At 44.9% G+C, this 57,171-nt stretch carries 59 protein-coding genes and 1 pseudogene (2 of these 60 cut by a window edge); 45 read left to right on the top strand and 15 right to left on the bottom strand.

Features of this window, described 5'->3' with window-relative positions; all coding sequences use genetic code 11:
* Positions 1-874 carry the 3' portion of a galactokinase gene (locus AXI57_RS01400; protein ID WP_061669033.1) on the top strand. The gene continues 299 nt to the left of window position 1, outside the view, so the window shows 874 of its 1,173 coding nt (coding positions 300-1,173); its start codon lies beyond the left edge, outside the window; the stop codon is at positions 872-874.
* A gap of 2 nt (positions 875-876) precedes the next feature.
* Positions 877-2,421 carry a UDP-glucose--hexose-1-phosphate uridylyltransferase gene (galT, locus tag AXI57_RS01405; RefSeq protein WP_061669034.1) on the top strand — a complete coding sequence of 515 codons (1,545 nt, stop codon included), beginning with the start codon at positions 877-879 and terminating at the stop codon, positions 2,419-2,421.
* Between the two features lie 120 nt (positions 2,422-2,541).
* Here galT and AXI57_RS01410 read toward each other — a convergent pair whose 3' ends face one another.
* Entirely contained in the window at positions 2,542-2,787 is a 246-nt protein-coding gene (locus AXI57_RS01410; RefSeq protein ID WP_003326408.1) for a GlsB/YeaQ/YmgE family stress response membrane protein, read from the bottom strand.
* Between the two features lie 509 nt (positions 2,788-3,296).
* Between AXI57_RS01410 and qoxA the strand changes: the two genes are divergently transcribed.
* The 4 genes from qoxA to qoxD are packed head-to-tail and all read left to right on the top strand — an operon-like array spanning position 3,297 to position 7,238.
* The gene (gene qoxA / locus AXI57_RS01415) at positions 3,297-4,262 is read left to right on the top strand and encodes a cytochrome aa3 quinol oxidase subunit II (RefSeq protein WP_141292155.1); all 966 of its coding nucleotides are present in this window, start codon (positions 3,297-3,299) and stop codon (positions 4,260-4,262) included.
* Positions 4,263-4,289: 27 nt separating this feature from the next.
* On the top strand, positions 4,290-6,239 hold the full coding sequence (gene qoxB, locus AXI57_RS01420; RefSeq protein WP_010790300.1) for a cytochrome aa3 quinol oxidase subunit I: 1,950 nt from the start codon (positions 4,290-4,292) through the stop codon (positions 6,237-6,239).
* A 14-nt stretch (positions 6,240-6,253) separates the two neighbouring features.
* Positions 6,254-6,868, top strand: a complete 615-nt coding sequence (qoxC, locus tag AXI57_RS01425) for a cytochrome aa3 quinol oxidase subunit III (protein WP_003326411.1) — start codon at positions 6,254-6,256, stop codon at positions 6,866-6,868.
* A 1-nt stretch (position 6,869) separates the two neighbouring features.
* Positions 6,870-7,238, top strand: coding sequence for a cytochrome aa3 quinol oxidase subunit IV (gene qoxD / locus AXI57_RS01430; protein WP_010790299.1), 369 nt, complete (start codon positions 6,870-6,872; stop codon positions 7,236-7,238).
* A 49-nt stretch (positions 7,239-7,287) separates the two neighbouring features.
* Here the strand turns inward: qoxD and ywcE are convergent, their stop codons facing one another.
* A complete protein-coding gene (gene ywcE, locus AXI57_RS01435; protein ID WP_061669036.1) occupies positions 7,288-7,548 on the bottom strand; it encodes a spore morphogenesis/germination protein YwcE in 261 nt (86 codons plus the stop codon).
* Positions 7,549-7,801: 253 nt separating this feature from the next.
* On the opposite strand from ywcE, the gene AXI57_RS01440 reads away from it, so the two are divergent.
* From AXI57_RS01440 to AXI57_RS01455, 4 genes are all read left to right on the top strand, one after another.
* Positions 7,802-8,959, top strand: a complete 1,158-nt coding sequence (locus AXI57_RS01440) for a GNAT family N-acetyltransferase (protein ID WP_061669037.1) — start codon at positions 7,802-7,804, stop codon at positions 8,957-8,959.
* Positions 8,960-9,178: 219 nt separating this feature from the next.
* The gene (locus AXI57_RS01445) at positions 9,179-10,363 is read left to right on the top strand and encodes an FtsW/RodA/SpoVE family cell cycle protein (protein WP_010790296.1); all 1,185 of its coding nucleotides are present in this window, start codon (positions 9,179-9,181) and stop codon (positions 10,361-10,363) included.
* A 101-nt stretch (positions 10,364-10,464) separates the two neighbouring features.
* Positions 10,465-11,214, top strand: coding sequence for an oxygen-insensitive NADPH nitroreductase (gene nfsA, locus AXI57_RS01450; RefSeq protein WP_003326417.1), 750 nt, complete (start codon positions 10,465-10,467; stop codon positions 11,212-11,214).
* 344 nt (positions 11,215-11,558) lie between these two features.
* On the top strand, positions 11,559-12,560 hold the full coding sequence (locus AXI57_RS01455) for an LLM class flavin-dependent oxidoreductase (protein ID WP_061669038.1): 1,002 nt from the start codon (positions 11,559-11,561) through the stop codon (positions 12,558-12,560).
* A 3-nt stretch (positions 12,561-12,563) separates the two neighbouring features.
* Here the strand turns inward: AXI57_RS01455 and AXI57_RS01460 are convergent, their stop codons facing one another.
* Positions 12,564-12,812: a hypothetical protein gene (locus AXI57_RS01460; RefSeq protein WP_003326421.1), complete on the bottom strand. Its 249-nt coding sequence runs from the start codon at positions 12,810-12,812 to the stop codon at positions 12,564-12,566.
* Positions 12,813-12,915: 103 nt separating this feature from the next.
* Positions 12,916-15,336: a S8 family peptidase gene (locus AXI57_RS01465; protein WP_061669039.1), complete on the bottom strand. Its 2,421-nt coding sequence runs from the start codon at positions 15,334-15,336 to the stop codon at positions 12,916-12,918.
* Positions 15,337-15,856: 520 nt separating this feature from the next.
* Here AXI57_RS01465 and AXI57_RS01470 point away from each other — a divergent pair.
* Both AXI57_RS01470 and AXI57_RS01475 read left to right on the top strand, forming a co-directional pair.
* Positions 15,857-16,177, top strand: coding sequence for a hypothetical protein (locus AXI57_RS01470; protein ID WP_061669040.1), 321 nt, complete (start codon positions 15,857-15,859; stop codon positions 16,175-16,177).
* A gap of 28 nt (positions 16,178-16,205) precedes the next feature.
* On the top strand, positions 16,206-17,036 hold the full coding sequence (locus tag AXI57_RS01475; protein WP_061669041.1) for a PRD domain-containing protein: 831 nt from the start codon (positions 16,206-16,208) through the stop codon (positions 17,034-17,036).
* Between the two features lie 43 nt (positions 17,037-17,079).
* On the opposite strand, the pseudogene AXI57_RS20590 reads toward AXI57_RS01475, so the two are convergent.
* Positions 17,080-17,342 (bottom strand): annotated as a pseudogene (locus AXI57_RS20590) (formate/nitrite transporter family protein); the annotation flags it as partial.
* Positions 17,343-17,603: 261 nt separating this feature from the next.
* On the opposite strand from AXI57_RS20590, the gene AXI57_RS01485 reads away from it, so the two are divergent.
* The 4 genes from AXI57_RS01485 to AXI57_RS01500 all read left to right on the top strand — a co-directional run bounded on the left by AXI57_RS01485 (position 17,604) and on the right by AXI57_RS01500 (position 21,729).
* Positions 17,604-18,989, top strand: coding sequence for a sucrose-specific PTS transporter subunit IIBC (locus AXI57_RS01485; protein WP_003326428.1), 1,386 nt, complete (start codon positions 17,604-17,606; stop codon positions 18,987-18,989).
* Entirely contained in the window at positions 18,986-20,425 is a 1,440-nt protein-coding gene (locus tag AXI57_RS01490; RefSeq protein ID WP_061669043.1) for a sucrose-6-phosphate hydrolase, read from the top strand. Before AXI57_RS01485 ends, AXI57_RS01490 begins: the two co-directional genes overlap by 4 nt.
* A gap of 147 nt (positions 20,426-20,572) precedes the next feature.
* Positions 20,573-21,133, top strand: coding sequence for a sugar O-acetyltransferase (locus tag AXI57_RS01495; protein WP_061669044.1), 561 nt, complete (start codon positions 20,573-20,575; stop codon positions 21,131-21,133).
* A gap of 347 nt (positions 21,134-21,480) precedes the next feature.
* Positions 21,481-21,729 (top strand): hypothetical protein, encoded by a 249-nt coding sequence (locus AXI57_RS01500; protein ID WP_003326431.1) that lies wholly within the window; start codon positions 21,481-21,483, stop codon positions 21,727-21,729.
* Between the two features lie 30 nt (positions 21,730-21,759).
* Here AXI57_RS01500 and AXI57_RS01505 read toward each other — a convergent pair whose 3' ends face one another.
* Entirely contained in the window at positions 21,760-22,572 is an 813-nt protein-coding gene (locus AXI57_RS01505; protein ID WP_003326433.1) for a bifunctional hydroxymethylpyrimidine kinase/phosphomethylpyrimidine kinase, read from the bottom strand.
* Positions 22,573-22,715: 143 nt separating this feature from the next.
* On the opposite strand from AXI57_RS01505, the gene AXI57_RS01510 reads away from it, so the two are divergent.
* The 5 genes from AXI57_RS01510 to AXI57_RS01530 all read left to right on the top strand — a co-directional run bounded on the left by AXI57_RS01510 (position 22,716) and on the right by AXI57_RS01530 (position 25,848).
* A complete protein-coding gene (locus AXI57_RS01510; protein WP_061669045.1) occupies positions 22,716-23,054 on the top strand; it encodes a PadR family transcriptional regulator in 339 nt (112 codons plus the stop codon).
* Positions 23,047-23,682 carry a hypothetical protein gene (locus tag AXI57_RS01515; protein ID WP_061669046.1) on the top strand — a complete coding sequence of 212 codons (636 nt, stop codon included), beginning with the start codon at positions 23,047-23,049 and terminating at the stop codon, positions 23,680-23,682. Before AXI57_RS01510 ends, AXI57_RS01515 begins: the two co-directional genes overlap by 8 nt.
* A gap of 54 nt (positions 23,683-23,736) precedes the next feature.
* Positions 23,737-24,273 carry a hypothetical protein gene (locus AXI57_RS21660; RefSeq protein WP_061669047.1) on the top strand — a complete coding sequence of 179 codons (537 nt, stop codon included), beginning with the start codon at positions 23,737-23,739 and terminating at the stop codon, positions 24,271-24,273.
* A 72-nt stretch (positions 24,274-24,345) separates the two neighbouring features.
* The gene (locus tag AXI57_RS01525; RefSeq protein WP_003326438.1) at positions 24,346-25,152 is read left to right on the top strand and encodes a glycosyltransferase family 2 protein; all 807 of its coding nucleotides are present in this window, start codon (positions 24,346-24,348) and stop codon (positions 25,150-25,152) included.
* Between the two features lie 15 nt (positions 25,153-25,167).
* Positions 25,168-25,848, top strand: a complete 681-nt coding sequence (locus AXI57_RS01530) for a uracil-DNA glycosylase (RefSeq protein WP_003326440.1) — start codon at positions 25,168-25,170, stop codon at positions 25,846-25,848.
* 29 nt (positions 25,849-25,877) lie between these two features.
* Here the strand turns inward: AXI57_RS01530 and AXI57_RS01535 are convergent, their stop codons facing one another.
* Positions 25,878-27,248 carry an aldehyde dehydrogenase gene (locus tag AXI57_RS01535; RefSeq protein ID WP_061669048.1) on the bottom strand — a complete coding sequence of 457 codons (1,371 nt, stop codon included), beginning with the start codon at positions 27,246-27,248 and terminating at the stop codon, positions 25,878-25,880.
* 129 nt (positions 27,249-27,377) lie between these two features.
* Between AXI57_RS01535 and AXI57_RS01540 the strand changes: the two genes are divergently transcribed.
* The 3 genes from AXI57_RS01540 (at position 27,378) to AXI57_RS01550 (ending at position 29,506) form a co-directional block, all read left to right on the top strand.
* The gene (locus AXI57_RS01540; RefSeq protein WP_238380156.1) at positions 27,378-27,734 is read left to right on the top strand and encodes a YwdI family protein; all 357 of its coding nucleotides are present in this window, start codon (positions 27,378-27,380) and stop codon (positions 27,732-27,734) included.
* Positions 27,735-27,752: 18 nt separating this feature from the next.
* Positions 27,753-29,072: a purine/pyrimidine permease gene (locus AXI57_RS01545; protein WP_061669050.1), complete on the top strand. Its 1,320-nt coding sequence runs from the start codon at positions 27,753-27,755 to the stop codon at positions 29,070-29,072.
* A gap of 62 nt (positions 29,073-29,134) precedes the next feature.
* The gene (locus AXI57_RS01550) at positions 29,135-29,506 is read left to right on the top strand and encodes a DUF423 domain-containing protein (protein WP_003326444.1); all 372 of its coding nucleotides are present in this window, start codon (positions 29,135-29,137) and stop codon (positions 29,504-29,506) included.
* Between the two features lie 44 nt (positions 29,507-29,550).
* Here the strand turns inward: AXI57_RS01550 and gerQ are convergent, their stop codons facing one another.
* Positions 29,551-30,099 (bottom strand): spore coat protein GerQ, encoded by a 549-nt coding sequence (gene gerQ, locus AXI57_RS01555; protein WP_010790277.1) that lies wholly within the window; start codon positions 30,097-30,099, stop codon positions 29,551-29,553.
* Positions 30,100-30,476: 377 nt separating this feature from the next.
* Here gerQ and AXI57_RS01560 point away from each other — a divergent pair, with 377 nt between their 5' ends.
* From AXI57_RS01560 to bslB, 8 genes are all read left to right on the top strand, one after another.
* Positions 30,477-31,247 (top strand): glycosyltransferase family 2 protein, encoded by a 771-nt coding sequence (locus AXI57_RS01560; RefSeq protein WP_061669051.1) that lies wholly within the window; start codon positions 30,477-30,479, stop codon positions 31,245-31,247.
* Positions 31,248-31,251: 4 nt separating this feature from the next.
* A complete protein-coding gene (locus AXI57_RS01565; protein ID WP_061669052.1) occupies positions 31,252-32,679 on the top strand; it encodes a capsular polysaccharide export protein, LipB/KpsS family in 1,428 nt (475 codons plus the stop codon).
* Between the two features lie 55 nt (positions 32,680-32,734).
* Positions 32,735-33,601 (top strand): GNAT family N-acetyltransferase, encoded by an 867-nt coding sequence (locus AXI57_RS01570; RefSeq protein WP_061669053.1) that lies wholly within the window; start codon positions 32,735-32,737, stop codon positions 33,599-33,601.
* An 85-nt stretch (positions 33,602-33,686) separates the two neighbouring features.
* Positions 33,687-34,424 (top strand): sugar phosphate nucleotidyltransferase, encoded by a 738-nt coding sequence (locus AXI57_RS01575; RefSeq protein ID WP_061669054.1) that lies wholly within the window; start codon positions 33,687-33,689, stop codon positions 34,422-34,424.
* Positions 34,425-34,426: 2 nt separating this feature from the next.
* A complete protein-coding gene (gene rfbB / locus AXI57_RS01580; protein WP_061669055.1) occupies positions 34,427-35,377 on the top strand; it encodes a dTDP-glucose 4,6-dehydratase in 951 nt (316 codons plus the stop codon).
* A 19-nt stretch (positions 35,378-35,396) separates the two neighbouring features.
* On the top strand, positions 35,397-36,245 hold the full coding sequence (rfbD, locus tag AXI57_RS01585) for a dTDP-4-dehydrorhamnose reductase (RefSeq protein WP_061669056.1): 849 nt from the start codon (positions 35,397-35,399) through the stop codon (positions 36,243-36,245).
* The gene (locus tag AXI57_RS01590; protein WP_003326455.1) at positions 36,242-36,697 is read left to right on the top strand and encodes a dTDP-4-dehydrorhamnose 3,5-epimerase family protein; all 456 of its coding nucleotides are present in this window, start codon (positions 36,242-36,244) and stop codon (positions 36,695-36,697) included. The genes rfbD and AXI57_RS01590 overlap by 4 nt, the downstream gene beginning before the upstream one ends.
* 339 nt (positions 36,698-37,036) lie before the next feature.
* Positions 37,037-37,498, top strand: coding sequence for a biofilm surface layer hydrophobin BslB (gene bslB, locus AXI57_RS01595; protein WP_003326457.1), 462 nt, complete (start codon positions 37,037-37,039; stop codon positions 37,496-37,498).
* A 37-nt stretch (positions 37,499-37,535) separates the two neighbouring features.
* On the opposite strand, the gene AXI57_RS01600 is transcribed toward bslB, so the two are convergent.
* Positions 37,536-38,741, bottom strand: a complete 1,206-nt coding sequence (locus tag AXI57_RS01600) for a multidrug effflux MFS transporter (RefSeq protein ID WP_061669057.1) — start codon at positions 38,739-38,741, stop codon at positions 37,536-37,538.
* Positions 38,742-38,977: 236 nt separating this feature from the next.
* Here AXI57_RS01600 and AXI57_RS01605 point away from each other — a divergent pair, with 236 nt between their 5' ends.
* On the top strand, positions 38,978-40,207 hold the full coding sequence (locus AXI57_RS01605) for an MFS transporter (protein ID WP_371176175.1): 1,230 nt from the start codon (positions 38,978-38,980) through the stop codon (positions 40,205-40,207).
* Positions 40,208-40,237: 30 nt separating this feature from the next.
* On the opposite strand, the gene hemQ is transcribed toward AXI57_RS01605, so the two are convergent.
* Entirely contained in the window at positions 40,238-41,002 is a 765-nt protein-coding gene (gene hemQ, locus AXI57_RS01610) for a hydrogen peroxide-dependent heme synthase (protein ID WP_061669058.1), read from the bottom strand.
* A 266-nt stretch (positions 41,003-41,268) separates the two neighbouring features.
* On the opposite strand from hemQ, the gene pta reads away from it, so the two are divergent.
* Positions 41,269-42,240 carry a phosphate acetyltransferase gene (gene pta / locus AXI57_RS01615; RefSeq protein WP_003326463.1) on the top strand — a complete coding sequence of 324 codons (972 nt, stop codon included), beginning with the start codon at positions 41,269-41,271 and terminating at the stop codon, positions 42,238-42,240.
* 211 nt (positions 42,241-42,451) lie between these two features.
* On the opposite strand, the gene AXI57_RS01620 is transcribed toward pta, so the two are convergent.
* On the bottom strand, positions 42,452-43,441 hold the full coding sequence (locus tag AXI57_RS01620) for a YeiH family protein (protein WP_061669059.1): 990 nt from the start codon (positions 43,439-43,441) through the stop codon (positions 42,452-42,454).
* Positions 43,442-43,553: 112 nt separating this feature from the next.
* Between AXI57_RS01620 and AXI57_RS01625 the strand changes: the two genes are divergently transcribed.
* From AXI57_RS01625 to AXI57_RS01635, 3 genes are all read left to right on the top strand, one after another.
* A complete protein-coding gene (locus AXI57_RS01625) occupies positions 43,554-44,441 on the top strand; it encodes a LysR family transcriptional regulator (RefSeq protein WP_061669060.1) in 888 nt (295 codons plus the stop codon).
* Between the two features lie 58 nt (positions 44,442-44,499).
* Entirely contained in the window at positions 44,500-45,345 is an 846-nt protein-coding gene (gene lipL, locus AXI57_RS01630; protein WP_003326471.1) for an octanoyl-[GcvH]:protein N-octanoyltransferase, read from the top strand.
* A gap of 249 nt (positions 45,346-45,594) precedes the next feature.
* Positions 45,595-46,485: a DMT family transporter gene (locus AXI57_RS01635; protein WP_061669061.1), complete on the top strand. Its 891-nt coding sequence runs from the start codon at positions 45,595-45,597 to the stop codon at positions 46,483-46,485.
* 84 nt (positions 46,486-46,569) lie between these two features.
* On the opposite strand, the gene zapB is transcribed toward AXI57_RS01635, so the two are convergent.
* A complete protein-coding gene (gene zapB, locus AXI57_RS01640) occupies positions 46,570-47,343 on the bottom strand; it encodes a cell division protein ZapB (protein ID WP_061669062.1) in 774 nt (257 codons plus the stop codon).
* A 237-nt stretch (positions 47,344-47,580) separates the two neighbouring features.
* Between zapB and AXI57_RS01645 the strand changes: the two genes are divergently transcribed.
* The 3 genes from AXI57_RS01645 to AXI57_RS01655 all read left to right on the top strand — a co-directional run bounded on the left by AXI57_RS01645 (position 47,581) and on the right by AXI57_RS01655 (position 49,804).
* Positions 47,581-47,802 (top strand): YuzB family protein, encoded by a 222-nt coding sequence (locus tag AXI57_RS01645; RefSeq protein WP_003326475.1) that lies wholly within the window; start codon positions 47,581-47,583, stop codon positions 47,800-47,802.
* A 165-nt stretch (positions 47,803-47,967) separates the two neighbouring features.
* Positions 47,968-49,269: an HD domain-containing protein gene (locus AXI57_RS01650; RefSeq protein WP_010790260.1), complete on the top strand. Its 1,302-nt coding sequence runs from the start codon at positions 47,968-47,970 to the stop codon at positions 49,267-49,269.
* A 34-nt stretch (positions 49,270-49,303) separates the two neighbouring features.
* The gene (locus tag AXI57_RS01655) at positions 49,304-49,804 is read left to right on the top strand and encodes a YwgA family protein (protein WP_003326477.1); all 501 of its coding nucleotides are present in this window, start codon (positions 49,304-49,306) and stop codon (positions 49,802-49,804) included.
* Positions 49,805-49,905: 101 nt separating this feature from the next.
* Here the strand turns inward: AXI57_RS01655 and AXI57_RS01660 are convergent, their stop codons facing one another.
* Positions 49,906-51,285 (bottom strand): amino acid permease, encoded by a 1,380-nt coding sequence (locus AXI57_RS01660; protein ID WP_061669063.1) that lies wholly within the window; start codon positions 51,283-51,285, stop codon positions 49,906-49,908.
* Positions 51,286-51,871: 586 nt separating this feature from the next.
* Between AXI57_RS01660 and AXI57_RS01665 the strand changes: the two genes are divergently transcribed.
* Entirely contained in the window at positions 51,872-52,291 is a 420-nt protein-coding gene (locus AXI57_RS01665) for a MarR family transcriptional regulator (protein ID WP_061669064.1), read from the top strand.
* Positions 52,292-52,340: 49 nt separating this feature from the next.
* On the opposite strand, the gene AXI57_RS01670 is transcribed toward AXI57_RS01665, so the two are convergent.
* Positions 52,341-52,529 (bottom strand): 2-hydroxymuconate tautomerase, encoded by a 189-nt coding sequence (locus tag AXI57_RS01670; RefSeq protein WP_003326481.1) that lies wholly within the window; start codon positions 52,527-52,529, stop codon positions 52,341-52,343.
* Between the two features lie 108 nt (positions 52,530-52,637).
* Between AXI57_RS01670 and AXI57_RS01675 the strand changes: the two genes are divergently transcribed.
* From AXI57_RS01675 to AXI57_RS21665, 3 genes are all read left to right on the top strand, one after another.
* Positions 52,638-53,297: a site-2 protease family protein gene (locus tag AXI57_RS01675; protein WP_003326482.1), complete on the top strand. Its 660-nt coding sequence runs from the start codon at positions 52,638-52,640 to the stop codon at positions 53,295-53,297.
* 12 nt (positions 53,298-53,309) lie between these two features.
* On the top strand, positions 53,310-53,831 hold the full coding sequence (locus tag AXI57_RS01680; RefSeq protein ID WP_061669065.1) for a YwhD family protein: 522 nt from the start codon (positions 53,310-53,312) through the stop codon (positions 53,829-53,831).
* Between the two features lie 152 nt (positions 53,832-53,983).
* Entirely contained in the window at positions 53,984-54,130 is a 147-nt protein-coding gene (locus tag AXI57_RS21665) for a hypothetical protein (RefSeq protein ID WP_003326484.1), read from the top strand.
* Between the two features lie 71 nt (positions 54,131-54,201).
* Here the strand turns inward: AXI57_RS21665 and AXI57_RS01685 are convergent, their stop codons facing one another.
* Positions 54,202-56,277, bottom strand: a complete 2,076-nt coding sequence (locus AXI57_RS01685) for a transglycosylase domain-containing protein (RefSeq protein WP_061669066.1) — start codon at positions 56,275-56,277, stop codon at positions 54,202-54,204.
* A 204-nt stretch (positions 56,278-56,481) separates the two neighbouring features.
* Between AXI57_RS01685 and speE the strand changes: the two genes are divergently transcribed.
* A protein-coding gene (gene speE, locus AXI57_RS01690; RefSeq protein ID WP_003326486.1) for a spermidine synthase crosses the window boundary here: on the top strand, positions 56,482-57,171 show its 5' portion. The gene runs 141 nt beyond the window's last position; the window shows 690 of its 831 coding nt (coding positions 1-690); the start codon lies at positions 56,482-56,484; its stop codon lies beyond the right edge, outside the window.

Raw genomic sequence — 57,171 nt, forward strand, 5'->3', positions numbered from 1 at the left:
TGAATTTCAGCAAAGAGGATATGCAATTCCCAATGGCTTTGATATTGCTTTTTCGGGAAATATTCCAAACGGTGCCGGGCTTTCTTCTTCTGCTTCTATTGAACTGCTGATGGCTGTTGTGCTTCAAACCTATTTTCATCCTGAGTTGAATGCGCTTCATTTGGTGAAAATGGCTCAGCATGCAGAAAACACGTTTATCGGAGTAAACTGCGGGATTATGGATCAGTTTGCAATCGGGATGGGAAAGAAAGGCCACGCCATGCTCCTTAATTGTGACACGCTGTCCTATGAATATAGCAAGCTTGATGTTTCAGGACTTTCTTTAGTCATCGCCAATACGAACAAAAAAAGATCACTTGCGGGATCAAGCTATAATGCGAGACGGCAGGAATGCCAAGAAGCACTCCGAGACCTCAAGACAGAACTGGAGATTGCATCATTGGGGGAGCTCAGCCCCTCTGATTTTGATTCGTATGCCCATCTCATCCAAAATGAAACGAACAGGCGCAGGGCAAAGCACGCGGTCTATGAAAATGACCGTACGATCAAAACCGCTGAGATGTTCAAGAAAAACAAACTTGATGAAATTGGGTCATTAATGAAAGAATCCCATCTTTCTCTGAAAAACGATTATGAAGTCACAAGCCCCGAACTTGATGAATTGGCGTATGTGGCATGGTCCCATGAAGGAGTTATCGGCTCAAGAATGACGGGAGCAGGATTTGGCGGCTGTACGATCAGTATCGTGAAGGACCAGGCGGTTGAAGACTTTATTGAAAAAGCGGGAGCTGCCTACAAAGAAAGAACAGGAATTAAAGCTGATTTTTACGTCGCGGACATAGGGGAAGGCGCGAGAGAACTGAAGGGGGATTGATCATGACGATTTTTGAACAGATTGAGGAACTCATACAATATGGTCTGCGAAAGAAACTGATCTCGATCTTGGATGTTGATTATACGAGAAACCGTCTGTTTGAAGCGCTGGAAATACAGAACGCTGAACTTGTACATAATAAAAACAAAAAACAGGCGCCGCAGAGCCTTCCTGAACTGCTTTCTCCCATTTATGATTGGGCGGCGGAAAACGGGCGCATTGAAAACAATACTGACACTTACCGCGATCTCCTGAGCGCCAAGCTCATGGGCTGCTTTGTTCCCCCTCCTTCTGCAGTAATCCGCCAATTTGAAGAAACGAAGCTATTGAACGGGCCTGAACAGGCCACCAAAGAATTTTATCAATTTTCTGAGGACGTATACTATATTCGATCTGACAGAGTCGCCAACAATCTCCATTGGCTGGTTTCATCAACGTATGGCGAGCTGGAGCTGACAATCAATTTATCAAAACCCGAAAAGGACCCAAAAGCGATTGCAGCAGCAAAAGAACAGAAGCAATCCCAATATCCGCCATGTGTTCTTTGTAAAGAAAATGTCGGGTTTCAAGGCAGTTTAAACCAAGCCGCCCGTCAAAACCACAGAATCATTCCTGTCATACTCGGTGATGAACAGTGGTATTTGCAATTTTCGCCATATGTCTATTATCAAGAGCATTGCATTGTATTAAAGGATAAACATGAACCGATGCAGATCAGCAAGAAAACATTTGAAAGGCTGCTTTCGTTTATCAGCCAATTTCCGCACTATTTTATCGGTTCAAATGCCGATCTGCCGATAGTCGGCGGCAGTATTTTAAGCCACGACCACTTTCAGGGCGGGGCCCATGATTTTCCGATGGCGCAAGCTGAAATGGAGGAAGTGTACACCCTGCAAAATCATCCCGGCGTCACAATGGGCATCGTGAAATGGCCGATGTCTGTGCTGCGGCTTCAGAGCAGTGATCCGGCCATGATCGCTAAAGCGGCTGACAGCATTTTGGATGCTTGGCGAGGCTATTCTGATGAAACGGCGGACATTATAGCCTATACAGACGACACGCCGCACAACACAGTCACACCGATCGCAAGACGAAGAGGGGAGCTGTATGAGCTGGATATCGTGCTGAGAAATAACCGCACAAACGCAGAGCATCCGCTTGGTATTTTTCACCCCCACCAGGAAGTTCATCATATAAAAAAAGAAAATATCGGATTGATCGAAGTGATGGGCCTTGCCATATTACCGGGACGTTTAGAACAAGAAATGAAAGAAACGGCGGCAGCATTGTGTTCTGCCGATCCTGAAACGGCGATAAAAAACAATCCGTTAATCGTAAAACACCTTGACTGGTCATTGGAGCTCCTTGAAAAGCGAACGATAACCAATGAAAATGCGGAACAAATCATAAAAGAAGAGCTGGGCAATGTGTTTGCGAGCATTTTGGAACACGCCGGAGTATTTAAGCAGACTCCTGAAGGGAAAAAAGCATTTAAACGATTTATCAGCTGCATTGGAGTTGTACCTGAAAAAAGCCTCAATCCATAGGATCGAGGCTTTTTCATGCTGATTCGGCAGGCATTCCCGATGAGAAAGTCTGCTTCACTTGTTGTCTTTTCAAAGCAACACAAAAGCCAGATCATTTGTCATGATCTGGCTTTTCATTTATTACCCTCTGCGTCTGGCTAATAAGCTGACAAGGAAAACAACAATCGCTGCGCCGATCACCGCAGGAATGATGGCGAAGCCGGCAAGGCTGGGACCCCATGTGCCAAGCAGGCCGTGTCCGATCCAGGCACCGATAAGCCCAGCGATCATAGACCCGATAATTCCGCCGGGCATACTGCCTTTTACAAATAGGCTTCCGAGCCAACCGATAATAATAGCAACAATTAAAGAAACAATAATACTCATCATTAACACTTCCTATTTTTTTATTTACCTATATCCTTCCTCAAGTTTGTCTATACTAAACATTTGAATATGCTGGGCGAAATCTGTACTGCTGACAGCATATCCCGACTGTTTTCGACCTTTTCTTTCAGAATATCTTACGCTAAAATGGTAAACGTGCGAATTTATTCAAACAGTGGGAAAAATATTTCCAAGGCGAAAAGATTAACAAAATGAAATTTATGATTGACCAAAGTTTTTTATTGTGGTAAACCTTTATTTGACAGAATTAGTTTTTCATCATCTTTCTGTACCTATATGCTGAAATATCTAAAAACTTCTTATGTTAAGTGATAAGTGTGAAAATAGTAGGAGCAATTTATGTCGAATTTATGACATTTACTCGAAAAAAGGATGAACTTTAGAAAAAAATAAAGCTAATAAGAGAAGATTTTGATAGCATAACTAAGGTAGAGAAAAGATTTTGAGGAAGCATGCATTTCAGCTTTATTATATCAATAGGAAGGATGGTGATCTTCTTGTTCAGAGCATTTAAACCGATACTTTTATTTGCGATGTTGGCTGCAGTTTTTGTCCTTGGAGGATGCAGCGATATTTCCGTGTTAGATCCGAAAGGTCCTGTCGCTGATCAGCAAAGCGATTTAATCCTGTTATCAATCGGATTCATGTTATTTATTGTCGGGGTCGTATTCGTACTCTTTACCATTATCTTAGTAAAATACCGCGACCGTAAAGACAAAGACAACGGAAATTACAAGCCGGATATGCACGGCAACACGTTTTTAGAAGTAGTCTGGACAGTGATCCCAATTTTAATCGTTATCGCACTTTCTGTGCCTACCGTACAGACGATATATTCGTTAGAAAAGGCTCCTGAAGCAACAAAGGATAAAGAGCCTCTTGTTGTGTACGCTACTTCGGTAGACTGGAAATGGGTATTCAGTTACCCTGAACAGGATATTGAAACGGTCAACTACTTAAATATCCCTGTAGACCGTCCGGTATTGTTCAAAATTTCATCGGCAGATTCAATGGCTTCGCTATGGATACCTCAGCTTGGAGGACAAAAATACGCGATGGCGGGAATGCTGATGGATCAATACTTACAGGCTGACGAAGTGGGAACTTACGAAGGCCGTAACGCGAACTTCACGGGTGAACACTTTGCCGATCAGAAGTTCGATGTAAAAGCAGTAACTGAAAAAGACTTTAACAGCTGGGTGAAAAAGACTCAAAACGATTCTCCTAAGCTGACAAAAGAGAAGTATGATGAACTTATGCTTCCGGAGAATGTTGATGAATTAACGTTCTCATCTACACACCTAAAATACGTCGATCACGGGCAGGATGCCGAGTATGCGATGGAGGCACGCAAACGCCTGGGCTATCAAGCCGTTTCACCGCACTCTAAAACAGATCCGTTTGAAAACGTAAAGAAAAATGAGTTCAAAACGTCTAAAGATACAGAAGAATGATATTGATCAAGAAAGGAGGAAGCTCGCATGAAATTCAAATGGGATGAATTTTTCGTAACAGGTGACCCATTAATCCTGGGCGCACAAGTGTCCATCGGACTTACAACCATCGCTCTTATTTTCGTGCTCACTTACTTTAAAAAGTGGAAGTGGCTTTGGTCTGAATGGATAACGACTGTTGACCATAAAAAACTCGGAATCATGTACATTATCGCTGCGGTGGTTATGCTGTTCCGGGGCGGGGTCGACGGCTTGATGATGCGTGCCCAGTTAGCGCTTCCTAATAACAGTTTTTTAGACTCTAACCACTATAATGAAATTTTTACGACTCACGGTACGATCATGATTATCTTCATGGCGATGCCGTTCTTAATTGGACTTATTAACGTTGTTGTACCACTTCAAATCGGTGCGCGCGACGTAGCATTTCCTTATTTGAACAACCTAAGCTTCTGGACATTCTTTGTCGGAGCGATGCTATTCAACATCTCTTTCGTTATCGGAGGATCTCCGAACGCAGGCTGGACCAGTTATATGCCGCTTGCAAGTAATGAAATGAGCCCTGGGCCGGGTGAGAACTACTACCTGCTCGGACTTCAGATTGCCGGTATCGGTACGCTGATGACGGGTATCAACTTCATGGTAACGATACTGAAAATGCGCACGAAAGGCATGACGCTTATGCGTATGCCGATGTTCACTTGGACGACGCTGATCACAATGATTATTATCGTGTTTGCTTTCCCTGTACTTACAGTAGCATTAGCACTTTTATCATTTGACCGTTTGTTCGGGGCACACTTTTTCACACTGGAAGCTGGCGGTATGCCGATGCTTTGGGCGAACCTGTTCTGGATTTGGGGACATCCTGAAGTATACATTGTTATTTTGCCGGCATTCGGTATTTTCTCAGAGATTATTTCTCAGTTTTCAAGAAAACAATTATTTGGTTACAAAGCGATGGTTGGTTCCATTATTGCCATTTCCGTATTGAGTTTCCTAGTATGGACTCACCATTTCTTCACAATGGGGAACAGTGCGTCTGTTAACTCATTCTTCTCGATAACGACAATGGCGATCTCGATTCCGACCGGGGTTAAAATATTCAACTGGCTGTTTACGATGTATAAAGGCCGGATCAGCTTTACAACGCCGATGCTGTGGGCGCTTGCGTTTATTCCGAACTTCGTTATCGGCGGGGTTACAGGGGTTATGCTTGCGATGGCGGCAGCGGATTATCAGTACCATAATACGTACTTCCTTGTATCTCACTTCCACTATGTGCTGATCGCTGGTACTGTATTTGCATGTTTTGCCGGATTTATTTTCTGGTATCCGAAAATGTTCGGCCACAAGCTGAACGAAAGAATCGGAAAATGGTTCTTCTGGATCTTTATGATCGGGTTCAATATTTGTTTCTTCCCGCAATATTTCTTGGGGCTTCAAGGAATGCCTCGCCGTATTTACACATACGGACCGAATGACGGCTGGACAACATTGAACTTTATCTCAACTGTGGGTGCCTTCATGATGGGTGTCGGATTCTTAATCCTTTGCTATAACATCTATTACAGTTTCCGTTACTCTTCTCGCGAGATCAGCGGAGATGCATGGGGCGGAGGACGTTCACTTGAGTGGGCGACTTCATCTGCAATTCCGCCGCATTACAACTTTGCGGTGCTTCCTGAAGTCAAATCTCAGGATGCGTTCTTACAAATGAAAGAAGACAAAGTTGATATTCATCCGGAAAGCAAATTCAAGAAAATCCATATGCCTAGCAACTCAGGCAGACCGTTTATTATGTCGGTTGCATTCGGTATAGCCGGTTTTGGACTTGTGTTTGAATGGTATTGGATGGGCATCATCGGCCTGATCGGAGTTCTGCTCTGTATGGTTCTTCGTTCATTCGAATATGACAATGGCTACTATGTAAGTGTTGACGAAATAAAAGAGACGGAAAGAAAGATTTCCGAGTAAAGGAGGCGTGACTTATGGAACATGCAGAACACGGCAATTCTAACGCGCCTATGGAATACCAATCTGAAACCGGCAGGCTGAATATCCTCGGGTTTTGGATCTTTTTAGGGGCAGAAATTGTGTTGTTCTCAACACTATTTGCAACCTTCTTCGTTCTTCAAAACAGAACAGCAGGAGGGGTCTTGCCAGAAGAATTATTTGAAGTTAACCTGGTAATGATTATGACATTCTTGCTGCTTATCAGCAGCTTTACCTGCGGGATCGCTGTTCATGAAATGCGCCGCGGAAGCTTAAAAGGCGTCGTCATTTGGACAATTATCACACTTCTTCTTGGCGCCGGCTTTGTCGGTTGTGAGATCAATGAGTTTGTCCACTATGTACATGAAGGAGCATCTCTCGGTACAAGTGCGTTCTGGTCTGGATTCTTTGTTCTGCTTGGAACTCACGGAACTCACGTAACGATCGGTATTTTCTGGATTGCAGGAATTTTACTTCAGTTGAAGAAACGCGGACTTACTCCGCAGACTTCATCTAAAATCTTTATCTCAAGCTTATACTGGCACTTCTTAGATGTTGTATGGATCTTCATCTTTACCGGTGTCTATCTCATGGGATTGGGGGGTCTGTAAGATGGCGACTAATGAACACAATCACTTTCCATGGAAGCACATTGTAGGTTTTGCGTTGTCTATTGTTCTGACCCTGCTTGCCCTTTGGGTTGCTGTGTATACGGACTTGAGCTCATCAGCAAAACTTTGGATTATTTTCGGATTTGCCTTTATTCAGGCAGCCTTGCAGCTCCTCATGTTTATGCACATGAGAGAGAGCGAAAACGGCACGATTCAGGTCGGAAACACGTTGTTCGGATTCTTCGGCGCAATCGTTATTGTGCTTGGATCTGTATGGATTTTCGCTGCCCATTATCACCACGGTGATCATATGGATGGAAATCCTCCTGGAGGCGCTGAACACTCAGAGCATTCCGGACACAATAAATAAAGACGAATTAGAAAAACCCTCTTCACATGAAGAGGGTTTTTTGCTGCAGTCAGCTGCTTCTTTTTCTGCGGAGATATGGAAGTCCGTAAATGAGAAAGGCCGCAATATGGGCAACAATGACGTTGACAGCAAACAGTACGATCATGAGAGTGTGTCCGAGTGGAGAAAGGCTTTCTGTTGCGTAAAAGTAGAAGAAAACCCACATTAAAATGATTGGCGGAATAGCTGAGAGTGCGACTTTTTTGTTATCAAGCCAAATAAAAAGAGGAGTGGCGGTAGCAACCAGTAAATAAGCAAAAAACATGTCCATTTTACCCGTCTCCTTTCATTTTGTGATAGCGTTTACAAAAATGAAATAGAGGAAAGAAATTGTGTCTGTTTTGTGGTCGTTTTTTGAACATTTTGTTACATTTATTATACCATGTTTTCCAGAAATTGATACATGTTTTGTGCGGATTGTGTTGCAACTATAGCCTTATTTTTAAAAGCTCGATGGATAGGAGTTTGTATACAGTTAGGCGAATATAAGGGCAGAGAAGACTTGTGAATCAGGAGGAATATAAATGAGCAGAGTCGTTAAGCTTGAAACAGATGATGATTTAGACGAAGTCTTGCGTATGTCAGAGTATGCATTCCATTACCCGCTTTCAGACGAGGAACGGAAGAAGAATAAAAAGATATTAGATCAGCATCATATTATCGGAGTGAAGGAACAAGGCAAGCTGGCGGCAAAGCTCCACATTATTCCTTTCACCGTGATGCTGGAACAGAGTGAGCTTAAGATGGGAGGAATCGCTGGTGTAGCCGCGTGGCCTGAAAAAAGAAGAAAAGGTGCGGTAAAGGAGCTGATCATCAAATCGCTGTCTATTATGAAAGAGCAGAAGCAAACAATCAGCTTTCTGCACCCGTTCCTCATATCCTTTTACAGAAAATTTGGCTGGGAGCTTTCCTTTTATCAAAAGGTATTCACAATAAAGAAAGAATACCTTTATCAGCTTGAGGAGACTCCAGGAACAATTCAAAGACTAGACAGGGAAAATGGGGCTTTAAGGGCGGAAGGAATCTACAGCGAGTACAGAAAGCGGTATAATGGATTGCTAAAACGTTCACGAGAGCATTGGTTAACGAAGATATCCAAAAACCAGTTTATTGCCGTGTACCACTCGGCAGATGAAGTTCCTTGTGGATATCTTGTGTACAGAATGGAGAAAAGAATCATGCTTGTGGATGAAATGATCTTTCTCAATCAGGAGGCACAGAAAGGCCTGTGGAACTTTATTTGTCAGCACGATTCGATGCTCGATGAGGCCGTCATAACCGCAGAACCCCATAGTGAGCTTGATTTCTTAATAGCCGAACCGCGAATCAAGCAGGAGCTTTATCCATACAGTATGGCACGAATTGTTGATGTGGAGGGCTTTTTGCAGCAATATCCGAAACAGGCGATCAAAGAACCGTTTTTCTTTCAGGTAAAGGACCCTTGGGCTGATTGGAATGAGCGGCTCTTTTGCTTGAATTCGCAAGGTGTCTCCATTGTTGAGGAAAAAGCGCCGGAGAACACATTGTACTGCAGCATATCAGCCTTCAGCGGCTTTTTCCTTGGCGCCCGCTCTGCCCAATTCCTGTATGAAACCGGCCAATTGTCAGGACCGCTTTCTGAAATAGAAAAACTGGATGCAGCGATCCGTCCGCGCTCTCCGCTGCTAATGGACTTTTTTTAAACCAACGCCCCTTCAACAACGAAGGGGTTATTTCGTTTGAAAACTTTTGTGGTAGCCGAAACATTTCTGTTCCTTACACGTCATATTTCGTGTAGCATAAAAAGCCGTCAATGAATGGGCAAAAATCAAAAAAGGAAACAACCTTCTCGTATTATCTTGAAGGAGGTTCATGTATAATAAACAATAGTGATTTCCGATGAAAATGTAAGGCGGGATAGAATGAGTCGATACAAGAAACAGCAAAACCCCTTTTACCAGGGGGATTTGATTTTTATATTTGGTGTGTTTTTTATTATTAGTGTGGTAGCCATTTATGCTGCTGGTCAGTTTGGACAATATGGCAGCAATGCTTGGACGAGACAAATTGTTTATTATGTACTGGGCGCAATTGTGATTGGTGTACTTCTTTATTTTGATTTAGAACAGTTAGAGAAGCTTAGTTTATATATATATATATTAGGCATATTATCTCTTATTGTATTAAGAATAAGCCCGGAATCCATTGCTCCAGTAAAAAACGGCGCAAAAAGCTGGTTTCAATTTGGATCAGTAACCTTGCAGCCGTCTGAATTTATGAAAATCGGGTTAATGATGATGCTGGCTTCAGTCATTTCTAAGGCTAATCCAAAAGGTATACGCACTCTTAGGGACGATATGATTCTTTTAGCGAAAATTGCAGGGGTTGCTGTTATTCCGATTGGTCTAATTCTTCTGCAGGATGCAGGAACTGCTGGAATCTGTATGTTTATTGTTTTGGTCATGGTATTTATGTCAGGTGTAAACTGGAAACTGATCTCTGTTATTGGCGGATCCGGAGTTATTTTAGTTTCACTCATTTTATTAGTTATGATTAATTTTCCGGATGCTGCGAAGTCAATAGGGATTCAGGATTACCAAATCAATAGGGTGACGTCTTGGGTTGCTGACTCTGGTTCGTCAACTGAAACTGACAGTGATAACCATTGGCAGGTTAATCAAGCAGTAATGGCAATTGGCTCAGGCGGTATTACCGGTAACGGAGTCCATAATCTAAAGGTTTATGTTCCAGAGGGACAGACCGATTTTATCTTCGCTATTTTGGGCGAGAGTTTTGGTTTTTTGGGCTGTGCCATTGTCGTGATTATGTATTTCTTTTTAATATATAGACTTGTCGTTCTCATTGATAAAATAAGTTCTTTTAACCGTTTTGCTTCTTTCTTTTGCGTAGGGTTTACAGCTCTTATTGTCATCCATACCTTTCAAAACATCGGAATGAATATCGGCATTATGCCTGTTACCGGAATTCCGCTGTTATTTGTCAGCTATGGAGGGAGTTCTACGCTTTCCACATTGATCGGTTTCGGCATCGTCTACAATGCCAGTGTTCAGCTTACAAAATATAAGAGTTATCTATTCAATTCGTAAATGTAAAGACAGCCGTCAGCAGGCTGTCTTTTTTTGCGGAGCATTTCACTTTTGGCATGGCTCTGTTTCGGATATGATAAAAGGAGAAGGAGGTTCTTTTGATGAACAATACAATTGAAACCATTTTAAATCACCGTTCCATCCGGTCTTTTACCGATCAGCTTCTGTCTTCAGAAGAGATTCATACATTAGTCGAAAGCGCACAGGCGGCATCTACGTCCAGCTATGTACAGGCTTACTCCATTATTGGGGTTTCCGATCAAGACAAGAAGCGTGAGCTGTCTGTTCTCGCCGGCAATCAGCCGTATGTTGAACATAACGGGCATTTGTTTGTTTTTTGTGCTGATTTGTACCGCCATAAAGCATTGGCTGAACAAAAAGGGGAAGACATCACCGAGCTGCTGGAAAATACGGAGATGTTTATGGTCAGTATAATTGATGCAGCGCTTGCCGCTCAGAATATGAGCATTGCGGCAGAATCGATGGGGCTTGGCATTTGTTACATCGGCGGCATACGAAATGAGCTGGACAAAGTAACGAAGGTGTTAGAGACACCGGATCATGTTCTTCCGCTATTTGGACTTGTTGTCGGGCACCCGGCAAACACTTCAGGGAAAAAGCCAAGGCTGCCGAAGCAAGCTGTATATCATGAGAATGTGTATGATTCGAGTGAGGAGAATTTCCGTAAAAACATGAATGAGTATGACCAAACCATTTCGAATTATTACAAGGAAAGAACGAATGGCCAGCGGGTTGAAACGTGGTCGGATCAGATTCTTCAATTCATGAAGCAAAAACCGCGTACGTATTTAAATCAATATGTGAAAGACAAAGGCTTTAATAAACAATAACCATAAGACCTCTCCAAAAAGCTGGGGAGGTTTTTTGTGTTTCACGTGTAACATATTCCGACAAATTAAGACATGTTCATCATATATTTGATGAACAAATAAATGACAATCCACAGGGGGACGCTAAAGAGGATTCCGAATAGGCCGCCTTTGAACAAATTTCCGTCATTTCTTGAGGCACTGGGATTTTGGCGCGGGGTCTGTTGATTCTTTATCCTGGATCGGCTCCTCCTATTGATGGCATGATGTTTAGTTTATTATGTCCATGTTAAAAGGTAAAAGTGTGAGCGTCCTATGAGAAAAAAAGGCCGGGCAGTGATACGATGATGGTGAGGTGGTAGGGAATGATATCATTAAGTATATTAGATCAATCTCCTGTATCAGAAGGTCAGTCGGCGGAAACGGCTTTACAGCAGACTGTCGAACTTGCACAAGCGGCGGATGACCTTGGATATAAGAGATTTTGGGTTTCTGAGCATCATTTTTCCAAACGGCTGGCCGGCTCTAGTCCGGAGGTTTTGATCAGCCATATTGCGGTCAGAACGAAGCGTATTCGTGTCGGGTCAGGCGGTGTGATGCTGCCGCATTACAGTGCTTATAAAGTTGCTGAAAACTTCCGTGTGCTTGAGGGGCTTACGCCTGGAAGAATAGATCTCGGACTTGGCAGGGCGCCGGGCGGAATGCCGATTGCTTCATGGGCGCTGAATGATGGCGGAAAACGCAATGCAGATCAGTATCCCCAGCAAATTCGCGAGCTGACAATGTATTTGCATGACTTAGCTGATGACAATCACCGTTTTCCAAATCTGACGGCGGCGCCTCATATTTCCACTGCGCCGGATGTGTGGCTGCTTGGCTCCTCAGGAGAAAGCGCGCTGCTTGCTGCTGAAACGGGAGCGGGATACATGTTTGCGCATTTTATCAACGGAGAAGGCGGAGAAGACACCGTCAGACAGTATAAAAGAAGGTTCAAGCCATCTGTCTTGGGAAAAGAGCCACGAGCGGCAGTCGCTATTTTCGTCATTTGCGCCGATACAGAGGAAAAAGCGGAAGAGCTTGCAGCGGTGCTTGATTTTACACTGCTTGCAGGGGAGCAGGGTATACCTTTAGATGGCGTGCCTTCTTATGAGAAGGTCCGCGGGAATACATACTCGCCCTATGAGCAGAGACGGATTGATGATAACAGAAGCCGGATGATCGTTGGCACGAAAGAGCAGGTGAAGGAACAGCTTTTGGCCCTCAGCCAGGCTTATGGGACAGAGGAAATTATGGCAGTGACGATCACCAATCAATTTGCGGACAAGCTAAAGTCTTACCGTCTGCTTCGTGACGCGTTTGTTGAATAAGAGTCAGCGCCTTGTTTGCATGTAGCGTCTGAGGTGATAAAGGGGAGCGATGATGAGAAGCGTCATAAAGTAGACAGCGGTCACGGCCCAGCTCAGAGGCTGAATAAGCAGAGTGTCCACCGTGTCTTCTGCCGCTTTTTGAAACGGGCGGCGGCTGCCTTTTTTGTGATGGGATAAGCAGTAGAGCGCAGTGAAAACAATAAAACAGACAAAAAGCATAGTGAGTGATAATAAGATGAAGAAAGAAAGCATGGCTTGTACGCCCTCCAAATCTTTTTTCAGACACTTATGTATAATCATTCATTAGTGTAGCACAAAAAAAGCCCTGCCGAGTCTTTCTCGGCAAGGCTTCTTATTATTCGACAGTAAAAGGTTTCTGCGTCAGAACCTGACTTGATTTGCCTTTGTTAGCCGCATAGGCGAGCATATAATATTCACCGGTCGGGAGCTTGCTTTCACCGTTGATTTTACCATCCCAATCAAAGTACTGATAACCTTTATCTTGGTTTTTGTAGATGCCTGCCTGGCCCATGAACTCAAAATTTTGGTCATATACGAGAAATGCCAGCTCTTCGGCTCCAGCCGGAAGATAAGTCTCAATCTCGTAGGTGCCTTGTACAGAACCTTCACTTACATCAATTGAAGTGACTCGCGGATAGTCAGGCTCCTTTACGATTAACAATGTAGGAATCTTGGCGACTGTTTTTCCGCCTTCTCTTACTGTAACCGTTCCTTCATAGGTACCGGCCTTTGCTTTTTTTGTATCCACGTTTACTTTGGCAACGGCTTTTCCGGTTTGGCGGGCAGGAATGACAACACGGCTTGTTCCTGACGTTGTAATGCCGTTACCGTTAAATGAATACTCAAGCTGGTACGACTTTCTGATGGAGGATTGGTTTTCAATTGTAAAGGTTTCTTTTTTCGTTTCTTTTCCTTTTTCCTTCAAAAATGTGCCGTATGAATAGCTTCCCGGAGAAACGATGGAGTCGGCTTTAAGGGTGTTTATAATTCTTGCGCTGCCCGCTCCTTGGGTATTATGCGGATACACCTTGCCATCTCCGTCTTTTAATGTCACAGCTGTATTCATGATGGCGGATTTAATTTGTTCGACGCTCCATTTAGGCTTGGCCTGCTTTATTACCGCAACCGCACCGGCAATATGAGGCGATGCCATACTTGTTCCTTGCTTAGATCCGTATCCGTACGGGTTGTCAGAGTCATGTGTCGGAATGGTGCTGACAATGTTGACGCCGGGTGCGGAAATATCCGGTTTAATCATCCATGTATCCATGACGGGACCGCGGGATGAGAAATCAGCGACCTGTTCGCCCAGCGCTTTAGAAACAGTCAATTCGAATGTTGCCTTTGTATCGCCTTTTTGGATATTTTTGACGAGTGTTTCACCGTCTTCTAGTGAAAGCTTCATTGTCGGTACAGACATACCCGGGACATTGGCTTCAATTTCTCCTGCGTAATTGTTATACACAATCATACCGATTGCACCGGCTTTTTTTGCATTGTCCGCTTTTTCCACAAACGCAATATTTCCTCTTTTGACAACAGCAATTTTACCTGTCAGATCTTTTCCTTCAAAATCCTTTGCTTCGCCGAGTCCCGCCTCCACAAGTTCTAATTCTTTGTGGTTTAGCGCTTTCATGTCGTTTTCCTTGTCATAGCCCAATACTTTGGCAGAGGCGAAAGAGCCGAATGTGACGACGTATTCATTGAGCGGCAGCTGGGTTGCTCCGACTGAAATTGCCTCTCTTGAAGTACCCGGCGATCCGACTGTCCAGCCGTTTGGCCCGCTGTTTCCATTTGAGGTGACGGCTACGACTCCTTCTGACATCGCCCAATCTAGCGCGGTGCTTGTGGCCCAGTCCGGGCTGTTCACTGTATCTCCAAGAGAGAGGTTCATCACATCAGCGCCGTCTTGTACGGCGCGTTCCACACCGGCGATCACATTTTCAGTCGTGCCGCTTCCTCCAGGCCCAAGAACACGATACGCAAGGAGAGTGGCATCCGGCGCAACACCTTTAATCGTTCCGTTTGCAGCAACTGTCCCAGCTACGTGTGTTCCGTGATCGGTCGCTTCACCTCTAGGGTCGCCGACCGGCGTTTCTTTAGGCGTGTAATCATTGTCTACAAAATCATATCCTTTATATGGACCGAAATTCTTCTTCAGATCAGGGTGGTTATATTCGACGCCGGTATCAATAACAGCGACTTTCACCCCTTTGCCTGTGTAGCCTAGATCCCATGCATCATTGGCTCCAATGTAAGGTGCGCTTTCATCCATCTGCGGAGAAATGGCGTCTTGGGCAATAGTGATGTCCTTCTTCTTCAGATGATCGGTCGTATAGGTTACATTCGGATAAACGGCCTTTACATCCTCAACGGCAAGGAGTTTTGGAATCTCATTGGCAGGAAGTTTCATAGAGAAGCCTGAAAATACCTGCTCATATTCTCGGTGAACCTTCCCGTTTTTCACCGCTTTTGCCACTTTACTTTTCGCTTTTGAGCGGGCGTTTTTCAGTTTGTTTTTCGACTGGCTTTCGCCTGCATCCTTTGCTTCGGCTAAAGATTTTTCTTTTAACTCAACAATAACGGTCGTTTGCTTTTTGGTCGTCATATCAATGTCACCGAATACTTCGGCTTTTTCCAGGTCAGGCGACTTTTCCTTCGAAGCCGGAACGGCCTGAACACCTGTGATACTTGTGGATAACGTAAAGAATAATACAAAACTCAAGAGCAAAAAGCGAATCATCCCGTTTTTCAATGTGTTTCCCCCTTTTGATAGTTAACAATATCTAGTATATATTTCTTGAAAATTCAAAAAAATCCTTGTGACATTTGGCTCATTTATGGGTTTTTTTGTGTATAAAGAGGGAGTTATACACAGAACCCTGTGAATAACTTAATAAATCTGTGTATATATATAGTTGGGAATATATGTTCCTATACAAAATATTGATAGAGAATGTGGATATGTGGATATACCCTGTGATTAAGTTGTTCTTATCTTTGGGATAACGTGTGAATAATTTTTTTGATCGGTTCCCTAATTTTCATTCCGTTTCGAGCAGCATTCAACAAAACTTCTTAAAACTAGTTTGTTTTTTCACTCATATTGTGACAAAGAATTCCTTTCATTCGGTCTATCATAGAGTCATGAGTTTGCTAGAGCCGCTAGTTTGCCAGAAAAGAATTCGGCCGTCTTTTCCGGTGACAGCGTCAAGAAAGAAAAACAGGCTGGCTGCAAAGGCTGCCTGCAATAAGAAGCGGAGGGATGTTTTGCGATGAAACGTTTGCTTGTATCTTTAAAGGTGTGGATGGTCTTTCTGATGAACTGGGCTGCGCCGGCGGAACGAAAAATGGTTTCGGCAGCGGTCAATATGATTCAAGGTACATATCAGCGGAATGCGGCAGTCCAAGCCGGAGGGGTATTCTCGTTATCGGATTCGGAGGGGGCGCTTTATGATAGAGAAACAGAAAAACTGCAAGCAGCAGCCGGCTATAAGAATCGATGGCTGAATGCATTCAAGGAATCGCCAAAGCGGGAGAGAGCGGGTCCGGGAATCTTTACACAAAGAATAAAAGGAGGTACAATCCGCTCATAAAGGCTAATTTGGCGGGAGAGAGGACCTCTTGAAAATAGATAAGGTATTAAACAACAATGCGGCTGTCATAAAAGAGAATGGCCAGGAAAAAATTGTGATGGGCCCGGGAATTGCGTTTCAAAAAGGGAAAAATGATATCATTCCCAGTAATAGAGTCGAGAAGATCTTTGTCGTGCACGACGAGAATGAAAAGTTCAAACAGATTCTTCAAACGCTGCCCGAGGCGCACATAGAAGCGGCTGAAAACATTATCAGCTACGCGGAAGGAAAGCTCGCTGCACCGTTGAACGACCACATTCATATCGCGCTTTTGGATCATTTGTCCTTTGCGATCGAAAGGATTCAAGATGGTTTGTTTGTGCAGAATAAATTGCTGCATGAGATTAAAGCGCTCTATAAAAATGAGTATGAGATCGGCCTATGGGCCATCGCTCATGTAAAAGAGACATTGGGTGTGTCTTTGCCTGATGATGAGGCAGGATACATCGCCCTTCACATCCATACCGCGAAGATGGATGCGGAAAGTATGTATTCAGCGCTGAAACATACGACAATGATTAAAGAAATGATAGAGAAAATAGAAACCTATTTTAATCGAAAGGTGGACGAAAATAGTATTTCCTATCAACGCCTTGTCACGCATTTACGATATGCAGTCACCCGGTTGGAATCAAATGAAGCGCTTCATGTCATGGACGATGAGATGCTTTGTTTCATCCAAAAAAAGTATTCTTTTGCTTATCAGTGTGCGCTTGAGCTGGCGGAGTTTTTAAAAAATGAATATCAATTGAATCTGCCGGAGTCCGAGGCCGGTTATATCACGCTGCATGTCCAGCGTCTTCAAAATATCTCGGAATAACTGCCCCCTGAGCTTGCAGAGAGCCTGATCTCTGGAAGTTTTTTTATTTGTCTGCATTTAGCGAATGATATAACAATCTCATCATGGCGGTGCCCGCGGTTAGATTTCCGAGCGTCACGGGCATCAGGTTTCTGACAGCTCCCATCAATGTTACTGTATCTGGATGGTCGATGGAAAGTGCGATCGCGAAGGTGCATATATTTGCGATACTGTGTTCTTAACCGGAAATGAAAAAACAGAACACAAAGAGCAGCATGGCAAACAGCTTTGCCCTTCTCCTTTTGGAGACATCGGAATGAAAAAAGCTTTCCATAGCATGTCTCCTGCCTTCTGTGTAGGGAAGGTCCATTGCTCTTCAACATCCTATGACTGGTATTTAAAAAAACTGTTGACGAAAACGCTATCATATTTTATGATGAAAGCGCATTCTAAAACTAAATCAAGCGGGATTGTGACTGGTAAAGCAGGCAAGACCTAAAATTTGCGTAAATGAAAAAGGATCGCTGTGTCCTTTATTCGTTGGCGAATTTTAGGTCTTTTTTGTTTTTAAAAAGGGGGAGAAAAAAGATGGATTACAGAGAGACTGCAAAACGCCTTATTATGCTTCTCGGAGGAAAAGAAAATGTCATCAGCGCCGCTCATTGTGCCACAAGACTGCGTTTGGTGATAAAAGATGAACAAAAAATAGATCAAGCGCAAGTGGAAGAGCTTGAAGGCGTTAAAGGCGCTTTCAGCAGCTCAGGGCAATATCAGATTATTTTTGGAACAGGCCTTGTGAATAAGGTGTATGATGCTTTTTCTAAAGAAGCTGATTTAGAACGTGAAGAGGATGTGAATCACCAGGACGCTGCAAAACAGAAACTGAATCCTGCGGCGAGATTTGCGAAAACGCTTTCTAACATATTTGTTCCGATCATCCCGGCTATCGTGGCCAGCGGACTCTTAATGGGATTACTGGGGATGATAAATGCTTTTCATTGGATGAGTGAAGATTCCGCGCTGTTACAGCTGCTCGATATGTTTTCAAACGCGGCCTTTATCTTTCTGCCGATTTTGATCGGAGTCAGCGCTTCGAAAGAGTTTGGCAGCAACCCGTATCTGGGAGCGGTGATCGGGGGGATCATGATTCACCCTAATCTTCTGAATCCATGGGGATTGGCGGAAGCGTCACCTGATTATATGCATCTTTTCGGGCTTGATATCGCGCTTCTCGGTTATCAGGGAACAGTTATACCGGTTCTTTTAGCGGTTTATGTTATGAGCAAGGTGGAGAGATGGACAAGAAAAGTCGTTCCTCATGCAGTGGATCTGCTTGTTACGCCGTTTGTGACGGTGATTGTCACCGGATTTGTCGCCTTTATTGCGATTGGTCCTTTCGGAAGAGCGCTTGGCTCCGGCATTACTGTTGTTTTAACCTTTGTTTATGACCATGCTGGATTTATGGCGGGCCTTCTTTTTGGAGGAGCTTATTCACTTATCGTGCTGACAGGCGTTCATCACAGCTTCCATGCGATTGAGGCCGGCCTCATTTCAGACCTTGGAAAGAACTATTTGCTGCCGATCTGGTCAATGGCCAATGTCGCGCAAGGCGGCGCAGGCCTAGCAGTATTCTTTTTGGCGAAAAAGGCAAAAACGAAAGAAATTGCTCTTCCCGCTGCGTTTTCTGCTTTTCTCGGAATTACAGAGCCTGTCATTTTCGGCGTGAACCTCCGTTACCGAAAGCCGTTTATTGCTGCGATGATCGGGGGCGCATTGGGAGGAGCTTATGTAGTTCTTACTCATGTGGCTGCTAACGCTTACGGACTAACCGGAATACCGATGATCGCGATTGCAGCGCCGTTCGGATTTGGGAATCTGGCTAACTATCTCATTGGCATGTCCATTGCTGGCGTAACGGCATTTATTGCGGCATTTGTAATGAAGATTAATGAGAATGAGGAGAGGAAAAAATGACAAAACATGATCAAGAACTGCGTCGCCGGGCTTATGAAGAGATAGAGAGAAAAGAGCATATTGTCAAAATGGATCCGTACCGCCAGCATTTTCATCTTATGCCGCCGGTAGGTTTGATGAATGATCCGAATGGGGTGATTCATTGGAAGGGGATTTATCACTTGTTTTTTCAGTGGCAGCCGTTTCATGCGGGGCATGGCGCTAAATTTTGGGGGCACTATTCGACGACGGATTTTGTGAATTGGGTGTGGGAAGAGATTGCGCTTGCACCAAGCGAATGGTATGACAAAAATGGCTGTTACTCTGGCAGCGCGGTCAGAAAGGATGGTCAGCTCTATCTTTTTTACACAGGGAATGTCAGGGATCAGGACGGGAATCGGGAAACCTACCAATGCCTTGCTGTGTCTGATGATGGGCGGACCTTTGAAAAGAAGGGGGTTGTCGCCCGCCTTCCTGAAGGATATACGGCTCATTTTCGCGATCCAAAGGTGTGGGAGCATGACGGCAAGTGGTATATGGTCATTGGAGCACAAACGGAGAACCTTAAAGGCAGTGCGGTTCTGTTTATTTCTGACAATTTGACGGAATGGACATTTCTGGGTCCGATTACTGGTCCGGGATTCAATGGACTTAAAGATTTCGGGTATATGTGGGAATGCCCTGATTTGTTTTCTCTTCAGGGGCATGATGTGCTGCTTGTTTCACCGCAAGGGCTTTACGCGGAAGGCATTCATTTTCAAAATGTGAATCAATCAGGATACTTTGTCGGACGGCTTGATTATGATAAGCCCGAGATGAAGCATGGCGGTTTTACCGAGCTTGATTGCGGTTTTGATTTTTATGCACACCAAACCCTTGAAGATGAACGGGGACGGCGGATCATGTTTGCGTGGATGGGTGTTCCTGGCCAGGATGAAACATCTCATCCGACAATTGAGAATCACTGGATTCACTGTATGACGCTGCCGAGACTGCTGACTTTATCAGGGGAGAAACTGATACAACAGCCGCTGCCTGAGATGAAGGCAATGCGGACCAATGAGCAAACAATCGATGTGAAATTGCATCAATCAACCGAAGCGCTTCTGGTGGAGGACGTTGAAAGAACGGAGATTTTGATTGAGAATATCCAGACTCTCTCAGGATTTGAATTCGACATTCGCAAAGCGGCACGTTTTATATTTCGGAAGGATGAAGGGCTTGTAACATTGAATCGGGTAAGCTTTGACGGCGAAAAAACGGAAGAAAGGCATTGCCATATTAATCGTTTGCATACGCTGCACATGTTTATAGATGCGTCGTCTTTAGAAATCTTTATCAACGAAGGGGAAGAGGTATTCAGTGCAAGATATTTTCCTTCCCTTGAAAATCATGAGGTGACAGTGAAATCAAATGGGAATACGGGGATGAAGGTTTCCGTTTGGGCACTGAATTAGAATAAAGTCTCTATCACTTTTAACTGCAATTTTTTCTTGTCGCATGCTTATTTAGTAATAAGAATATTTTAAAAACGATAAAGTTGTTTACTATATACTGTGACCAAAGATTTTATTAAGATTCGAATGATAAGGAGAATAAATATTATGCAAAAGACTGAAAAAGAAAAGATGCTTAACGGAGATTTATACTTTGCAGATGATCAGGAACTGGTGAGAGAAAGAGAACACGCACAAAAATTAACGGGATTGTATAATCAAAGAGTTGAAGGTCACAGCGAAAGCCGTAATACTCTATTACAAAAGCTGCTTGGCTCAACTGGCGATAATATATCTATAATGCCTCCTTTTCATTGTGACTATGGTTATAATATCCATGTAGGAAATAACTTTTTCGCCAATTATGACTGTGTTATTTTAGATGTTTGTCAGGTGAATATTGGAGATAACTGTCTTATGGGGCCTGGAATTCATATTTATACAGCTTCTCATCCCCTTGATAGTGCAAAGAGGATAAGTGGAGCTGAATATGGAAAACCAGTTACAATTGGGGATAACGTTTGGATTGGCGGAAGAGCAATTATTAACCCAGGAGTAACAATTGGACATAACGCTGTAATCGCATCTGGCTCTGTGGTAATAAAAGACGTTCCTGATAATACGTTGGTAGGCGGTAATCCGGCAAGAGCCATTAGACAAATTGATTAAGGATCATTGATCAAAATAATAATATGACAATAAGTAAGTTGTTCAACCTGAAGTAATGCTTAAGTTTCCATGGTGTGTCTTCTGCCTTCTGTGCAGGTATATATTGTGACTGTTTTCACATAATGATTTGCGATGTTTTCTCTAAAAGATGAAGAAGAAGTGCTTAGCGAAAAGTATTTTCCTTTCCCGGGAAATGAGGAGGTCTCTGTTAATTCCGCTGGGAAAACGGAAAGAATGTGTCGATATGGCCAGTTGGTCAATAAAAATAATCCTTTTTTCTTATGTGAAATCTATGCCATCTGTGCTATTCTTCAACGATAGACTACTATTTTTAAGGAGTTGTTTTCTTGAATTTGAATGAACAGAAGATAACGCCGGAATGTTTAGAAAAGGCAGCAGATCAAGTAGAGGATAAGAGAGAAGAATATAAAGAGGTCTTACTCCAGCTCAAAAAAATGCTGGGAGGGTCCATGCCTCATAATGAAATGAGAGAAAAGCTTACTGTTACATACGAACAAATGAAGGAGTACGCGCTGTTTGTTCAATCTATTGAAGCGTTTCTGAGATCATCAGCGAGAAATCTTAAAGTGAAATAATCCCCCTCTTGAATAGAGGGGGATATTTGTTTATTTTTCAGTGAAGCGCATCGCAGAATGCTTCGTCGGTCCGATATATTGGTTCAGCGGGAACGATTCTTTAATCGCTGCTGTAATAAATTCTTTTGCCGCGTAAATCGCCTCTTTCACTTCAGTTCCTTTCGCAAGCTCTGCTGTGACGGCGGCGGAGAATGTGCAGCCTGCTCCGTGTGTGTAAGGCGTGTCGATCATTTCGCTTTCAAGAACTTCAGCCGTTTTTCCGTCATACAGAACATCTACGGCTTTCTCGTGTTTGAGTTTGCCGCCTCCTGTAATTAAGACATATTGGGCGCCGAGCGCGTGAATTTTTTCTGCTGCTTCCTTCATGTCTTCCACTGTTTTTAATTCGTCCATTCCGCTTAGCTGGCTTGCTTCAAAAAGGTTTGGCGTAATGACTGTCGCAAGCGGCGCCAATTGCTCACGCAACGCTTCAGCGTGCTCAGGATAAAGAACTTCGTTCGCTCCTTTACATACCATCACGGGATCAATGACTACATTTTTTAACTGTTTTTCTTTTATCGTTTTTGCAGCCAGCTCGATAATCTCAACGGTTGGGAGCATGCCTGTTTTCATCGCATCAACGCCAATTCCGTCAACAATCGTTGCCAGCTGGGCGCGGATGGTGTCCGGATCAATCGGGAATACCTGATGATCCCAGCTGTTTTCGGGGTCCATCGCCACGATAACCGTTAAAGCTGTCATTCCGTAGACGTTTTTTTCTTGAAACGTTTTTAAATCAGCCTGAATCCCCGCGCCGCCGCTGGAATCCGAGCCTGCAATAGTGAGTGCTTTGTGCATTGACATAAGTAAACCTCCATCATGTTTTATACCTCATTATAGTTAGATTTTCTCTTGATCACAATATTGAAGCCTATCAGGAATGAATTGACAATGACATTGAGGTTTCGTAAAATGCTACATAATATTACTAGGTAGGGGTTTTGAATATGTTTAATCGTGAGCTTGTAAAGGGCAGTACCGTCATCTTGCTTTTAACGCTGCTTAACGAACGGCCGATGTATGGCTATGAGCTTGTCAAAGAAATGGAGCAAAGAAGCGGGAATGAACTGCAAATGAAGGAAGGCACCCTTTATCCGTCGCTTCATAAGCTTGAACGCCAAGGTTATATTTCTTCTTATTGGGAGAAGCAGTCAAAGGGGCCTGATCGGAAATATTACCGCATAACAGATGAAGGACAAGCGGTTCTTCTTGAGCGGATGAAGGAGTGGAGTCTGTTTTCGACGATGATGGACCGCATGCTGAAACGGGGCGGACAGAATGGATAAAGACGATTACGTAAACGAGATCAAAAAAGGGCTGCAAGATCTGCCGGACATTGATGAATGGATGGAGGAATTGGAAAGCCATATCGGCCAGGCATTTGCTCATTACCTGAATGAAGGGAAAACCGAAAAGGAAGCGATGATGCGTATTTGGCACGAGGTCGGATCGCCGGCTGACATTATTCATTCCTTTAAAAAAGAAACATCCGTATCTCCCCGCGGGTTTTTATTATTTCATTTCTTTTGCAACCTATCACTCTTTGCTGCGGGTGCAGCCTTAACCATAATCCATGTATGGTCCGTTCATCCGCTTGTGAAAGCAGTGTGGAGCGGAATTTCCGTGTCTGTTTGGCTGATATTAGGCGGTTATCTGCTTTATTGGATGTTTATTGGGTATCAGGCGGGAAGGGAATTCGGTTTAAGCGGGAAGAGGCTTGTACATTATACAGTATCGGTTTCCATGGCGCCGAATGTGTGTTTTATGCTTGTCTTTCTGTTCGGTCTTGTGCCGGCTGATCTGTTTCAAGCTATGCTCACACCGGGTTTTGTATTGGCCTGTGCCGTTGCGACCATGCTTTTTCCGGCATGCAGCCGGCTGGGCTGTTATTTAGGCAGGCGCCGTCTTGCCTAATTTTTTTCACCAAACTACATAGAATTACTACATACCGAGAGGAATATAATTAAAATGAAAATACAATCGTTTCTATACGGATTAATCGTTCATATAGCTATCTTCTTTTTTGTTGTATTTGGCATGTTTGCCGCTATGGCTGCGGCTGTTTTTCCTGCCTTTTTGTTTGGCTGGCTCCCGGATGCTTTTTTTATGTTTTTCGGCGTTTTTCTGATGCTTTTTTTGTATGCGTTTGGCTGGTTTTGGGCTGCGAAATTTGCGTTTGATCAAAAGCTGCGATGGATTGATTTTCAAATCGGTTCGCTGGTGCCGCTGGTTTTAATGTTCGCTCTCTTTTTTATAGATGGCGCAAGCGTAGCGGACATTGTTTATGAGTGGGATGATGCGGGATGCGGTTTTGTTCCTCCGGCGTTTGTTTTTTTGTGCTCTTTTTATGCGTTTGTATTGCTCCCTGTTTATCAATATAAATTGCGGCATCAAGTATTTGCTGACGGGGCTGATATGAAAAGAAGACTGTATCGCGTCTGGGGAGATCTCGTTCTCTTGCTTTTGCTGCTGATCGGAATTACGCTGCTCTTTGTTGATCGGTAGGAAATGCCCACTGTTCTCTTGTTGAATTTGTGTTTTAATAATACATGACAATAAATTAAGAAGGAGAGCATCATGAAGATATCCATTGTAATTGTGACGTATAATCGAATTCCGGCCTTATGCGAATTGCTTGAGTCGATCTCTAGACAAACGATGAATCCATATGAAATCATTATCGTAAATGACGCGGGGGAATCGGTTGATCATGTAAAAGAACTGTATGCCGAACTTCCGATTGCTGTTCTCCATTTAGAAAAGAACGCGGGGCATGTATTAGCCAGAAATGCCGGTGTCAAACAGGCGTCGGGCGATTGTATTATGCTTTGTGATGATGACGATTTCTTTACGCCCGGCCATCTTAAGAGGATGGCGGAGGAAATGGAAACGGCGGATCTGGTCCATTCTGATGCGGAAATTGTTTCATTTGAAGAAAGAAACGGGACGAGATATCCGCTGTCACGGAAATTATTCGCCTATACGGCCGACTATGAAGACATGAGAGTATTCTCCACATATGTGCCGTCCGGCAGTATGTACAGACGTTTTTTGCACGATGAATTAGGGTATTTTGATCCTGAGGTTCATAACTATTGGGATTGGGATTTTTATTTGCGAGCGGCGAAAGAGCACCGGGTCAAGCGTGTTGCTTGCGCAAGTGTGATTTATGCGTTTTCTGACGCAGGCGACAATCAGTCCAGCGACCTTGGCGCCAAACGGAAACAATATTTAGACCGGCTGAGCGAGAAGCATGGGCTCGGGGAGCTTCCGACAAAAAATTTCGCCGTCTTGTTAGAAGAGCCTGACATGAAAAGGCGTGAAGCAGCAAGCGACATCGTTTGGGACGGGCAGCCCGTTTATTCCAGACTTCACCGCTCATAAGGGAGGATTACAGCCTTGAAGCAGCTTTTAGAGGACAGCTGGTGGGATCAGCTGAAAGATGAATTTGAAAAACCATATTATCAACAACTGAGAGAAATGCTGAAACGGGAATATGCAAATGAAACGATTTTCCCGGAAAGCAAGGATATTTATAATGCTTTGCACTATACTGCCTACGAACACGTAAAAATAGTGATTCTTGGCCAAGATCCTTATCACGGTCCCGGCCAAGCCCACGGTTTAAGTTTTTCTGTGAAACCGGGCGTAAAGCAGCCGCCTTCACTAAAAAATATCTTTCTGGAGCTTCAGGATGATCTGGGATGCAGCATACCGAACCACGGTTCGCTCGTCAGCTGGGCGAAGCAGGGAGTCCTGCTTTTAAATACGGTGTTAACGGTGCGGCGCGGCCAAGCCAACTCCCATAAGGGAAAAGGCTGGGAGCAGCTGACAGACCGGGTCATTGACGTGCTGAATGAGAGAGAGCAGCCGGTTATTTTTATTCTGTGGGGCAGGCATGCGCAAATGAAAAAAGAACGGATCGACACGTCCAAGCATTTCATCATTGAGTCGACTCACCCAAGCCCATTCTCGGCGAGGAACGGATTCTTCGGAAGCAAGCCGTTTTCACGGGCGAATGCTTTTTTAGAAGAAATGGGTCAAGAGCCGATTCAATGGTGCATTCAAGATTTATCATAGAAAAAAGCGCAGGCGTGTTCTGCGCTTTTTTATTTCAATAATTTACGTATCAAACGCAGCCCAATTTTTGAGGAAGGATAACGGAAAGCAAGGTCGAAGCGGTTTGTTTGTTTCAAAATGCTTTTTTTATGTGTAAACGTGTTGAAGCTGTCGAACCCGTGATAGCGTCCGATTCCGCTTTCTCCGACACCGCCGAATGGCAGATATGGTGTAGCCGCATGCATTAATGTATCATTTATACATCCGCCGCCGAACGATATGTTTTCTAAGATGTGTTGCTCGGCCGTTTTATGATTTGTAAATAAATAAAGGGCAAGCGGCTTCGGACGTGCGTTCACCATCGCAATGACTTCGTCGGTGCTGCGATAGGTAAACAGCGGGAAAATCGGCCCGAAGATCTCTTCTTGCATCACAGGCGCTTCATCCTTGACTTGATCAAGAATCGTTGGGGCGATTTTGTGATGCTTATGATCCGCTTTGCCGCCGGTTAGAGGAATGCCGTCATTCAGAAAGCCGATAAGCCGCTGAAAGTGGCGCTCACTGACGATTTTGCCGTAGGCCGGGTTCAGCTCCGGCTGGTGACCGAAAAACTCGCCGATTATATGCTTCATTTCTTTAACGAATTCCGATTTTATCTCCTCGTGAACGACTAAATAGTCAGGCGCAATGCATGTTTGGCCTGCATTTGTAAATTTCCCGAAGACGATCCGTTTGGCGGAGAGCTTGATATCAGCATCCTTATGGACGATGCAAGGGCTTTTGCCGCCAAGCTCCAATGTCACGGGAATTAATTGTTTAGCAGCTGCTTCCATCACGATTTTTCCTACGGAGACGCTTCCGGTGAAAAAAATATAGTCGAAGGGCTGTTTTAATAATGCTGTGCTGGTATCAGGCCCGCCTTCAACTAAGGTGACATAGCCAGACGGAAACACGTCGCGAATGATGCTGGAAAGAACCGCTGAAACGGCGGGTGTATATTCTGACGGCTTTACGATGACTGTATTTCCGGCCGCAATAGCCCCGATGAGCGGAGAAAGAGCCAGTTGAAATGGATAATTCCATGGCGCAATCACCAAAACCGTTCCATAAGGCTCGGGTATCATCACACTTTGTGAGCCGATATGGGTCAATGGCGTTTTTACTTTTTTCGGCTTGGCCCATTTTCTCAGACGTTTCATGACAAAGCTTATTTCTTTAAGAACAATTCCGATTTCTGTCGTGTAAGCCTCGTGCTCTGATTTGTGGAGATCCTGATAGAGAGCGGATAATACATCAGCTTCATAGGTTTTGATGGCTTGTTTTACGTTACGTAAAGCGTCAAGCCGCGCTTTAATTGATCTTGTATGTCCTGCTGTGAAAAACGCTTGATGCCGGCTGATGATAGAGGGAATGTTGTTCATTCCGACTCTCCTTTCTGTATGTGACGGTCAGTTCATTATGGAAGAATGATTTTTCGATTGTCAAATGCGCAAAGCTTGTCAGAAAAAATAACAAACTCGCATCTGCATTGATGTCAGGAATTTGATAAAATGCAGGTAGTACGAAATTTTCAGATGGAGGATTCTTTCATGAATATTCATATATCCGCGTTACTTCAGAAGATGGAAGAGGAGCTGAAAGAGGCCAAAACGGCACAGCAGGATGAGGAGCTGAAACAGCATATAGCAGTCGTCCGTTCTTTATGCGACGTCGTCATGGACAATTCAGATACGCCTCGTTCGCCAGAAGCTTCACCGACTATAACCGCGTCTCCTGTTGCGGCGCCTGCGGCAGACCCGATGCTGCTGGAAAAAATGATGGGCAGCGCCGGGCTGAGCCAGTATCGCAAGAAGGAAAAAGAGAAGAGCGAAGAAGACGGAAACGGCGATTCATTATTCGATTTTTAACAGGAAAGGTTGATTGATTTGAAATTGGTTCTTGGCGCCTTGCAATGGACGGCTTTTATGATTGCGGCGGCGATTGTGGTCCCGGTGGCGGTGGCGCAATCGTTTCAATTAGATCACTCTGATTCAGCCAGATTGATTCAAAGCACTTTTTTTGTGCTGGGGGTTGCTGCGATCATTCAGTGTCTCAAGGGACACCGCCTACCTATAAATGAAAGCCCGGCTGGCTTGTGGTGGGGTGTTTATACAATTTACGGCGGTTTGACGGGCACGGTCTTTGCCACGTTTGGAGATACACTCCGGGCATTGCAGGGCGCGCTGCTGTTAAGCGCGGTATTCTTCTTTATATTTAGTGTATGTAAAGTTATTGAAAGACTGTCGGTTCTATTTACACCTGTTGTAACGGGTGTGTATTTGCTGCTTCTAGTTATGCAGCTGAGTCAGCCGATTATAAAAGGGCTGCTTGGGATCGGCTATTTAAAGGACAGTGTCGACGGTCTCGTATTTGGCCTCGCCATGGTTGTGGTAGCGGCCACTTTTATGATGAGCAATTCAAAGGTGTCTTTTTTAAAGCAATATTCAATCTTACTGGCGTTATTCGGCGGCTGGGTGCTGTTTGCTATCGCGGGTGCCGCCAAACCGATTCAAATGCCTGACCGTCTGTTTCAGCTTCCGGCGCTGTTTCCGTTCGGAAAGCCGATCTTTGACAGCGGCCTTGTGATTACGTCACTGTTTATTACCATTTTGCTGATTGTTAATATGCTGGCGAGCATACGAGTCGTCGAGCTGGCTGTGAAAAAGTTCGGAGGCAAGCCGGAGCGGCATCATGAAAGACCGGCCGGATTCGCGGCTTCATTCAGCCATTTGCTCAGCGGTTTGACCGGGGCAATTGCGCCGGTGCCGATTTCAGGCGCGGCTGGGTTTATTGAAACAACGAAAATGCCTTCTAAAAAACCATTTTTATTAGGAAACGCTATTATTATTATCATCAGTATCATCCCTTTCTTTATGAATGCGTTTGCGAGCCTGCCGTCACCTGTCGGGTTTGCGGTGAATTTTGTCGTGTTTTCAACAATGGCGGGTTTGGCTTTCGCCGAATTCGATTCATATGAGAACACGGAGACAAAGCGGGTCCGTACCGTGATCGGTCTTTCTCTGCTCACCGGCGTTGGTGTAATGTTCATTCCTGAAAGCGCATTAACGGGCATGCACCCGATTTTTATTTCGCTACTGAGCAACGGGCTTGTCCTGGGCACTTTAGTTGCGATAGGGGCAGATCAATTACAGCTTTGGAGAAAGAGGAAATCTGACAATCTCGTGTCATCGTCGGACGATCGTTGAATTTTGGTTCATGTGCGTTATGATAAACATATCAATTTAGCGAAAAGGCAGGAGAGGAATAGATGAAATTATTTTTAATATTAGGCGCGATTAATGCATTGGTCGCAGTAGGGCTGGGCGCATTCGGCGCGCACGGTCTTGAAGGGAAAATTCCTGATAAATATCTTCAGGTCTGGCATACAGGCGTGCAATATCATATGTATCATGCGCTTGGGCTGCTGGCTGTCGCGTTTCTTGCCGATAAGCTCTCAGGTGTCGGCAGCGTCACTGCGGCGGGCTGGCTGATGTTTGCAGGTATTGTGCTGTTTTCCGGAAGCTTGTACATTCTCAGCGTGACGCAGGTTTCCATACTCGGCGCCATTACACCGCTTGGCGGTGTGGCGTTTATCGTTTCATGGATTATGATCGTCGTTGCGGCTGTTAAATATTTATAAAGAAAAAAAGCCAATCCTCACAGAGTGAGAGATTGGCTTTTTATTTATCTAGGCGAATAGGAGGCCATCGAATATGGATAGGTGTAAGCAATTTCTTCATCAAACGTGACGTAATCAAGATAAATCGTCAAGAGAAGGTAGCGGGTCCCTGTTTTCGGATCGCTTATGATAATGTGGTCACGCCCAGCCGCTTGTATCACCCCGCGGAATATTTTTGAGTTCCACTCCTTGCTGTTTTCAAACGTCATATAAATCGTGGCGGTTTTTCCCCGATTCAGCCTCAGGATATTCTCGATATACGATTCTTCAATAGGAAGCATGCCGGGTACGTTTTGAGATGGAGAACCGCCCGTTTGCTGAGACGGTATTTGAAACCCTCCGCCTTGCTGCTGAGTCGGAAATCCGCCGACCTGCTGCTGGGTCGGAAACCCTCCGCCTTGCTGCTGTTGGGATGGAAAGCCAAATCCTTGCTGTCCCTGCATTTGCGCCCCCTGTCCTTGCTGCTGCGGATAAGGATTGGGGCCGAATTGCGGCTGATACCCCTGCATATCAAATCCTTGCATTTGCTGATACTGATTCTTTTTCGGTTTCATTTCGTTCCTCCTTTTTATAAAAACCATTAAGGATCATCTCCCGCCTCGAGTCTTATCGAATATCGGTTTTGATTGTATGGAATGACCGCTTTAGATGACTCACCTCCGATGAAAAAACGATCTGGGTCGCTGTTACAATTTTCATCTCTTCAACCATATGTAAACGGCACAAAGTTTATGCGCAAAATGAACAGGGGACAGCCATGAATCCTAAAATGACATGAGGAAGCGGAAAATAGCCTGATTTGCATGAGGGTGTTTGCTGTTTTTTTGGTCGTTTTCGCATTATAGTCTGTATTCCTGGCGCAACTTGAGCATATGGAACATATGATAACGTTAGTTTCAGGAGTGAATGTTTTCAAGAAGGAGGTGAGGATGTGCCAAAGGTTTCTGTGATTATGACGAGCTACAATAAAAGTGATTATGTGGCAAAGTCCATTAAAAGTATCCTTGCTCAGACCTTTCCGGATTTTGAATTGCTGATTATGGATGACAATTCAAACGAAGAAACCCTGAATGAAATCCGGCCTTTTTTGAAGGATTCTCATGTCCGTTTTTATAAAAGTGATGTGTCCGGAGTGAAAGAAAGAACAGAGAAAACAAGGTATTCAGCGCTTATCAATCAAGCAATTGAATTAGCCGAGGGCGAATACATCACATATGCGACAGACGATAACATCTACATGCCGGACCGTTTGAGGAAAATGGCGCATGAGCTTGATGTTCATCCTGAGAAAGATATCATTTATTCAAGCTCTAAAACCTATCATTTAAATCAGCAGCAGGAAGTCGTGAAAGAGACCGTCAGACCGGCCAATCAAGTGATGTGGAACGCACCATGCGCGGTCGACCATTGTTCGGTGATGCACAGATTTTCAGTATTGGAGAAGGTCAAGGCTACGTTTGGCTCCTATTGGGATGAAAGCCCGGAGTATTACCGGATTGGAGATGCCCGTTTCTTTTGGAGGGTCAATCATTTTTACCCGCTCTATCCGATAACCGAAGAGCTTGATCTTAACTATATTACGGATCAGTCCATTCATTTTCAGTTATTTGAAGAAGAAAAAAATGAATTCGTTCGGAATCTCCCGCCTCAGCAAAACTGCCGGGATCTGCGTGAATCATTAAAAAAGCTTAGAAAGGGGTGAGAGCTTGTCGGCTTACTTAGCTAATTACTGGGTGCTGTATCGGCAGTTTGTCATGTTTTTTGACAAACTTCGCTATAAGGATATTCCGCTTGCATTGCTCAGTAATTTTTACCAATATATCAGCCCTGAACTGAGAGAGAGCATGGAAACTGATGCGGAGCTTTTTGGACCGGCTGAGCAGCACATCGCTGAAGAGCAGATTCAGGCCTTTTTTGACATCAAAAAACAAAGCATAAAAAAAGCGGCTGATGAAGCACCTGCTCTGGGAAAGGTCATTTTGCATTTCGATCATTTGCGGTTTATCGACGAAAATTATTATCAATTTGACCCTGCGACAACGGCTGTTTTGGCGAGATGGAGCCTGCCGCATCATTGCGATTTGCCTGTGATTTCTAAACTTGATCTTGCGGCATCGGACAAAAAAGGAGACCCTCAGCCGTATATCGAAAAGGCTTCCTCCATACTTTCCGCCTTGGAGGCACACACGGTATTCGGAGATGAAGCATTTCAAAATCGGCTTTTTAAGGACATTCCTTTATTTATAGAAGCGATTGATGCGGTAGACGCTTTATTTGAGACTGAAAAGATTTCCGCCGTTGTGGTAGGGACCACTGAAGACATCTACAGCAGAGTGCTCGCATTGACATGTGAAAAGAAAAAGGCTGTAAGCATTTGTCTCCAGCATGGCGCACTCATGGGAGATGAGGCGTTTCTGCCTGTTTTCACCTCGTATCAAGCTGTATTTGGCGCTTATGAAGCAGAGTGGTACAAACAGAAAGGCTGCCGCCCGGAGCAAATCATCATAACCGGACACCCTCGTTTTGACCAAATTTTTCACAGAAAACCGATCGAATCGGATACCTTTCATCGGAAACTGTCCTTTCACCCATCTAAACAAACAATTCTGATCGCTACACAGCCTTTTTCAGATGATTTCTATTCCGGTGTGATAAATGAGCTGATGAACCATCAGCATCTTCAGCTTGTCATCAAGCCTCACCCGTGGGAAATCGGCAAAAATAAGCTCAGCGTGTATCAAGCGGCGATGAAAAAACATAAAGCCTGTAAAGTGATTAAAAAAGAAATGGGCTTGTATGATATTCTCCCGTACGTTGATGCGGCGATCACCCAAACCTCCACAGTCGGCCTTGAAGCCATGCTGTTTCAAAAGCCCGCTTTCATCGGAAGATCAAATGGGAGCCGCTCTTACCCCTACTACGAATCACTCGGAGAATTCATCTTTGAACAGCCTGAAAATCTGGTTAAAACGTTGGTTGAGGTTCTGGAAAAACCCGAGATGCATAAGAAAGCCGATCAGGCACGTCTTCAATTTGTGGCTGCCAATTATCCGGTTGAACAGTCAGCGGACGCCTTATTAACATTTTTGAAAGAAAAAACGGGGGTTGATTACAGGCGGGATCATCTTGCGTAAAAAGAGGGGAGTTAAAAAATAGGTGTAAAAGTGAAAATAGGAAGGGATTGATTAATTGTACACCATAAAAGAAAATTTGCCGCAAGACATGATTGCAGCGTTTCTTCAAAGCAAACAGCTTGCCTCTGACGAACAATATGAGTCCTCGCTCTGCCTTTTGGAGAACAACCAGATTCAAGGTGTCATTTTATATGAAGACTCTCTTTGGGAAAGCCAAATGCTTAATAAACAAGTGATGAACGTTAAACAGCTGGCCGCAAACAGCAGAGGACAGCTGAAACTGCTGTTTCAAGCCTTTTATACGGCCCGGCAGGCGGAGGGGACTGATTTTATTTTCGTTCGGATTCCGGCGGAGGATATAGGAGCGATGCAAGTCATGCAGCAACTTCCCTCCTCTTATTTTGTCGGCAGTCTGATTAAGCTGACGAAACCAGCTTGTCTATATGGGGAAGACGCTCCGTTTGAACTTTCAGCGCCCGAGCCTGAAGACACGGATGAGATTTGCCGGTTATCCCGGGACGCATTTATAAAAAGCAGATATTTTCAAGATCCTTATCTCAGCCATGAAGAAGCGAACCGGATCTTTCAAGAATGGACACGGAATAATGTAAATGGCAGAGCGGATATAAACATTGTGGCGAAGCAAAAAGGCGAGATCATCGGCTATCTTCAAGGCCTTTCAAGGGGCGAAGAGTTTGTTCTTGATCTGATGGCTGTAAAACCCGGATTTGAAGGCAAAGGAATCGGTTATCATTTATTGGCGGACATCATAGAACAATCGGAACGCCTTCAGCATAAAACAATAACAGCAGGGACGCAGCTTCACAACGTAAGGGCAATCCGACTTTATGAAAGAATGGGCTTTACCGCGGCGCAATCGTTCTACTATTACCATTTGTGGCCGGGCAGGAAGGCGAAATAATGGCAGGTTTCATATTGAACATAAGCCGGGGTGTGCTATCTGGCCATTAATACAGGTACAAAAACGCACGTAAGGATGTGTTAACGTGAAAGGTGTTATTTTAGCTGGAGGAACCGGCTCGCGCCTTATGCCGCTCACCAAAGCGGTCAATAAACATTTGCTTCCCGTAGGTCCGTATCCTATGATCTATTGGTCGATTATGAAGCTTGAAGAAGCCGGAATTAAAGACATTTTACTCATCACTCAAAAAGAATATTTACCGCAGTTTCATAAACTCATTGGAACCGGAGAGGAGCTGGGTGTTACCGTTACGTATCAGGTTCAGCCCGCCGCTTCGGGGATTTCAGACGGTTTATCCTATGCAAAACGCTTTACCGGAAAAGAGCCTTTCATCTTATTATTAGGTGATAATGTATTTGAAGATTCATTGCGGCCTTTTACAGAGCGTTTTGAGAAACAGGGAAAAGGAGCGAAGGTGCTGTTAAAAGAAGTCAATGACCCTGAACGCTTCGGGATTGCGGAAATTGATGAACAGCATAACAAGATTCGTTCCATTATTGAAAAGCCCGAAAAACCGCCGACCAATCTTTGCGTAACCGGTATTTATATGTATGATGCGGAAGTGTTTTCCTATATTGAACAAATCTCTCCCTCAAAGCGCGGCGAGCTTGAAATTACTGATGTGAATAATTTATACATTGAACACAGCCAGCTCACGTATGATGTGTTAACGGGCTGGTGGGTGGATGCCGGCACTCATGAATCGCTTCATCTTGCTTCCACATTGGCATATCAGGCATTGCAGAAAGGACAGGAAAAATAATCATGGCACAATCATTTTTGATTACAGGCGGAGCCGGCTTTATCGGGCTCACATTTACAAAACTGATGCTGAAGGAAACAGACGCCCGCATTACGGTCTTTGATAAACTCACTTATGCGAGCCATCCGAAAGAAATGGAAAAGCTGAAGGGAAACAGCCGATTTCGGTTTATCAAAGGAGATATCAGCAGTCAGGCGGATATTGACCGGGCATTTGATGAGAGCTATGACGCTGTGATTCATTTCGCGGCTGAATCCCATGTAGACAGAAGCATTTCGCAGGCGGAGCCTTTCATCACAACCAATGTCATGGGGACGTATCGGCTGGCGGAGGCTGTGTTGCACGGAAAGGCAAAAAAACTGATCCACATTTCAACAGATGAAGTATACGGAGATTTAGAAGCGGATGACCCGGCATTTACGGAAACGACACCGCTTTCACCTAATAATCCTTATTCCGCCAGCAAGGCCAGCTCAGATATCCTCGTTCAGTCCTATGTCAAAACCCATCAGCTTCCGGCCATTATCACAAGATGCAGCAACAATTACGGTCCTTATCAGCACCGGGAAAAAATGATTCCGACCATCATCCGACACGCTGCAAAAGGCCAGCCGGTTCCGCTGTACGGTGACGGATTACAGATCAGAGACTGGCTGTTCGCCGAGGATCATTGCCGTGCGATTAAGCTGATTTTGGAAAAAGGAACGAACGGTGAGGTTTATAATATCGGCGGCGGCAATGAACGGACGAATAAAGAGCTTGCCAGTGCCATTTTGAAGCATCTTGGCTGCGATCAGGAGCTGTTTGCTCATGTGGAAGACAGGAAAGGGCACGACCGGCGCTACGCGATCAATGCCTCTAAGCTGAAAAACGAGCTGGGCTGGCGTCAGGAAGTTACGTTCGAAGAGGGGATTAAGCGGACCGTTCGCTGGTATACAGATAACGGCCAATGATGAGAAGAAGGTGATCCGATTGACAAAGGTTTTAGTGACCGGCGCCGGCGGGCAGCTCGGAAGAGAACTGTGCCGCCAGTTGAAGCAAGCCGGATATGAGGTCATCGCGTTAACGAAGTCGATGATGAATATTGCTGATCATCGGTCAGTGCGGCATTCCTTTCGCCATTATCGGCCGGACATTGTCGTCAACACAGCGGCGTTTACGTCTGTTGACAAATGTGAAACAGAGCTGGAGAAAGCATATTTAATCAATGGGATCGGAGCCTACTATACAGCGCTGGAGGCAGAAGGCATCGGTGCGGCGTATTTTCATATCAGCACGGATTATGTGTTTAACGGAAAAGGCACAAGTCCTTACAAAGAAGACGATACCCCCGAACCAAGCACAATATACGGTAAAAGCAAAAAACTCGGGGAGGAGCTGATTCGATTAGCCGGCAAGGGCAGCACCATTATCAGGACCTCCTGGGTATACGGAGGCGGCGGCCATAATTTCGTCAATACCATGCTACAGCTTGCTGAAACAAAAGATGAGCTGCGCGTCGTCAATGATCAAATCGGTTCGCCGACTTATACAAAGGATTTAGCAGAAGCGGTCATTACGCTGTTTGGCCATCCCCCGGGCATGTACCATGTCAGTAACTCAGGTATGTGCAGCTGGTATGAATTCGCCGCGGCCATTATGGAAGAAAGCGGACTGGACACAACGATTCTGCCAGTGAGCACAAAGGAATACGGAAATCTCACACCGCGCCCCGCTTACTCTGTTTTAAGCCACCAGGCGATAAATGAACGCGGAATACGGCCGCGGCATTGGCGTGATGCACTGCGTGATTATTTACAGGAGAGGAGTGAAGTGGAGTGATTAAAGGAGTCAAAGTCAAAAAGCTGACGAAGCATAGTGATGACAGAGGTTTTTTCGCCGAGCTTGTTCGGGATGACGAGAATCTTCTTGAACATTTTGGGCAGGCCTCATGGTCAAAAAGCTATCCAGGCGTAATTAAAGCGTTTCATTATCATGAAAAGCAGGATGATCTCTGGTTTTTCCCGACAGGCCACGCCCAGGTTGTCCTTTATGACCTGCGTGACGATTCTGAAACGAAAGGAGAAACGGATGTCTACTTTATGGGAGAAGACAATCCGATGCTTCTGTTGATTCCAAAAGGAGTCGCCCACGGTTATAGGGTGCTTGGAGAAACACCGCTGACGATTATCTATTTCACTACAACCTCGTATAACCCTGATCAGCCCGATGAAAAAAGAATCCCTTGGAATGACGAGACAATCGGTTTTAACTGGAACACAACTTTTCGATAACTTACAGCAAAATAGCCGGACGCAAATCGAAGATCAAGAGGTATCTTCGATTTTTTTTATCCCTTTAACTTAAAAGGAAAATAGTATTGATCAAAGTCTGTATATTTTACTATCCGGAGGGTAAAAATCATTCGTTTGGTCCTTGTCCGGCTAAGCTGAATGTCTCAAACAATATCAAGTTGCCATATCCCTAAAAAAGCATTTACTTCCATGGAAAATGGTGTTAGATTTATCTCAAGAAAAAGAAAAGTAATTCGCGAATTTACGAGATTCACGCTCTTTTTCTCTTCAGAGGACGCTCTGACCAACTTCAATAGTGATCATGAGGAGGAAAATGTCATGCTAAAAAGAACATCATTATTTTCAGTATTCATCAGTTCAGCTGTCCTGCTATCCATCTTGCTTCCTTCTGTCCATGCGAATGCGAAATCAGCATCAATCGAAGCAAAAACCATTAACAGTACGAAAGAATACGCGACTTCAGATATTGAAGTGACATACAGACCAAAAGCCGTTCTTTCTCTCGGAACGATAGAATTTAATTTCCCGGACGGTTTTCATGCCAATACGAGAGACTCGATCAATGGAAAAACGCTGAAAGAAACACAGATTTTAAATGACGGGAAAAAAGTCAGACTCCCGTTTACACTTGATTTGCTAGGCGCAGCGGAATTTGAACTAGTCATGGTTCGCAAAAACCTTCCGCGCGCAGGAACTTACACGATTAAAGGTGATATGGTAAACGGTTTGGGAATCGGCAGCTTTTACGCTGAAACTCAATTGGTAATTGATCCGCGCTAAATAATAAGAGCCCTCCAATAAAAATTGGAGGGTTTTATCATGTCTGCGTGTTTCTTTTTACAAGGAAAACGTAAGAAAGAACTGCCAGAAGATCGAAGCCGAAGATGCTCAGAGCCATCGGCCATGCATTTTCTTCTCCAGCGATGCCGACTAACGGAGCGGCAAGCGCGCCGCCGATAAATGGTAAGAGGCCGAGAAGCGCGGCTGCGCTGCCGGCGCCTTTCTCCTGTTTTTGCATCGCTAATGCGAAACCTGTTGTTGTCACGATCCCGACGCAGGACACGATCACAAACAGAGCAATGCAGACTGCGATGATGCCCAAATTCAGAGCAAGCGCAGCAAGAAGTGCGATACTTCCGATGATGGATAATATCAGGCCGAATGTGAACAGTGCCCGCTCATCACGTTTTGCGGCAAGCCTCCCGGTGATCTGGGTGGCGGCGATAATTCCCGCGCCGTTTACCGCAAATAAAAAGCTGAACATTTGCGCCGAAACACCGAAGATATTTTGCAGTACAAACGGCGAACCGGAAATATAAGCGAACATGCCGGTCAGAATGAAAGCCTGGCTGAAAGCAAATCCCATAAAAGAACGGTCGCCAAGCAAGAGCCGAAAGGTTTGCAAGGTTTCTTTCAGGCCTCCCGTTGTCCGTTTTTCGATAGGCAGTGATTCAGGCAAAGCGGCCGTCACGGCAATAAAAATGAAAAAACCGATAATCGCTAAAATGATAAAGACTGTCGGCCATTCAGAAAATTGAAGGACAAATCCCCCGGTGATCGGCGCCAATATCGGAGCCGCCCCGTTCACCAGCATCAGCATGGAGAAGAAAGCCGTTAATTCTTTCCCCGAATACATATCACGAGCGGACGCACGGGCGATGACAATGCCGGCCGCTCCGGTGAAGCCTTGGATAAATCTCATGATAATCAAAAAAGTGACGGAAGGGCTGTAAGCGCACAAAATGGAAGAGAGCGCATAAAACACCATCGAAACGATCAGCGGTTTCCTGCGGCCTTTCATATCACTTAGCGGTCCGACGACAATTTGTCCTAAAGCCAGCCCCAGCAGGCAGAAGGTTAGGCTTAGCTGTGCGAGAGAAGCCGTTGTATGAAGATCATTTGCGACCTGCGGAAGAGCGGGGAGATACATATCGAGCGAAAGGGGCCCGAAAGACGCCAGCGTTCCGAGGAGCAAAACCATGCCGAGCTTAATTGGTTTTGCTTGTGTATAAACTTTGTCCATGAAACGATCCACCTCATATTACATTTGATTTCTATCACTATACCATAATGCTCATTTATGTTTAATGAGCGGAGAAGAAGTGTGTTTGAGTAAATATTTTCGAATGAAAAATATTTTTAGAATAAAGTATGCACTTGAAAATTATAAATGAATTTACTTTATCAAACGGAATGTAAAAAGATATTCCATAATGCTAAACTATATGGAAATCAGTATTTGAAGAGGTGTCCATACATATGAAAACCAATAATATGATTGAAACGAAACGCCATTTTCCGATTTTATTAGCACTCGCTCTGACATTGGGCGTGTTTGCGGCCGGATCTGAAGAACTAGTGATTTCTCCGCTGCTGCCAGATTTGGCACAAACCTTTCATTCAAGTATTGATGTACTGGCACTTTCTATCAGTATGTACGGGATCATGATTTTGGTTGGCGCGCCGCTGTTAGTTCCTATCGGCGACAAATATTCGAGAGAGCTATGCTTGATGATTGGCCTCTCTTTATTTATCATCGGAACGGTCATATGCGCCGCGGCGCAGGATCTATACACATTCTTTTTAGGACGCGCGCTTTCCGGTCTGGCGGCAGGCGCGTTTGTGCCGACCGCTTATGCGGTTGTAGGAGACCGCGTTCCTTATCAATATCGCGGAAAGGTGATGGGGCTGATTGTTTCAAGCTGGTCGCTCGCGCTGATTTTTGGCGTGCCATTAGGAGCTTTTATCGGCGGCTCTCTAAATTGGAGATGGACATTTTGGATTTTCGCTTTTTTGGGTCTGCTTGTATTGGCTTTGGTTTTATATGAGGCGCGCGGCTCTGCCAGCGGAAAAGCCGGGCAAGAAAACGGAGAGCAGCCGGCCGGTACGTTCCTTCAGGCGCTTCGTGTGCCGCGGGTGCCGGTCTACATTACGATTACCTTTTGCAACATGACGGGCTTTTATGGAATGTATTCTTATTTAGGGACATATCTCCAGCAGGTATTTTCGGGAGGGAATACTGTGGCGGGGCTGTTTATCATGATATATGGCATCGGCTTTTCCATGAGTGTTTTTTCCGGTAAGGCAGCGGACCGTTTCGGAAAAATGCGGTCTCTTGTTATCGCTATGGCTGTCCTCAGTATACTATTAGCGTGTTTGCCGTATGCACCGAAATCACTGCCGCTTTTATGTATCGGTTTATTGATCTGGGGCGTAATGCAAAGCCTGACGGTAACACTGCTCAGTACGATTTTGAGCGACTGTTCCCAACATCACCGCGGGAAAATCATGGCATTCTACAGTCTGGCATCAAATTTGGCAGTGACCTTAGGCTCGGCGGTTATGGGACCTGTTTACATCCGGTACGGTTATTCCTTCGTCGGTTTAATTTGTGCCGCCATCACCCTATGCGGATTTGTGCTCAGTGTGTATGGATATAAACGGTACAGCACTCATGATCAGAACATGGAAGAGACGCTGCACCAATAAAAAACTCCCGCCGTACGACGGGAGAGCTGATTATACATATAAAAATTTAGGCAGTGATTCTTTTGGCAGGTAGTTGCCGACAAAGAACGAACCGAATTCTCCGTAGCGGGCGCTGACTTCATCAAAGCGCATTTCGTATACAAGCTTTTTAAATTGAAGAACATCGTCGCTAAACAGCGTAACGCCCCACTCATAATCGTCAAAGCCGACAGAGCCTGTGATGATTTGTTTCACTTTCCCTGCATAGCTGCGTCCGATTAAACCGTGGCTTCTCATTAAGTTTCTGCGTTCGTCCATTGATAGCATATACCAGTTGTCGTTGCCTGATCTTCTTTTATCCATTGGATAGAAGCACACATGCTTTGATTCAGGCAGTTCAGGATAAAGGCGCGCACGCACATGCGGATTCTCGTAAGGATCGCCCTCTCCGCTTGCCAAATAGTTGCTCAGTTCGACGACTGACACGTAGGAGTATGCCGGAATGGTGAATTCAGCGAGTCTTGATTTATTGAGTTCAAGCTCAATCTCATTTAATTCTTCCATTGTCGGGCGAAGAACCATCAGCATGAAATCAGCTTTTTGGCCGACGATGCTGTACAGAGTCTGCGAACCTTTTCCTTCTTTTTGGGCAACACCCCATTTTTCAAGCAATCCCGTAAATTCATATGTAATGGATTCGCGTTCATCACTTGAAAGCAGTTTCCAGGAAGCCCAGTCCATCGTACGGAAATCATGCAGGGCGTACCAGCCGTCAAGCGTTTTTGCTGCTTCATTTGTCAATTGCTGTTCACTCATTTATCTTCACTCCTATATCTCTTCATTATGCCTACACTATACCATAGTTTATCCGATTCTTCTGTGTAGAAACCTTGAATATCTCTTCGTATAATCTTTGAAAGTCAGAGGGAAACTATAAGAAGATTTTCAGTTGATTAAATTAGTTAGAAAAATAAGATTTTTAAATGAAAGCGCTATAATAAAAGTTGGTTATTTGAATTTAGCTGGAAGAAGAGTATGCTAATAAAAGAAAGCGTTTTTTGCAAATTCAAGGAGGGTATATTGTGGCAGATTTATTTTCAACAGTGCAAGAAAAAGTAGCAGGAAAAGGCGTGAAAATCGTATTTCCTGAAGGTTTAGATGAACGTATTTTAATAGCGGTAAACAACCTTGCCGGAAACAAAGTGCTTCAGCCAATCGTGATCGGCAGTGAAAATGAGATTCAAGCTAAAGCGAAAGAATTGAATTTAACGCTTGAAGGCGTTGATATTTATGATCCACATACATATGAAGGAATGGAAGACCTTGTACAGGCTTTCGTTGAACGCCGAAAAGGGAAAGCAACGGAAGAACAAGCTCGTAAAGCTCTTTTAGACGAAAACTACTTCGGCACGATGCTTGTGTACAAAGGTCTTGCGCACGGGCTTGTCAGCGGAGCGGCTCATTCAACAGCAGACACAGTGCGCCCTGCTCTTCAAATTATCAAAACAAAAGAAGGCGTGAAAAAAACCTCCGGCGTATTCATCATGGCGCGCGGCGACGAACAATATGTATTTGCGGATTGCGCGATCAACATTGCACCTGACAGCCAGGACCTTGCTGAAATTGCAATCGAAAGCGCCAATACGGCTAAAATGTTCAACATCGAGCCTCGGGTAGCAATGCTAAGCTTCTCTACAAAAGGCTCAGCGAAGTCAGATGAGACTGAAAAAGTAGCAGAAGCGGTGAAAATCGCAAAAGAAAAAGCGCCTGAGCTTACTCTTGACGGCGAATTCCAATTTGACGCGGCATTTGTGCCTTCTGTCGCTGAGAAAAAAGCGCCGGATTCCGAAATCAAAGGTGATGCGAACGTATTCGTATTCCCAAGCCTTGAAGCAGGAAACATCGGCTATAAAATCGCACAGCGTCTGGGCAACTTTGAAGCGGTAGGACCGATTTTACAAGGCTTAAACATGCCTGTTAACGACCTTTCAAGAGGCTGTAACGCAGAGGATGTTTACAACCTTGCCCTTATTACGGCAGTTCAAGCGCTGTAATAATAGAAAGCAGCAGCTCCCGCATGGCGGGGGCTGCTTTTTTATGACTGCAAGCTTTTTTGATAGGCGGTTGCATAATGGCTGGCGCCTGACTTCGCATCAAGCACATCATCCGGGGGAAGGTGATCTCTGCTTTTTCCTTCTTTAACGTTTCGTGTCACCCCGAGACAAAGTGGAAAACCACTTACACCTAAAAACGAAAGCGATTTCATTATATAAGGAGGAAAACAATCACATAACCAAACAATGATAACAGAACCGAGCCGATGAGACCGGCTGCCAGCGCCCTCCCTCCATTTTCTTGAAACTCGGAAACATGCACCTTTAAACCAAGCCCGGCCATGGCCATACCGATCAGAAAATAAGAAACGCTCACAATCTGTTCCGCCTGCGCTTCCGGAATCATACCAGACGTATGAAAAGCGCTCATCGCCAGAAAACCAAGAATAAACCAAGGAATCGGCAAAGAAGTAAATGAAAGCTTCCCGGCTCCCTTTTTCCTCTGCGTCATCATGCCGAGTATCAGCGCGACAGGCACCAGTAAGGCGACTCTTGTGAGCTTTACGATAATCGCCATATCGACAGCATCGCTGCCGCCGGCGGCAGCGGCAGCCACAACATGTGCGACCTCATGAAGAGTTCCGCCGGCAAATGCGCCGAAAGCGCCGGGTGCCAACCCGATGATTGAATAAATCACTGTATAGATGACGGTAAACAGGGTGCCTAATAAAGAAACGGCCGCTGCGCTTATTGCCGTCTCGTTATCATTTGCTTTAATCTGCGGGGCGATGGCAACGACAGCGGCAGCTCCGCAAATGGCAGTCCCGCAAGCTGTCAAGATGCTGAGTTTTTGATCAACGCGAAACCAGCGGGACAGGATATACACTGCGGCTAATGAAAAAGTCATACTAAAGACCGCGACAAAGAATACGTTTGCGCCCGCATGATAAATATCCGTCAGATTCAGCCTCATGCCGAGCAATATAATGCCTAATCTCAGAAGATGCTTACTGGAGAAAGAAATTCCGGGCTGTAACGTTTTCTTTGTGCCGAAAATAGAACGAAACATGATGCCGAGCATCATCGCGATCACAAGGGGCCCCAGCATGGATAAGAAAGGCAGCCGGACGGCCCAAACACTTGAGAGGGCAAGGACGGCGGTAAGCGCCAGCCCGTGTATAAGAGAAAATGAGGTGCGCATAGGTTACACTTCCTTCATTGGTATAGCTTCACTTTACAGGGGTTTATATCATTAGTAAAATACAGTTAAATGATTGTAATGATAAAAAGTATTAATGATTGAGGTGGAAGCTTTGTATTATGGCGAACTGAAAACGTTCATCGCTGTTGTGGAAGAAAAAAATTTCACAAAAGCGGCGCAAAAGCTGATGATTTCTCAGCCGAGTGTCAGTCTGCATATCAAAAACCTGGAAAAAGAGTTTCAGACCGCGCTGCTCAACCGGTCGCCGAAGCATTTTACCACGACGCCGACAGGAGACATCTTGTATCAGAGGGCAAAGCAAATGGTTTTTCTATATGACCAGGCCAAATCAGAGATATATGCACACCATCATTATGTGAAAGGCGAGTTGAAAATCGCTGCCAGCTTCACCATCGGAGAGTATATTCTGCCGCCGATTCTTGCCCAGCTGATTAAGGCGTATCCAGAGCTGAATGTGGACGTAATGATCGGAAATACAGAAGAAGTGAGTGAACGTGTAAGGATGCTTCAAGCGGATATTGGGCTGATTGAGGGACACACGGGAGAGAATGAACTGGAGATTCAGCCTTTTATGGAGGATGAACTATGTATCGCCGCGCCGAACCAGCACCCATTGGCCGGGAGAAAAAACATCCCCATCAATGATTTGCAAAACGAAGCATGGATCACAAGAGAAAAGGGCTCAGGCACGCGGGAATACTTGGATCATGTGCTGGCCTCAAACGGTCTGCGGCCGAAGTCCATGATGACCATCAGCAGCAACCAAGGTGTAAAAGAAGCCGTTATCAGCGGAATGGGGCTGTCCGTTTTATCAAGAAGCGTACTGCAAAAGGACTTGGCATATCAAAGCATTTCGGTGCTCAACGTCAAAGGCTTTGCTTTAAAACGCAAGCTTTCATACATCCAATCTCCTATTATGGAGAATACGAAGAACAAAGAAATCTTTATCACCCTGCTCAAAAGCAATTTTCAATCATAACGGCTGAAATGATATAATAGTCTCGATCATAAACCTACAACGAAAGGGTTTTACATAGATGGCGAAGCAACCGATTGACCTATTGATGCAGCCGAGGTGGAGAATAATTGACCAATCCAGTCTCGGCCCATATTTTGACGCAAAACAATCATTTGCGATGGACGATACGCTGTGCGCGTCTGTCGGCAAAGGACTATCGCCGGCGACAGCCCGTTCTTGGGTGCACCACCAAACCATTGTTCTCGGCATTCAGGACACAAGGCTGCCGTATTTGGAAGACGGCGTAAGATTATTAGAAAACGAGGGTTATCGCGTCATTGTCCGGAACTCAGGCGGTCTCGCAGTCGTTTTGGATGAGGGCGTCCTGAACATTTCACTCATATTTGAAGACCAAAAAAAGGGGATCGACATAGACAGAGGCTACGAAGCGATGGTCGAGCTGATGAAACGTATGCTGAAATCATATGAGGCGAAGATTGAGGCGTACGAAATTGAAGGCTCATACTGTCCGGGAAGCTATGACCTCAGCATCGGCGGCAAAAAATTTGCCGGCATTTCCCAACGGCGCCTTCGCGGCGGGGTTGCTGTCCAGATTTACCTTTGCGCTGATAAAAGCGGAAGCGAACGGGCTGATCTGATCAGGCGATTCTATCAAGCCGCCCTGAAAGATAAATCAAATGACGTAAAAGGAGTCTACCCCGATATACGTCCGGAAACAATGGCTTCCTTAAGCGAACTGCTGCAAACGGATATCACCGTTCAAGATTTAATGCTGTCGTTACTCACAGAGTTAAAACAACTGGGCAGCCACCTCTATTCGGCAGGATTAACAATAGATGAAGAGCTGGAGTTTGAGAAAAATCTTGTCCGGATGGTCGAGCGGAATGAAAAAGTGTTTGGTTAAGTAAATAGAGAAATGCTGAAAGCTTGGAATGGTTCCAGGCTTTTTTATATGATGTTTTGGATGACCTTCTTTCTGCGAGAGCATATATCCTGATAAAGCGTCTTTTCATCATTAGACGGCTGCATTCCCGATAGTGATTCAATGCCTTTCCTTCCTTTGGATAACTATTTCTTGCAAACGGACAAAAATGCAAACCGGAAAAGCGATAAAATAAAAGAACCAATCTCAGGATAAAAAGGGGAGATACATATGAAAGGCAATCTTTATAGTTTGTTTGTGCTTGCGGCGGCTTTCTTTTGGGGCACAACAGGCACTGTGCAGGCTTTGGCCCCAGAAGAGTCAACTCCGCTGGCCTTTGGAGCAATCAGACTGTTGATAGGAGGCAGCGCAATGCTTCTGGTCGTTTTTATAAGCGGAAAGCTTGATGTGAAGAACTGGTCGTGGCGATTGTTTTTTTTTGCCGCAGTCTGCATGGCTTGTTATCAGCCGTTTTTTTTCACCGCCGTTAAAGAGACGGGAATCGCCGTGGGCACTGTCATTGCGATCGGGAGCGCCCCTGTTATAGCCGGAAGTTTGGAATGGGCTGTTTTAAAAAAACGTCCGCAAAAGTCATGGTGGGCCGCTACGATTCTGGCTCTTGCCGGATGCTGGCTGTTGTTCGCCGACAGTTCTGCTGTTCATGTTGAACTTACTGGTGTCATTCTGGCTCTGGGAGCGGGCGTGTCTTTTGCGGGCTACACGTTAATCAGTAAGTCGTTGATAAAAAACCAATCTCCCGAAGCTTCGGCAGCCGTTATCTTTATGATCAGCGCATTGTTGCTTTCACCGCTTTTATTGCAGGAAGATACGGCTTGGATACTCACAGGGCGAGGAGCCGGCGTAAGCCTTTATATAGGGATCATCGCGACATGTGCGGCTTACTTTATGTTTACAAAAGGGCTGACAGCCGTCCCCGCTTCCGCTGCGGTCACGTTATCCTTGGCAGAGCCGCTGACAGCGTCGTTATTGGGGGTTTTCTTTATCGGTGAGATGCTGACGCTTTCCTCATGGATTGGAATCGCCCTTATGCTGTTAGGGTTACTGGTGATCTCCGTGTCACCGCGTAAACATGAGCCGGCAGGAAGCGTTCATGTGTCTTAATAGATTCACGTGTACCTTAATATAAAACAATAAAGAACACAAAAGGTGAAAACCCCCTTTTCACAATATAAAAGGGGGTTTTTGCTATTCGGCCATTTTTTCTAGATTTCCGTTCCGATCCATCTTAAATGATGGTGAGGCATGTTCATCTTCTTCAAATAAAACTAGTTTTCTGGCTCTATTCATGATTCTGACAAGGGTTTCGTAGTCTTCCTGGATCGTTGTGTGATCCTTTTCAAGCTTTTGAACCTCTGTTTCAAGCTGTTCGATTTTGCTTTGTAATTCTTTGTTTTCCTGTTTTAAACGATCATTTTCCATCTTAAATGCCGATGATTGTTCACTGTTGCCTTGATAACCCTGTAAAAAGCGGATGACATCGTCCATCGTCATCTCCGGCGCCGCTGATTGAGGAGACAATAAGTGTGATAGACTAGCTAACTCTTCCTTAAAACTTTCATCTACATAAGGCATATGTTCACCTGTCATAACAGGAACCTGAGTCTCTTCCGGCGCCGCTGCCTCGGTTTGAACGGGTTCTTGTACGGCTGGTTCATTGATCGCCTCAGTCTCAACTGCCGGCGGCTGATATAATAAACGTTTTTTCGCAGGCTGGCCGTTTCCGAGAGCCCTCATTCGCTGTTTTCGCTGTTTTTTGGCAAGCTGAAGAGCTTTTTCATATTGATGCCGGACAACGGCGTTCCACCTGAACCCGCAGGCCGCAGATGTGCGGTTTAATTTATCGCCGACTTCTTCAAAGGCGTTCAACTGAGTGCTTCCTTCTCGTACATGCCGCAGCACGGTTTCGGCAAGCAGCAAATCATTTTCTTCTGACCAAGCGTCTTGACGTTGTTTTGTCATTGGATCTCAACCCCCAAATATTCTTTTGATGATATTAGAATGTCCAGATTGGAAAATATTTATACAAGGTTGCTGAAAGAATAGGAGATACGGAGGAAAAACGCGATGAGGCGGGATTTTACTAAGACTGCTTGCGGGAATTGGCGAATCCTTGTACAATTAAGAGTGATGTTATTTTTTAAGAGCGTATTTAAATGTTTGACATAGATGAACATAGAATGAAGGGAAGCGTACGTCATGGCTAATGAATTTCGAGTGTGTGATGATTGCCAAGCCACAAATATCAAAACATTGCTGCCGCGTTTAAAAGAAGTGGACCCGGATGCCAAAGTGGAAGTAGGCTGCCAATCTTATTGCGGTCCCGGGCGGAAAAAATCGTTTGCTTTTGTGAACAATCGTCCGCTGTCAGCTCCGAATGAGGATGAGCTGCTTGAAAAAGTAAAAAAGAAAATAAAATAACGAAAAGTTGTTTTTTTAACAGCCTCGGCCCATGGGTCAGGCTTTTTTGCTTCATAAAAAGCGTTTTTCAGTAAACTGGAACAAAACGCCGGACAAATTCAAGGATGTTTTCAAAGAATAGAGCCGATATAATAGAAGCATGGCTAAAAAAAAGAGGGAATGACGATGGCGTATCCAAATGGAAAATTATCAGAAGAAAAAGTGTTTAAAGATCCGGTGCACCGCTATGTGCATGTCCGGGACAAGCTGATATGGGATTTAATCGGAACCCGTGAATTTCAGCGGCTGCGCCGGATTAAACAGCTCGGCACGACCTATTTGACGTTTCATGGAGCTGAACACAGCCGTTTTAACCATTCTCTCGGTGTCTATGAGATTGTCAGAAGAATGGTTGACGATGTCTTTAAAGGCCGGCCGGAATGGGATGACAGTGAGCGTGAACTCTGCCTGAGCGCCGCGCTGCTCCACGATTTGGGGCACGGGCCGTTTTCACATTCATTTGAGAAAGTCTTTCATCTTGACCATGAAGATTTTACAAGGGACATTATTTTGGGAGATACGGAAGTCAACCAGGTTCTCAAAAAAGTAAGTCCCGATTTCCCGCGGGATGTCGCTGAAGTCATTGCCAAAACATATAAGAATAAGCAAGTGGTCAGCCTGATTTCGAGTCAGATTGACGCGGACCGCATGGATTACCTTCAGCGGGACGCCTATTACACGGGTGTGAGCTATGGCCACTTTGATATGGAGCGGATTCTTCGGGTCATGCGCCCGCGCGAGGATCAGATTGTGATTAAACAGAGCGGGATGCATGCTGTCGAAGATTATATTATGAGCCGTTATCAAATGTACTGGCAGGTCTATTTCCACCCGGTCACCCGGAGTGCCGAAGTCATTTTGACAAAAATCCTGCACAGAGCAAAGCAGCTGCATGAGGAAGGCTATATCTTCACGCATGCTCCGGTTCATTTTTACTCGATTTTTGAAGGGAATTTGACGCTTGAGGATTATCTGAAGCTGGATGAGTCGATTATCCTGTACTATTTTCAGGCTTGGGAAGAAGAAGAGGACGCGATTCTGTCCGACCTTTGCCGCAGATTTATTAACCGCCAGCTTTTCCAATACGTTGAATTTAATCCAAATGAAGAAATGACGGCTTACTTTGAGTTGACAGCTTTGTTCAAAGAGGCGGGGATTGACCCGGGCTATTATTTGGTTGTCGATTCTTCGTCCGACCTGCCGTATGATTTTTACCGGCCGGGAGAGGAAGAAGAGCGTCTGCCGATTCACCTCTTAACGCAAAGCGGGCAAATTAAAGAATTGTCCAGACAGTCAGCCATCGTTGACTCGATTTCGGGGAAAAGACGGACCGACCATAAGCTGTATTTTCCGATGGACCTTATTACCGGCGGATCAGAAAACAGGGAAGCGAAAATGAAAATCCAGCAGCTGCTGGGACTGACATAGAGATGTAATGAAGGAAAAAGGAGATGTCGGGGATTTGTTGAAAGAACATGCAAAACTGATGAAGGTGTTCTCGGATTCTGGAGAAATCGTCGGGCGGAAGAAGCTGCAAAAGATGATTTATATCGCTAAGAAAATGCAGTACCCCTTTTATGAAAAATACGATTTTCACTTTTACGGCCCTTATTCTGAGGAACTGACACTTCAAATAGAAGAGCTGTGCAACCTCGGATTTCTGCATGAGGTCAAAGAGAAAAAGGGCGGTTATTTTCAATACCGCTATTCGCTGACGGACACGGGGGCGGAGTTCTTGCATCACGCTGAACTTGATATGCCCGATATGAAGGAGTATATCGACCGCGTCAACAGCCGTTCATCACGGTTTTTGGAGCTTGTCTCCACGATTATGTACTTTGACGGGCTTGAGGCTGAGGAGAAGAAAAATAAGGTGTTCACCATTAAAAGCAAGCTGAAATATACAAACGAAGAATATGACGAAGCGCTTCAATACATAGAGGAACTGAAGCAGATTTGTTAATGGAAAGGCAAAAGAACAGGGGATGCGCCCGTTTCTTTTGCCTTTTTTATTTCTCTCTGACAAGAAAAAACCAGTCCGCTGTAAAACGGGCTGGTTTTCATTTATTTTCTTAATAAGCTGTGCTTGTACGAATACAAAAAGTAAACGGCCGCGCCTACGATAATCCAGATCAGAAAATACAGCCACGTTTTCCCCGGCAGGTTGATCATTAAGAACAAACAGCAGACAATGGAGAGGATGGGCAGCACCGGAACAAACGGGACACGAAATCCGCGTTTCAGATTCTTATGGGTGCGGCGCAGAATCAAAACGGATAAGCTGACCATGGCAAAGGTGAGCAGCGCGCCGATATTGGCGAGGTTAGACAGCTCTTTCAGGTCAATGAATCCAGCCACAAGGGCGCTTAATGTTCCGATCAGCCAAGTATTCCAGACCGGCGCTTCTGATTTTCGGCCGACAATTTTGAAAAATTTCGGCAGCATTCCGTCTCTTGCCATCGCGAAGGAAATTCGCGATGCGGCGTATGTATTGGCAAGAATAACAGCCATCAGGCCAATGATAGCCCCCACTGAAATAATGCCCGCCACAGCGTTTTGGTGTACGGCTTCTAACACGTAAGACATGGCTTCCGGCACATTCAGCTCGGAATAAGGAACCATTCCCGTCATGACAAGGCAGACGAGTACATAGATCATTGTGCAAACCAGCAATGAGCCGATAATGCCGATTGGCAAATTACGCTGCGGTTTTTTGACTTCTTCAGCAGACGCTGAGATGGCGTCAAACCCTAAAAATGCAAAAAAGACCGCAGAAGCCCCGGTGATAATGCCTTGCATACCGTAAGGCATAAAAGGATGCCAGTTGTCAGGCTTTACATAAAAGCTTCCGGTTACTATAAATAATATAACAATACTTATTTTCACAAGCACCATTACATTATTGAAGGTTTTGCTTTCCTTTGAACCTCTCGAAAGCACAGCCGTAATCAGCAATGTAATGATAATGGCAGGAAGATTGACGGTTCCTCCTTGGCTCGGTACGGTCAGCAGGGTATCCGGTATAGATAAATGGAAACCGCCTAACAAATTATTAAAGTAGCTGGACCAGCCGCTCGCCACAGCAGAAGTTGTCACCATGTACACGGATAACAATGTCCAGCCCATAAGGTGGCCGATGATTTCTCCCATTGTCGTGTACGAATAAATATATGCACTCCCGTATACAGGAAGGCAGGAAGCAATTTCCGCATAACAAAGCGCTGCCAGACTGCACACGACAGCGGCTATAATAAATGAAAAAATCACGGAAGGACCGGCATCGTTTGCGGCTGTGATACCTGTGAGCACCATTACGCCCGTCCCGATCACAGCGCCGATTCCCATTAAGGTTAAATCGAAGGCGCCCATTGTTTTAGCCGTTTTTTGGCTGCGGCTTTGTTCAAGCAGTTGACCAATGTCTTTCTTTTGCAGGATATTCCGCAACACGCATCCCTCCATCCAAGAAGCAAAAGCTATGAGGAATTCTTTGGCTTTTGCCCGTGTTACATAGTTTTTAAATCATTTTTTTTGTATGTTGCCCGAATGTTTGCGGGCAGCTGCTTTTTGAAATGATTTCCTTAAAGGTATGAAATTCAGTCTTAGAACATTGCCGGCACCAGTTACTTTTTCTGCCGTGAGTACACCATATTGTCTCCGCCGAACACGCTGATATCCTTGCAGATGTCAGCGATAAAAAGCCATACTTATTGATTTTACCTGAATCCCTCCTATAAAACCAGCATCTCTGGCTGAGATGTCAGCCATAACGTTTGAAATCGGCAGGGGATAAAAGCAGCCGAATAAATACCATTTTAGAATAAATTAAAAACTTTGTAAAATAGATTAGTTTCTGAATAATTCTATTTTAGAATTAAATATTGGAATAAAAGGGAATTTATTTCCCTGAACTAGTTAAAAAGTTGTGCTGCATCAGCTTGCTTTTTTGACTTTACCAGGAGGATATCAGTAAAATATGTAGTAAAAGCATTCAGATGTTCTGATGAATGGATCTGGAAATGAGGAACCTCACATGAATTACGATAAAATGGAAGCCAATCTGCTTGATCACGCCCTCACGAAGTATTTGAAAACAACGAAACAATTAGATGAAGCAACCGTCCCGAAACCTGTGAATAATATTCGTGGATTTATTCTCCGCATTATTTATAGACACGGAAGTTGCACCATTAAAGATATTTTACAGGAAGTGACGCTGTCTCCATCTGCGACGACGACTGCTCTTAATCATTTAGAACAGGCAGGATTGATCGAACGGTCCAGAAATAACGATGACCGCCGCACTGTGTGGATCACGCTTTCTGAATCGGGCAGGCAGGCTGCTGTTCAAATGATTGAAAACAGGCAAAGCCTGATTGATGATATGTTTGGCCGATTAACGGAAGAAGAGAAGCAGACATTTTTTTCACTCATAAAGAAAATCATGCAATAGGAAAAGAAAAAGCCGGCGCGTGTATGACGCACTGGCCTTTATAAGGAGATTATTCCATATCGCTTAAGCGTTTGCCGGCGATGGCATAATGATCCTTTCTCATTTCCTCAATCATGACGACAATTTTTTCTTCAGCCGCTCCGGTTGTTTCTTTTACTGCTTCTGTCACTTTCTCGACAAGGTTGCGCTTTTGCTCATCTGTGCGGCCTTCGAGCATTTTGACGGTTACGTATGGCATGAGTGCTGAATCCTCCTTAAAATCGTTTACTCCCTTTAGGTAGAGAGGCTTCTTATAGTATACTGAATAAAGTAAATTCTTGCATTTTAGAAAGAGGGATTTCAGCCTTTGGACCGTTTTTTATATTATCCGTTAGAACTGATGCCATATCTTGTGATCACATTGATTGTTGCATTTACGATGCACGAGCTTGCCCATGCCTATGTGGCGTATTTATTCGGTGATGATACAGCGAAAAAGCAAGGCCGGCTGACACTGAATCCGATCAAACACCTTGATCCGTTCGGCACGATTTTAATTTTAGTCATGGGCTTTGGATGGGCGCGGCCGGTGCCGGTGAATCGCAATCTCTTGAAAAAACCCCGTCTGGCGGGAATTCTGGTCTCTATTGCAGGACCTGTCAGCAACCTGATTCTTGCGTTTATCGGTTTCCTTTTGTTAGTGTTGATGCATGCTTACGGAGCCGAGCTGCTATCGGCTTTCAGTACTGGTTTGGACCAATTTTTCAACATTTGGATCAATTTAAATCTTGTCTTGTTTTTATTTAACCTGCTGCCGCTGCCGCCTCTGGACGGCTATCGGATTATTGAAGATCTCGTCTCGCCGCGTCTGCGCGTCAAGCTCTCTCAATATGAAAGTTACGGCGTTATTGTGTTTTTAATTTTATTTATTACCCCGCTCGGATCTTACGTGCTCTGGCCTATGCTCGGTAAGGGCAGGGATTCGATTATTGAGTTGTTTACAACGATATTTCAACCGCTTTTGTAGGAGGTATGACTCATGGAAGAAGGAAAGAAGAAAAAATCAATCGGATTTAATATTATCAAAAGTGATCCGACGGACGGACATGGCGGTTTTGGCGTGGGGGCGCTCAGCCTCGATAACATTTCTCCCGTATTTGTAGATGTGGAGGAAAAGGAAGCATTCGTTGATATCGGCGCGATGCACGCACGCAGTGTTGTTGAAAAAGGAATTAAGTTCTTGCCGAATAAAGAGGATGTGCCGAACGGAAAGCCGTACTGGCTTGTATGGGTCACCATCGACAGAAGAGAAGAGGGCCCTTATTATGCCGGTGTCGCCGCTTGTGAAATGACAGTGGACAGAGGCATCCGAAGAGGCTACAAATCCTTGCCGGAGCACGTAAATCTCATGGATAAGTCAATGAAGCGGCACATTATCATTGATAAAATGGATGACAGCTCGAAGCAAGTGCTCGCAGCCTTTTTGAAAAATCACGATCAAGGCTTGTGGGATCGCTCTTCATCAGAATTGAAGGCGGGATTGCTTCAAGAAGAAAAGTAGTTTGTGAACTTTTTGTGAACTTTATGAATATTTGCACTTTTTTCATGATCATTTGAGTAAACTGATGACATAGAACTAGGACATGGAAAATCCCGAGCCGAACCAAGACTCGGGGTTTTTCATTTTTTTTTGCTGTTGATAGGGGAGATATCATGTATCAAACGATTAAAGTCGCTGATTGGGTTATTGAAGCGGACGTGGAAGAAACGAGAAAGCAGTATGAGAAAGATATTAAGGATATGGGCGAATGCGGCAACTGTCTTAATTTCTATGCAGCAGTGAACGAACTGCCATTTTGAAAAGGCTCAATTTTTAGAAGGTAATAGATGAATCATACGAATAACCCGGCATACAAGCAGCCGGGTTATTCTCAATGATTCCGCCCCAGCCATTTGTCCCACCATTTTTTCGGAGAAGCGGGCTTTTCTTTGACTGGATTTTGATCTTTTGTTTGTTTTACAGGTTCTGATCCGAAGCATACATTGGACGGCTCCGTGCCTTCAATAAAATACGTATAGTGCTTGGCTGCACAGCCCGGCCCTGATGTGTAGCCTGTTGTCGGATCGATGTAAACGCCGGTTACTCCTTTCGGCGGTTTGAATGCTGTTTCCGGTTCTCCTTTGAGCGCATCCTCCATAAACTCCGCCCAAATCGTTTTGGCGTAGCTTTTTTCCTCCACCGAGTCGATGGTGCTGTTTTTGTCATAGCCGGTCCAGATACCGGCTGCCAGCTTCGGATTGAAGCCGATCATCCAGCTGTCTGCACTTGTCGTGCCTGATTTTCCCGCATAGGTTCTTGTCAGGCGATCGGTGATTGTTCGGCCCGTCACCGAGGTATAACCGTTTAAATCCTTGTCGAACATGCCTGTCATCATACTAGCCGTGACAAAAGCGGCTTTTTCATCCAGCACCTGTTTATGCTGCGGCGGGTTTTCATAAAGCACATTTCCGGCTGCGTCAGTTACCTTCGTGATAAAGGTCGGTTCGATTTGTTTCCCGCCGTTTGCCAGCATCGCATAAGCGTTGACCATCTCAATCGGGCGCACGGGTTCTGTGCCGAGGGCCAAAGACGGAAGCGCTTGAAGAGGCGCGGTAATGCCGAATTCCTTGGCTGCGGAAACAAGCTTGTTCATGCCGAGAAAAAGATGTGTTTTCACGGCGTAAATGTTGTCAGAAAGAGCCAGCGCCTGAAGAAGCGTAATCGGTTTGTTTGCATAATATCCGTTGTAGTTGCTTGGAGAATAGGTTTCTCCTTTTGCGTCAATTTGAAATTCGGTTTCTTCGCTTTTCATCAATGTCACGGGTGTAAACCCGCTCTGGATCGCTTTATAATACAGTAAAGGCTTGATCGTTGAAGCCGGCTGGCGCTTTGCTTGTGTCGTCCGGTCAAACGGGCTTTTTTGATAGTCCCGGCCGCCGACCAGGGCGAGAACTTTACCTGTGTCCGGATCAATTGCCGAAAATCCGATTTGGATGTCTGACCCTGCGTTAACCGTTTCGGTAATGGTCTCCTCGGCGATGCGCTGAAGCCGTTTATTCACCGTTGTATACACGTTTAACCCGCTCGTTTCAATTTGCTCCCGCGTCATGCCAAGCTTTTTCTCAAGCTCTCTCATCGCATTATCATAGAAATAAGGCGCTTTTTTGCTGGATGCTTGTTTGTTTAAAGGCTGATAGGAGAGAGGCTCTTTGATCAGTTCGTCTGCTTTTTTGCGGCTGATCATCCGCTGCTTTTCCATCACCCGCAGTATCGTTTTCTGTCGCTCCTTTGCCTTCGTTTCATTCACATATGGCGAATAATCGGACGGGCCTTTCGGAATGCCTGCCAAAAGAGCCGCCTCCGCATCTGTAATGTCTTTTGCATGCTTCCCGAAATACAGACGGGACGCCGCTTCGATGCCATATGCGCCGTGGCCGTAATAGATGGTATTTAAATAGCCTTCTAATATGTCGTCCTTGGAATAGTTTTGTTCCAGACGAATTGTATAGAATGCTTCATTCCATTTGCGTTTCCATGTTTTATCATGCTCAAGGTACAGGTTTCTCGCATATTGCTGGGTAATGGTGCTTGCGCCCTGAACCTTTGCCATTGCTTTAATATCGGCAAGCGCTGCGCCGGCCATACGCTTATAATCAAAACCGTGGTGATCATAGAAATTCTGGTCTTCAATCGCCACGGTTGCCTGAAGAATCGCGGGATTCATATTTTTCAGCTGAACCCAGTAGCGTTTTTCACCATAGTCTGTTTCTCCGAGTTTCGACCCGTCATTCGCAAACAGAATCGTGGATTGCGGCACTTGAACCGAGGGGGCGCCCTGCCACTTGGCAATCAAAATCACAGTCAAAAACACAGTGGCGGCGAAAAGCCCCGACAGCACCGCGATAAACACGCAGGCGCGAACGGTTTTGATGGTCAGCCGCAGCCGTTTATTTGTCATTGCATCCATTAGCGGAACCCCCCTTTTCTCATGTTTCTACTATTATGAGAAAAAAAGATTGGTTTTAAACATAGACGACGGGACGCATCTTTACTTTTTCCCCGCCATCCTCTATACTTTTTCCTTAGGTGAAAATGAGAAATTCAACCGAGAATAAAAGCAGAAAAGACGCTTACAATAAATCAAATACGAACCTTGAAAGGGAGATGACACTTGAGCGAACTTTGGTATACAGAGAAGCAGACGAAAAACTTTGGAATTACAATGAGAGTCAATAAAACACTACATACAGAACAAACTGAGTTTCAGCATCTGGAAATGGTAGAAACTGAAGAGTTCGGCAACATGCTTTATCTTGACGGAATGGTAATGACTTCTGAAAAAGATGAATTCGTGTATCATGAAATGGTGGCGCACGTACCGCTTTTCACTCACCCGAATCCTGAGAACGTACTTGTTGTCGGCGGCGGCGACGGCGGTGTCATCAGAGAAATTCTCAAGCACCCAAGCGTAAAGAAAGCGACGCTTGTAGACATCGACGGCAAGGTCATCGAATACTCGAAAAAATTCCTTCCTTCCATTGCGGGCAAGCTTGAAGATCCCCGCGTTGATGTACAGGTGGATGACGGTTTTATGCATATCGCCAAATCAGAAAATGAATATGACGTGATTATGGTAGATTCTACTGAGCCTGTGGGGCCTGCTGTGAATCTATTTTCCAAAGGCTTTTATGCCGGAATCGCAAAGGCGTTAAAAGAGGACGGCATTTTCGTCGCGCAGACGGACAACCCTTGGTTTACGCCTGAGCTGATTACAAACGTACAGCGTGATGTAAAAGAAATTTTCCCGATTACAAAGCTGTATCTTGCGAACATCCCGACATATCCGAGCGGCTTGTGGACA

Source organism: Bacillus atrophaeus (assembly GCF_001584335.1).
Lineage (GTDB): Bacteria > Bacillota > Bacilli > Bacillales > Bacillaceae > Bacillus > Bacillus atrophaeus.

Bases quoted from the DNA above. Each gene is read 5' to 3' on its own strand.
- galT (WP_061669034.1), top strand. From the start codon at position 877: ATGACGATTTTTGAACAGATTGAGGAACTCATACAATATGGTCTGCGA.
- AXI57_RS01410 (WP_003326408.1), bottom strand. From the start codon at position 2,787: ATGAGTATTATTGTTTCTTTAATTGTTGCTATTATTATCGGTTGGCTC.
- qoxB (WP_010790300.1), top strand. From the start codon at position 4,290: ATGAAATTCAAATGGGATGAATTTTTCGTAACAGGTGACCCATTAATC.
- qoxC (WP_003326411.1), top strand. From the start codon at position 6,254: ATGGAACATGCAGAACACGGCAATTCTAACGCGCCTATGGAATACCAA.
- qoxD (WP_010790299.1), top strand. From the start codon at position 6,870: ATGGCGACTAATGAACACAATCACTTTCCATGGAAGCACATTGTAGGT.
- ywcE (WP_061669036.1), bottom strand. From the start codon at position 7,548: ATGGACATGTTTTTTGCTTATTTACTGGTTGCTACCGCCACTCCTCTT.
- AXI57_RS01440 (WP_061669037.1), top strand. From the start codon at position 7,802: ATGAGCAGAGTCGTTAAGCTTGAAACAGATGATGATTTAGACGAAGTC.
- AXI57_RS01445 (WP_010790296.1), top strand. From the start codon at position 9,179: ATGAGTCGATACAAGAAACAGCAAAACCCCTTTTACCAGGGGGATTTG.
- nfsA (WP_003326417.1), top strand. From the start codon at position 10,465: ATGAACAATACAATTGAAACCATTTTAAATCACCGTTCCATCCGGTCT.
- AXI57_RS01455 (WP_061669038.1), top strand. From the start codon at position 11,559: ATGATATCATTAAGTATATTAGATCAATCTCCTGTATCAGAAGGTCAG.
- AXI57_RS01460 (WP_003326421.1), bottom strand. From the start codon at position 12,812: ATGCTTTCTTTCTTCATCTTATTATCACTCACTATGCTTTTTGTCTGT.
- AXI57_RS01470 (WP_061669040.1), top strand. From the start codon at position 15,857: ATGAAACGTTTGCTTGTATCTTTAAAGGTGTGGATGGTCTTTCTGATG.
- AXI57_RS01485 (WP_003326428.1), top strand. From the start codon at position 17,604: ATGGATTACAGAGAGACTGCAAAACGCCTTATTATGCTTCTCGGAGGA.
- AXI57_RS01490 (WP_061669043.1), top strand. From the start codon at position 18,986: ATGACAAAACATGATCAAGAACTGCGTCGCCGGGCTTATGAAGAGATA.
- AXI57_RS01495 (WP_061669044.1), top strand. From the start codon at position 20,573: ATGCAAAAGACTGAAAAAGAAAAGATGCTTAACGGAGATTTATACTTT.
- AXI57_RS01505 (WP_003326433.1), bottom strand. From the start codon at position 22,572: ATGTCAATGCACAAAGCACTCACTATTGCAGGCTCGGATTCCAGCGGC.
- AXI57_RS01510 (WP_061669045.1), top strand. From the start codon at position 22,716: ATGTTTAATCGTGAGCTTGTAAAGGGCAGTACCGTCATCTTGCTTTTA.
- AXI57_RS01515 (WP_061669046.1), top strand. From the start codon at position 23,047: ATGGATAAAGACGATTACGTAAACGAGATCAAAAAAGGGCTGCAAGAT.
- AXI57_RS21660 (WP_061669047.1), top strand. From the start codon at position 23,737: ATGAAAATACAATCGTTTCTATACGGATTAATCGTTCATATAGCTATC.
- AXI57_RS01525 (WP_003326438.1), top strand. From the start codon at position 24,346: ATGAAGATATCCATTGTAATTGTGACGTATAATCGAATTCCGGCCTTA.
- AXI57_RS01535 (WP_061669048.1), bottom strand. From the start codon at position 27,248: ATGAACAACATTCCCTCTATCATCAGCCGGCATCAAGCGTTTTTCACA.
- AXI57_RS01540 (WP_238380156.1), top strand. From the start codon at position 27,378: ATGCAGGTAGTACGAAATTTTCAGATGGAGGATTCTTTCATGAATATT.
- AXI57_RS01550 (WP_003326444.1), top strand. From the start codon at position 29,135: ATGAAATTATTTTTAATATTAGGCGCGATTAATGCATTGGTCGCAGTA.
- gerQ (WP_010790277.1), bottom strand. From the start codon at position 30,099: ATGAAACCGAAAAAGAATCAGTATCAGCAAATGCAAGGATTTGATATG.
- rfbB (WP_061669055.1), top strand. From the start codon at position 34,427: ATGGCACAATCATTTTTGATTACAGGCGGAGCCGGCTTTATCGGGCTC.
- bslB (WP_003326457.1), top strand. From the start codon at position 37,037: ATGCTAAAAAGAACATCATTATTTTCAGTATTCATCAGTTCAGCTGTC.
- AXI57_RS01600 (WP_061669057.1), bottom strand. From the start codon at position 38,741: ATGGACAAAGTTTATACACAAGCAAAACCAATTAAGCTCGGCATGGTT.
- AXI57_RS01605 (WP_371176175.1), top strand. From the start codon at position 38,978: ATGAAAACCAATAATATGATTGAAACGAAACGCCATTTTCCGATTTTA.
- hemQ (WP_061669058.1), bottom strand. From the start codon at position 41,002: ATGAGTGAACAGCAATTGACAAATGAAGCAGCAAAAACGCTTGACGGC.
- AXI57_RS01620 (WP_061669059.1), bottom strand. From the start codon at position 43,441: ATGCGCACCTCATTTTCTCTTATACACGGGCTGGCGCTTACCGCCGTC.
- lipL (WP_003326471.1), top strand. From the start codon at position 44,500: ATGGCGAAGCAACCGATTGACCTATTGATGCAGCCGAGGTGGAGAATA.
- AXI57_RS01635 (WP_061669061.1), top strand. From the start codon at position 45,595: ATGAAAGGCAATCTTTATAGTTTGTTTGTGCTTGCGGCGGCTTTCTTT.
- zapB (WP_061669062.1), bottom strand. From the start codon at position 47,343: ATGACAAAACAACGTCAAGACGCTTGGTCAGAAGAAAATGATTTGCTG.
- AXI57_RS01645 (WP_003326475.1), top strand. From the start codon at position 47,581: ATGGCTAATGAATTTCGAGTGTGTGATGATTGCCAAGCCACAAATATC.
- AXI57_RS01650 (WP_010790260.1), top strand. From the start codon at position 47,968: ATGGCGTATCCAAATGGAAAATTATCAGAAGAAAAAGTGTTTAAAGAT.
- AXI57_RS01665 (WP_061669064.1), top strand. From the start codon at position 51,872: ATGAATTACGATAAAATGGAAGCCAATCTGCTTGATCACGCCCTCACG.
- AXI57_RS01670 (WP_003326481.1), bottom strand. From the start codon at position 52,529: ATGCCATACGTAACCGTCAAAATGCTCGAAGGCCGCACAGATGAGCAA.
- AXI57_RS01680 (WP_061669065.1), top strand. From the start codon at position 53,310: ATGGAAGAAGGAAAGAAGAAAAAATCAATCGGATTTAATATTATCAAA.
- AXI57_RS21665 (WP_003326484.1), top strand. From the start codon at position 53,984: ATGTATCAAACGATTAAAGTCGCTGATTGGGTTATTGAAGCGGACGTG.
- AXI57_RS01685 (WP_061669066.1), bottom strand. From the start codon at position 56,277: ATGGATGCAATGACAAATAAACGGCTGCGGCTGACCATCAAAACCGTT.